This window comes from Streptomyces montanus, from assembly GCF_005786655.1.
Classification (GTDB): domain Bacteria; phylum Actinomycetota; class Actinomycetes; order Streptomycetales; family Streptomycetaceae; genus Streptomyces; species Streptomyces sporangiiformans.
In genome coordinates, this window is sequence record NZ_VBZC01000007.1 from 1 (window position 1) to 57,671 (window position 57,671).

Here is a 57,671-nt window from a genome sequence, read left to right on the forward strand (position 1 = left end):
CGCCAGGGACGCCCCGGCCGTCGCGCACGCGGCGACCGCCCAGACGGGGACCGTCGCGCCCCGGTCCAGGACGGCGGCGATCGCGGCTGCCGCGTGCACCGCCACGGCCGCGGCCGGGAGTGCCGGCCAGGGCCTGCGCGGGCGGCCTTCGGGACGGGACCAACTGGCGGCCGTACGGGCCGAGTCCGCGGCCGTACGGGCCAGGTCTACGGCAGTACGGGCCAGGTCTACGGCAGTACGGGCCGGGTCCGCAGCCGTACGAGCCGCGTCCGCGGCGAGCGCCGCACAGGTGGCGAGCATGCTCAGCGCGGGCGGGAGGACGACCGGACCGGTGTACTCGCCCGTGGCCATCGCCACCGGCCAGAGCAGGGCCAGACCGAGCAGGACGCCATGAGCGGCGCGGGGCGCCCGGCGCAGCCACAGCAGCGCGACCGCCTGTGCCGCGGCCAGCAGCGCGAAGAGCACCCCCGCGGACACCTGCGAACCGCTCGACGTGGTCTCCGCCCGGATGACCAGCGCCGGGAGCAGCGGCTGCAGGACGAGGCCGACAGCGGCCGTCACCTGCGCCAGGCGGTAGCTCCGCGGAACGGACCGCTCCACCGGGGCGGCGGTCCGGCCGGGCAGGACCGCCCGCACCTCCCAACCGCCGTCCGCCGTCGGGCCGCTGTGCAGGGTGCCGCCCGCCTCCCGTGCACGGGACCGCAGGAAGCCCTGGCCGCGTCCCCCGCCGAGGCCCGCGCCGTGCGCCGCCGAACCGGCCGGCGGTGCCGCGCTCGTGACCACGACATCCGTGCGGGTGTCGCCGTACCGGCACCGCACCCTCGTATGCGCACCAGGGGCGTGCCGTGCCACGTTGGTCAGTGCCTCACGCACGATGCCGTACGCCGCGTCGGCGACGGCGCCGTCCGGCAGTGGGTCGATCTCGCAGTCCACCGGCTGGTCAAGGCGGCGGAACCCGGCAACGAGGTCGAGCAACCGCTCCTCCGGCGACGGTAGTTCCTCCCGCGAGGGCGCCGGCGCCCGCACCGCGCCGAGCGCCCGGGTGACCTCGCGGCCGGTTTCGACGGCGAACTCCAGTGCCTCGCCGGCCAGTTCGGGACGACGCTCGCGCAGCCCGAGCGCGGCCCCCGCCGTGACCACCACGGCCGTCAGATGGTGGGCGCTGACGTCGTGCAACTCCCGTTCCATACGGCGTCGTTCGACCGCCGGGAGCCGGTGGCGCTCAGCCTCGGCCCGCTTCAGCAGTTCTTCGGCCGCTCGCCGCGCGCGACGGGTCCGCCGCACCAGCAGGCCGGCGCCGCACGCGGCGGCGTACAGCACGGCGGTCACGGCGAGGTCGAGTCCGTTCCGGTCGCTGAGCCCGTGCAGGCTGAGGCCCTGCAGGAACTGCCAGGCGGCGAGCGCCACCACGCACAACACGGCGGTGAAGGTGTCACGTTCGGTCGCCACAGTGAACAGGGCCAGCGCGACGCCCGCGGTCCCGAGTACCGCGACTGCCCCGGTGGGCAGCGGCCCGGCCCCCAGCGCACAGGCGGCGCCGACCAGGACGAGGGTGACCACCGGGCGGGCGCGGCGGACGGCGAGTGCGGCGGTCACCAGTCCGGCGACCAGGGCTGCCACGAGAAGGGCGGACGCGGGCGGCACGGCCCCACGCACCAGCATCGCCCCGGGCCACACCACGGCCTGGGCGCAGATCAGCAGGACCGGGACGAGCCGGTCGTCGGTTCGGTTCATGTCGGATCAAGGCTATGGCCGCAGGTGAGCGGCCCGGCTCCGGCTGGAGGCGGAATCCCTTCTCTTACCTGGGTTGCAGATGCGGCGGCGCACGGATGATGGACGGACGGTGGACGGCCCGGACCCCTTCTCTACCTCTGGTTCGACGCGGCAATCGTCCCGCAGCCCGAGGACCGTGCGATGCCCCGCGCCATAAGCTCGATCACATCGAGAAAGCGATCGACCACCGGTTCTTCAACGCATTTCCCGGCACGGCTTTTCCGTACATCGCTTTCCGTTCCTTTCCGCAGGTGAACAACGCCTGCTCCGTGACGAATTCAGGGGGATCTCCCATGTCCAAGCGCATTCTCGTGTCGTCGCTCATCGGTTTTGCCGTCATCGGCGGGGTGGCCGCCGGCGGTCTCGCCGTGGCCTCGGCCGCCACGGAGCTGACCGTGGAGAACAGCTCGGCCCGCTACGTCGCTCCGTCCGACGGCAGGGCCGGCTCGATCACTTTCACCGCGGACGTGAGTGACGACTCCGGCATCCGGGGCCTCAAGGTCCTGGCGTGGCCCGCGAGTTCGAAGCTCGACCCGACCGAGGCGGAGCTTCGGTCCGTGGACAGCGCCACGTGCCGGAGCACCTCGGACGAGACGTCCCGCTGCACCTACACCGCGAAGGTCACGAAGGCGGAGACGGCCGACCTGGCCGAGGGCACCTGGTATGTCTCGGCGCTCGCGACAGCGAAGGACGGAGACACGAAGTTCGTGCCCCGCGCCGCCACCTTCGCCGTCCCCCGCTGACCCGACACCGCGGTCGGGCTCAGGAGCGACTGCCGGAACCGGTCGCGAGCAACCCGTTGACCACGAGCGTCGCCAACGATTCCGCGGTGGCCGTGAGTTGTTCCGGTGAGGCGGCCTCGGGCCTGCCCAGACGCCGCGCCAGAGGCCCCTCCACCATTCCCGAGACGGGAGGGATGACGGCGAAGAACAGCACGTCCATCGGGATGGGCGCCATACGTCCGGAAGCGACGAGCCGCTCGATGCTGGGCACCAGGGTCTGGAGAGTCGGAGCGATGTAGCGCTCGTACAGATAGTCCAACCGCTCGGTGTCCCGGGAGAATTCGTCGACGAAAACCCGTCCGATCAGGGGCGTGTCCACCGCGGTCCGGTAGAAGCCGGTGATGATGTGCCGCAGCCGCTCCACATCGTCGTCATCACCGTTATTGCCGTTATTGCCGTTCTTGCCGTCATCGTCGACCGCGGGATCCACCTGCGGCAGACGCGCGAGCTGCGCGCCCAGCGCGGAGTCCATCACCGCACGCCAGAAAGCCGCCTTGGATCCGTAACGGTCGTTGATGAAGTTGTGGCTGACGCCCAGACGGCGGGCCAGCTCACGCGCGGAGGCATGGTCGTAGCCCAGCTCCGCGAAGGCCTCCAGCCCTCGCAGCAGGATGCTCGCCTCCTCGGGCACCGCGGGAGTGTGCGCGCCGGGGCGCCCCGGCCGTCGAGCGGATTCGGCTCTTGCTCCCACTCTTGTCTCCCTCGCTGATCGCCCCGGGCCTCTGGGGTCTCACCCCACAGTTTACTTGACACCCGTCAGATTACAGCTAATCTGACGGGTGTCAGAGCAACATCAGGCGCGAAGAGAGCAGCATCACAAGCTGCGCTTCGCAGGGCTGACCTCTCGGAAGTGAGAGCCATGACCGCACACCACCCGCCCCGCAAAGCCCCCCAGCGCGTGGCCCACCTGGAAGCGGCGCGCGATCGGCACGGCGCGAAGGCCGACCACATGGTGACCATGCTCACCGCCGGGGATCCGCTCGCCGATGCCGTCGTCGCCGAGCTGGACCTCTACGGCACACAGGCACGGCGTGCCCTCGACGCGGGCGTCAGGCACGGCCTGGCAAGTCTGGACGAACAGCCCCCAGCGGCCATCGCCGCGCTGCTGAAGCAACTGGAGACCACGCCTTCCCGGGTCGACCCCCTGATGCTCCATCGAGGCGATGTCGTGAGCCTGTCCGTGCCCCCCATGTGGTTCGGGCTCTGCTCGATCACCAGCGCGCTCGCCCACATCTACGCGTCCCCGGCCGTCGCACGGCTGCTGGCCCGAACCGGCACGTCGACGGCCACGGCCACGCGCCGGCTCGTGGAGACCGGGGTGTGGGTGCGCCAGACCATACGACCGGGAGGGCTGCTGCGCGGAGGTCCGGGGTACGTGGCCACCGTCGAGGTCCGGCTGCAGCATGCCCGTATGCGGGCCACGGCCCTCAAGGACTGGGACATGGGTGTCCAGGGCCTGCCGATCGGCCGGCTCGACATGACCCGCACCTGGCTCGGCTTCACCCTCACCGCCTTCCGGGCCCTGGCGGCCGTCGGCATCGACATCAGCCGCGAAGAGGAGCGCTCCCTCTACCAGTACTGGTCGTACGTCGCCCACTTGCTGGGACTCGACGAGAGCCTTCACAACGACGTGGCCGACCACACCGGCGCCCGCCGCCTGCAGGAACTGCTGGAGCCCATGACGGCCGCACCCGACGACAACTCAGCCGCGCTGACCGCCGCCATGATGGACGCACAGGCCCACGCGATGGCCGGCGCACCGGGCGCCGTCCTGTCCGAGGAACAGCTGCGCTACCTCATCCACAGCGTGCTCCGGCAGGCCTTCGGAGACGAGATGAGTGACCGCCTGGGCGTCCCCGTCCCCGCCGCGACCGATCCCATGCCACTGATCAGCCAACTCAACCGCCAGGCCCGGTACTGGCAGACCTACTCCCCCGCCTCGGCCCAAGAAGCCCGCCACCGGGCGGTGGAGGGCTCCGGCCCGGAACTGCAGGCAGCCGTCCATCCCTGCGGCGCCTCTTGCCGACAGCACACAGGAGCCGATCGCCGGGGTGCCTGGGCGGCCTGATTCGCCGCCGCTTCGCGAGGAGGTCGTCCCGCCCACGGCGGGCAGCGGAAGGACAGCGGACAGCAAAAGGACGAAGGCAAAGGCAAAGGCAAAGGCAAGGAGGGCTACCCACTCCTTGCCACTCTCAACGTATAGCGCACCGGGGGCCTTGCGGCAAGACCCCCGTCGTGCCGCAGAATCTTCGGCCGAAGCCAGAATCTGCGAAATGGGGGTTGCGATGATCGACGTGATCGTTGCCGGCGGTGGACCGACCGGGTTGATGCTGGCCGGCGAGTTGCGGCTGGCCGGAGTGCACGTGGTCGTGCTGGAGAAGTTGACCGAGCCGACCGGGGAGTCCCGCGGGCAAGGCCTGCACGCGCGCAGCGTCGAGATGATGGATCAGCGCGGCCTGCTGGACCGGTTCCTCGCGGTCAGTGAGAAGTTCCAGGTCGGCGGTCTCTTCGGTGGCATCGTCAAGCCGTGGCCGGACCGGTTGGACACGGCGCACCCGTACGGCGTCGCCACCCCGCAGCCGGCCACCGAGCGGCTGCTCAACGAGCGTGCCCTCGAACTCGGCACCGAGATCCGGCGCGGCTGCGAAGTGGTCGGGCTGAGCCAGGACGAGGACGGGGTGACCGTCGAGCTGGCGGACGGCACGCACCTGCGCTCGCGCTACCTCGTCGGGTGCGACGGCGGCCGCAGTGCCGTGCGCAAGCTGCTCGGCGTCGGTTTCCCCGGCCAGCCCGCCACGGTCGAGACGCTGCTGGGTGAAATGGAGGTGACCGAGGATCCCGCGACCGTCGCCTCCGTCGTCGAGGAGGTCCGCAAGACCCAACTGCGGTTCGGCGTCGCCCCACCCAACGAGGACGGGGTGTGCCGCGTTGTAGTGCCCGCCGACGGCGTGGCCGAGGATCGTGCGACCGCGCCGACCCTCGAGGAGTTCAAGAAGCAGCTGCGGGCGACCGCGGGCACCGACTTCGGCGTGCACTCGCCACGCTGGCTGTCCCGGTTCGGCGACGCCACCCGGCAGGCCGAGCGCTACCGGGTCGGCCGAGTGCTCCTGGCAGGCGACGCGGCGCACATCCACCCGCCGGCCGGCGGGCAGGGGCTCAACCTCGGTGTGCAGGACGCGTTCAATCTTGGGTGGAAGCTGGCCGCCGCAGTCAACGGGTGGGCGCCGGAGGGGCTGTTGGACAGCTACCACGCCGAACGGCACCCGGTGGGCGCCCGCGTGCTGGACAACAGCCGCGCGGGGATCACGCTGCTGGGCACCGATCGGGGTGCGACCGCGCTGCGGGAGCTGTTCTCGAAACTGATGGACTTCGAGGAGGTGAACCGGTACGTGACCGGGATCATCACCGCGGTCGACATCCGCTACGACTTCGGTGAGGGCCACGAACTGCTCGGCAGGCGAATGCGGGACGTGGAGCTGAAGCGGGGTCGCCTCTACGAGCTGATGCACGGCGGCCGCGGGCTGCTGCTCGACCAGACCGGCCGGCTCTCGGTGGAGGGCTGGGCGGATCGGGTCGACCACATCGTCGACGTCAGCGAGGAACTGGACGTGCCCGCGGTGCTGCTGCGGCCGGACGGCCACGTGGCGTGGGCCGGTGAAGATCAGCAGGATCTGCTCAGCCAGTTGCCCAAGTGGTTCGGCGCTGCCGTCGGCTGAGCGCGCAGTCGCGCCCCGAAGGGGGCCCTTGATCGAGACGCTGGCGTGACTGGAGCAAGCAGCTGGGCGATGTGGATCTCACGCACGCGTCGGCCGCCTCCAGCCCTCCGGCCATGATCGCGCGACTTGGGCCGGCCGCCGGGGCGGCCGGCCCACCGATCGGTGTCCCCCGCACCGCGGAGGCGACGCGCCTGCCACGGGAGGCGGCGGCCACGGTGCTGTGCCGCCCTGCACCGTCGTCGGCCACCCGATAGCCTGCACCGAGCGATCTCCGAGGGCCGAGAATCATTCAGGCTGAGAGTTGGGGCGAGGATGCGCGCGGCGAGAACGGTGGCTGTTTACTCTCTCGGCGGCACCATCGCCATGACCACCGATGCGGCGACCGGCGGAGTCGTCCCGGCCCTCTCCGGCCATGACCTCCTGGCCGCCGTCCCCAACCTGGAAGGCCACGGTATCGAGCTGCGCGTGCACGACTTCCGCCGTGTGCCCGGTGCCTCGCTCACCTTCGACGACCTCGCGGAGCTCGGCGCGGCGGTCGACCGGACCCTCGCCGGCGGCGACGTCGACGGAATCGTGATCACGCAGGGTACCGACACGATCGAGGAGACGGCGTTCGTCCTCGACCTGCACCATGGCCACGAGCAGCCGATCATCGTCACCGGCGCTATGCGCAACCCCACCATGGCCGGCCCTGACGGACCCGCCAACCTGTACGCGGCCGTCCTCGCCGCAGCCGACCCGCAACTGCGCGGCGCCGGTGTGCTGGCCGTCCTGAACGACGAGATCCACGCGGCACGCCATGTCCGTAAGTCCCACACCACCAGCCCCGCCGCCTTCACGTCACCCGGCGCCGGGCCCATCGGCCGGATCGCCGAGGGCGGCGTACGGCTGACTACCGCGCTGCCCCACCGATTCGGTCCCTTGGCGCAGCAGCGAAGGCGTGACGTGCGCGTGGGCCTGTACACGGTCGGCCTCGGCGACGACGGCGAGCTGCTCGCGGCATGGGACGGCCGATGTGACGGGCTCGTCATCGCCGCATTCGGTGTCGGACACGTTCCCCAACGCCTCGTCGAGAGCCTCGAAAGGCTCGCCGCACGGGTCCCCGTCATCCTCTCCTCACGCATCGACAACGGCCCTGTCCTCACCGGAACGTACGGCTATCCGGGATCCGAGAAGGATCTGATCAGCCGTGGGCTCATCCCGTCCGGCGATCTCGGCCCGTACCACGCACGCCTCCTGCTCCATGAACTGCTGGCACAGGAAGCGGACCGCGAGGCGATCGCCGCGAAGTTCGCCGTCTTCGCGCACTGAGCTTCGCGCCTCGGCCCGCCACAACCTGCCGACGCGGGCGAAGTAGGGCGCGGCGGTCGTAGCCGCAGCGTACGGTCCGCGCTCGCGCGCCTCCGCCTCCGCCTCCGTGAACCGATCCGCCTCGGGGGGGCGAAGATCAGCCACAATGTTGTGCACTTTATTGACGATGGTCATGTTGGCGCCTAAGTTCGCGGTGTCCCTCCCCCGCTCAAGGGAGCCCGCGATGTCCCCGTCCCCCGTCGCAGCACCGTCCACGACTCCCGAACAAATGCGGCAACTGCGCCGTGTCGCACTGTCCGGACTGCTCGGCACCGCCGTGGAGTTCTACGACTTCCTCGTCTACGGAACCGTCGCCGCCCTCATCTTCGGCGAGCTGTTCTTCCCCGGCGCCGACCCCGCCGTCGGCACCATCGCCGCATTCGGCACCTTCGCCGCCGGCTACCTCGCCCGACCCCTCGGCGGCATCCTCTTCGGCCACTTCGGCGACCGGCTCGGCCGCAAGTCCATGCTGCTGCTCACCATGGGCCTGATGGGCGGCGCCAGCTTCCTGATCGGCCTGCTGCCCACCTACGACACGATCGGCGTCTGGGCACCCGTCCTGCTGATCACCCTGCGCGTCGTCCAGGGCATCGCCATCGGCGGCGAATGGGGCGGCGCCACCCTGATGGTCGTCGAACACGCCGGGGAACGACGACGCGGACTGTGGTCCAGCTTCACGCAGATGGGAGCCCCCCTGGGCTCCCTGCTCTCCTCCGCCGTCGTCACCTTCGTCGTCACCCTGCCCAAAGACCAGTTCGCCGCCTGGGGCTGGCGCGTGCCCTTCCTGCTCAGCGTCGTCCTCTTGGGCGTCGGACTCTTCGTACGCCTGAAGGTGGCAGAGAGCCCGCTGTTCGCCGAGATGAAGAAGGAGCGCACCGAGGCCCGGCTGCCCGTCGTGGAGGTACTGCGCCGCCCGCGCCCGGTGCTGCTGGCCTGCTGTGTCGGCATCGGCGCCTTCACCGCCCAGTCACTGCTGACCAGCTACATGATCGCGTACGCCACCGGCATCGGCTACGCCCGCCCCCAGGTGCTCAGTGCCCTCACCGTCTCCGCCTGCGTCGCCCTCGTCGTGCTGCCCTGCGCCTCCGCGCTGTCCGACCGCATCGGCCGCCGCCCGGTCGTCCTCGCCGGAGCCCTCACCTCCGCCGCCCTCGCCTTCCCCGTCCTGGCGCTGGTCGATGCGAAGTCGCCCGGACTGCTCATCCTCGCCGTCGTCCTGGGCCACGGCGTCGCCCAGTCCACGATGTACGGCCCGCTGGGCGCCCTGCTCACCGAGATGTTCGGCACCCGCGTCCGCTACACCGGCGCCTCCCTCGGCTACCAGGGCGCCACCCTCGTCGGCGCCGGCTTCTCCCCGATGATCGCCGGAAGCCTGGTGGCCGGAAGCGGAAGCGGCACCCCCGTCGCCCTGCTGGTGTGCGGGGGCTCCCTCATCACCGCACTGACCGTCTGGTTCGTACGCGAGACCCACCGCGACTCCCTCACCGAAGCCACCGAACGCCCCACCACCCCCCACACGGAAGAGATCTCCGCATGACGCCCCGCACGACGCCCCGCACCCACCCCCACTCCCGCACCGCACGTCGCACCGCCTGCGCGGCCGCTCTCCTGCTCGCCGTCACCACTCTGCCCACCTCGGCCGCGGCGGCCACCGCCACCGCCACCACGGGCCATATCGAGGGCCAACTGCCGTCGGGCGCGACGTACATGATGGACATGCCCGCGGCCTGGAACGGCACCGTCCTGCTCTTCAGCCACGGCTACAACCAGGCCGGTTCGCCCAACCCCGCGCAGGACGCCCCGGACGACGCCACCAAGGCTCTCCTGCTCGAGAAGGGCTACGCGCTCATCGGCTCCTCCTACGCCACCACGGGCTGGGCGGTGACGGACGCCGTACCCGACCAGCTCGCCACCCTCGATGTGTTCACCGACCGATTCGGGACCGCCCGTCGCACCATCGCCTGGGGCAGGTCGTACGGCGGGCTGGTCACCACCGCCATCGCCGAACGGCACCCGGAGCGGATCGACGGCTCGCTCTCCACCTGCGGGCTCGTCCACGGCGGCATCGCCAACTGGAACAACACCCTCGACCCCGTCTTCGCCCTCAAGACGCTCCTGGCGCCCGACTCCGGCATCCCCCTGACCGGACTGCCGGACCAGGCGGCCGCCACCAGCGCGGCGAACGCTCTGACAGCCGAGGTCGACTCGGCACAGTCGTCGGCCGCCGGGCGGGCCCGGATCGCCCTGGCCGCCGCCCTGCACAACATCCCGGTCTGGAACCAGCCGACGCAGACCCGGCCCGCCGCGGACGACTGGGACGCACAGCAGGCCAACCAGTACGACGCCGTCAAGGGCCTGCTGAAGATCGCCGCCTTCAACCGGCGGCAGGAGGCCGAGGTCCGCGCGGGCGGCAACATGGCCTGGAACACCGGCGTCGACTACGCGGCGCTGCTCGGCCAGTCCTCCGTACGCAAGGAGGTCACCGAGCTGTACAAGAAGGCAGGCCTCTCCCTGCGCGCCGACCTCGCCACCCTGAACCGCGCTCCACGCATCGGCGCCGACCCGGACGCCGTCGACTGGATGAGCCGTACCAGCTCCTTCACCGGCAAACTGACCAAACCGCAGCTCTCCGTCCACACCATCGGCGACGCCCTCGTCCCCGTCCAGACCGAGAGCGCCCTGCGCCGGGCCGTCACCGCCGCCGGTTCGACGCCTCTCCTCCGTCAGGCATACGTCGACAACGCCGGCCACTGCACGTTCAGCCCCGCCGAGCAACTCGCCGCCCTGCACACCCTGGAGGACCGCCTCACCACCGGCAGGTGGCACGGCACCGACCCGGAGTCCCTCAACTCCCGTGCCGCGGCGGCCGATTCCTCGACCCCCGCCCGCTACGTCACGTACCGCCCCACCCCGTACCTGCGGCCGTACGACCTGGCGCATCCCGCCGACGGCCAGTGACGCCGTAGGGCCGCCCGCCGCGTTGCCGGCGGGCGGCACAGCCGTACGCTTGCCACCGTGGAAGACGACGACATGCTGGACACCCCGGACACCCTGGACACCTCGGACGGCCCGCAGCAACGCCCGCAGTCGCTCATGCTCGCCTTCTTCGGCAACCACGTCCTGGAAGAGGGGGACTTGTGCGTCTACTCGGGCAGCATCATCGACGCCCTCGGCCGCGTCGGGGTCGGTGAACAGGCCGTACGCTCCACGCTGACCCGCATGGTCAACCGGGGCCTGCTGCGGCGCCAGCGCGAGGGCCGCAGGATGTACTTCGGTCTGACCCCGCAGGCGACGCGTGTCCTGCAGGACGGCCGCACCCGCATCTGGAAGCAGGGCGCCGTCAACGACGACTGGGACGGCGCCTGGACGCTGCTCGGCTTCTCCCTCCCCGACTCCTGGAAACGCCAGCGCCACGACCTGCGCTCCCGGCTCACCTGGTCCGGCTTCGGCGCCCTCTACAGCGGCCTGTGGATCGCACCCGGGAACGTCGACGCCGCCGGCATCGTCTCGGAACTCGGACTCACCGCCCACGTCAAGATCTTCCATGCCCAGGCGGACGAGGCCACCGACATCGAGCTGATGATCCGCGACACCTGGGACCTGGAGAGCATCGCCGCCCGTTACGTCACCTTCGACAAGCGCTGGACCGCCCACCAGGGCGCGGCGACCGGAGACGACCCGATCGGAACCCTGCTGCGGCTGGTCAGCGAATGGCTCTGGACCATCCGTACGGACCCCAGACTTCCCGCCCGTCATCTTCCCCCCGCCTGGCCGGCCCGCCCCGCCCAGGAGACCTTCCGACGCGTCGCGGCAGAAACCGCGGCGCCCGCACAGCGCATGGCCCGCGAACTGCTGGAGACCACCCCGTCGCGGTAGACGATCTCCCGGACACCACCTTCGACACCCCCGGTGGCATCACTGCCCGCGCCAGATGTTGTCGAAGGCCGCATCCTCGATGCTTCGCCGTTGCCGTACCGCTTCCAGCTCCATCACCGCGTCGTTGACGGCGGCCAGTACGGTCACCACCGCGTCGTCGGCGAGACCCGGGAGGTCTTCCGTCGGCTCACCTCCGACCCCCACGGCGGCCGCGAGGCCGGCGAGGACGGGGTCGCCCGAGGACCAGCGCTCGGCCGCGTGGCGGCGGGCGGGTGAGTCGGCCAGTGCCGTTCGGCCGGTCCGGAGAGGGAGCCAGCGGCCGCGTTGCCTGGTGACCTGTCCTTCCGCCTCCAGGTCGGCGAGATAGGTCGCGTGCAAGCCCCTGCCCCGGCGCCACAGCCAGTCCTCGACGGACTCGTACGGCGCCTCCCGGATGAGGGACGACGCTGCCGAGTCCAACAGCCGGTCGCCCATGGGCGGTGGCAGGCCGGGCACGATGCGGTCGCCGTCCACGGCGAGGGCCTCGGCCCTGATGAGGTCGCAGAGTTCGGCTCCCGCGAGGACCAGTGAGAGGTCGCCCTGCTCGACGGGACGGTCCGATGCGACCTCCATGGTGGTGATCAACAGGTCCCGCGGTGTGGTCATGTCGACTCCGTGTCAGAGGCAGCGGCTACGGCGGTTCGATCGCCTGTGTCGGTTCGACTCCATCAGACACCGCTCTCGAGGGACTCGCAGCGTTGACGATTTTCTCTTGCCGCAAGAGTTGACAACCTTGCGCAAGCTTGCCGAACATAAGGCCATACGATCAGGCCTCGTCGTCGAAGAAGTCGTGGAAGTCGGCAGTCGGCAGTCGGAGAAGTCGCAGAAACGGAGTGGCAGCCGTGACCCCCACCTTGACCGATGTCGCGAAGCGCGCGAACGTCGCGCTCTCCACGGCTTCCCGGGCGTTCAGCGAGCCTCAGCGACTGGGGCCGGAAACCTTGCACAAGGTTGTCGAAGCCGCGCAGCAGCTGGGGTACGAACCGACGCCGCCCCGCCCGGCCTGGACGGCGCCGTCGGACATCGCCACCGTGGCCGTGATCGTCCCCGACATCGCCAACCCTGTCTTCGGCACCTTCGTCAAGGCCGCCCAGGCCCGGGGCTGGCACCGCCGGCAGACGATCGTGCTCGCCGACACCGACTTCGACCCGGACCACGAGCGGGAGGTGATCACACAGCTCAGCGGCAGGTCGGCCGGTCTCGTCGTGTGTTCGCCCCGGCTCGACGCCGAGGACGTGCTCGCCCTGTGCGGTGACACCCCCGTCGTTCTCGTCCACCGCGAGACCACGGCCGCCGACTGTGTCCTCGCCGACGCGACCGACGGTCTGCGGCAGACCATCGAGTACCTGTCCGCGCTGGGGCACCGCCACATCGCGTACGTCCAGGGCTCGCAGCACTCCTGGTCCAACGGTCACCGCGTCGACCTGGTCCGGGCACTGGCCGAAGAGGCGGGCCTGGAACTGGAGGTGCTGGGCCGGCAGTCCGAGACGGTGGCCGGCGGTACGGCGGCCGCGGCCGGTGTGATCGCCTCCGGTGCGTCCGCGGTCATCGCGCACAACGACCTCGTCGCCCTTGGCGTGATCGCCGGAGCGCGTCAGCTCGGGGTCCGGGTCCCGGACGACCTGAGCGTCGTGGGCATCGACGACATGCCGCTCGCCGAGACCGCTCAACCCTCCCTGACCAGCATCGTGGTGCCGATGCACAGGGCCGGCTCGCTCAGCCTGGACTTGCTGGCACAGTCCATCGCCGGCGAGCGCCGGGAGCCGCGCACCCTGCGTCTGCCCACCCAGCTCGTGGTCCGCGGATCCACCGGCCCGGTCACCGGCCGCACCGGCGGCGCCGGCCACACCGGATCCGTCAGGACGGAGCACGCGTGACGGGCCTCCCGCAGACAGACCAGCCACGCCTGTCGTCGCTCCCCCGCCTCAACTCCCGTACCGTTCCCCAGCGTTCGCCGCTGCACCGGCGCACCGTCACCGAGACCGGCATCGTGCACCTCGGGCTCGGCAACTTCCACCGCGCCCACCAGGCCGTCTACACCGCGGCCGCACTGGACCACGCCGACGGCCCCTGGGGCATCCTCGGCGTGGCGAGCCGCTCCACCGCCGTGGCCGACGCCCTGCGGGCGCAGGACCACCGCTACTCCGTGGTGGAGATCTCGCCCGACGGCGCACGGGTCGCCGTACCCGCCGTGCACACCGGCGCACTCGTCGCGGCGCACCACCCTGACGCCGTCGTCGACGCCATCGCGGCCCCGGGCACCCGGATCGTCTCCCTCACCGTCACCGAGCACGGCTACACCTTCTCGCCGCGCACCGGACACCTCGATCTCGACCACGACGGCGTACGGGCCGATCTGCGCGGCAACGCACCACCGCGGACCACGATCGGCCAGGTCGTACGGGGTCTGCAGCGGCGCCTTCGGGATCACGCGACGCCGGTGACGGTGCTCAGCTGCGACAACCTCGCGGGCAACGGCACCCAGACCGCGCGCCTGGTACGGGAGTTCACCGAAGCCCTGCCGCGCGCCGAGCGCGACGAGCTGGTCGACTGGCTCGACGAGGGCGTGGCGTTCCCGAACACCATGGTCGACCGGATCGTCCCGGCCACCACCGACGCCTACCGCACCACCGTCGCCGACCACCTCCGCGTACGCGACGAAGTCCCCGTCGCCGCCGAGCCGTTCACCATGTGGGTCCTGCAGGACCGGTTCGCCGCGGGACGGCCCGGCTGGGAGCACGGCGGGGCACTGTTCACCGACGACGTCGAGCCGTACGAACTGCTCAAACTGCGTCTGCTGAACGGCACCCACTCGCTCATCGCCTACCTCGGCGCCCTGGACGGCCGGGCGACCATCCCGGACGCGATCGGCCGGCCCTTCGTCGCCGAGGCGGCACACCGCGTGCTGCACGGCGACTACCTGCCCAGCCTGACCGTCCCCGACGACATCGACCTCGACGCCTATGTGGCACAGCTCTTCGACCGATGGGCCAACTCCGCGCTGGGCCATCGCACCCAGCAGGTCGGCTCGGACGGGTCCGTGAAGCTCCGCCAGCGCGTCCCCGACCCGGCACTGGGGCAGTTGCGCGGCGGGCGGATGCCCCACCATCTCGCCCTCACCGTCGCCGCGTACCTGTGCTGCATGGCTCCCCCCTCCGGTTTCGAACCCGGCCCGCACGCCGCCGCCATGGCGGACCCGGCCCGCGGCCGTCTTCGGGAGACGGCCGAACGCAGCACCTCCGTACGGGACTTCGTGGCCGCCGTCATCGACGGCGGCCTGCTCGGCGACGGTCTCGCCGAACACCCCGCCTTCACCGAGCGCGTCGCCGAACTCATCAGTGTCCTCGCCCGGCACGGTACGTCAGCGGCGGCCGGCGCCGCGGCCGAAGCCGCGGACTCGGAGCCGCTGCCGGTGGCCTGAGCCCGATCCTCCCTCCGCCCACGCCGGGCCAGGCCGAACGCGTGCCGGTCAGACGGCGGTGAACGTCCACAGCAGGTTGGTGCTGGAGCCCCAGGCCCACTGCTTGACGACGGCGCCGGAGGTGACGTTGCCGCCGCCGTCCAGCACGAGTCCCGTGGTGCGGTTGGCGAGGGAGTACCTGCCGTCGCCGCGGTGGGTGATCAGCCATTGCTGGTTGGTGTGGCCGTTCCACTCCAGTTGCCTGACGGTGGCGCCGTCACTGGTGGCGCCCCACCCGTCGGCGACCATGCCGTTGGTGCGGTTCTCCAGCTTGTAGTAGCCGTTGCCGAGGTCGACCGCGTGCCACTGCAGATCGGCGTGACCGTCCCAGGTCCGCTGCTTCAGGTCGGAGCCGCCGGAGACGTCGCCGCCACCGTCCAGGGCCAGGCCGTTGGTGACGTTGGTGATCCTGAAGTAGGCCGACGGGTTGAGGATGACCTTCAGCGAGGTGATCTTGTCGTTGCCGCCGGTGACCCGCAGGTCGGTCTTGTCGGCGGTGAAGGTCCACGAGGTACCGGTGAAGTCGTCGCCGGAGTAGCCGATGATCCGGTACCCCGGAGCCAACTTCAGCGAGGACAGGGTGCGCGGCGGCATTCCGGCGAGGGTCAGCTCTTCGGCGGTGTGGCTGCCGAGGGCGAGCACGGCGCTGTCGCCGGAGTAGTCGACGTCCTTGAAGACCAGAGCGCCGGCGAGGGGTCGCAGCGTGGGAATCCGGCCGGAGAAGCGGAGCTTCAGGACGTACGCGGGAGCACTGAACGGCGCCGTCGACGGAAGAGTCACCTTCAGCCCGGTCGCGTCCTGGGCCGGCGTGGGGAGGTCGATGTACTCGCCGGCCGTCGAGCCGAGCAGTTTCACCGAGGACAACGAGTCCAGGTCGATCCGGTCGGAGCTGAGCGTCTTGAGCGTCAGCGAACCGCCGGGCCAGCCCAGGACCGTCGCGTACAGGACGGTGCCCGCCTTGTTGCGGGTGAACCGTATGTCCTGCGCGGTGCCGGCCGTGGGCTTGGTGAAGGAGCCGCCGCCCATCTTCGTCGGCCCCTCGCCGTACGCGGTCCATGCCCGGGTGCCGTAGACCGACTCACCGAAGCGCTTCAGGTAGTCGCCGATGCCAAGCAGGAGGTCGCGCTGGCCCTGCGGGATGGTGCCGTCGTCCTTCGGGGCGATGTTGAGCAGCATGTTGCCGTTCTTGCTGACGCGGTCGATCAGCGAGTGCAGCATCTGCGGGAGCGTGTAGTAGCCGATGCCTTCGGTGTAGCACCAGCTGGAGTTCGAGATGCTGTCGTCGGTCAGCCAGTAGGGCGCGGTGAGGTCGGCCGGCCCGCCCCGCTCGTAGTCGAAGACCTCGCCGTGGTTGTTGAACCCGTCCTTGTAGGTGGCGACGACTTCCTTGCCCCACTTGTCGGCCTGGTTGTAGTAGTACGCCAGGAAGTTCAGCCGCTGCGTCTCGTCGACCTCGGTCAGATTGAAGTCCTGCCACAGGATGTCCGGCCTGGCCCGGTCGACGACCTCCTTGAGCTTGTCGTACCAGAGCTGGTTCTCCCGCTCCGAACTCAGCTGCCCGTACAGCTTCTTGAGGCTCGGGTCCGACTGCGTCGGCGCGTACTCGAAGAAGCCGGTGAAGTTGTACGCGTGGTGCATCGCCACCAGCAGCTTCAGTTTCTTCGCGCGGATGGCGTCGGTGAACAGCCGCAGCAGGTTCAGGCGCGGGCCCTTGTCCACGGAGTTCCACTCATTGACCTGGCTGTCCCACATCGAGTAGCCGTCGTGGTGCTCGGCGACCGGCCCGGCGTACTTCGCACCGGCGTCGACGAACAGCTGTGCCCACTCGTCAGGATCGAAGTTGCCGCCGGCCGACTTGAGCTTCGGCGCGAACTCCTTGTGGTTCCCCGCCAGGTCGTCGGCTCCGTTGATGAAGTTGTGGTACGGCCACGCGGACGGGCTGCCGTACGTGGCGACATGGTGCTTGTTCGCCTTGCTGTCGGCCAGGTACATGTTCCGCGGGTACCACTCGCTGTCGTACGCCGGCACGCTGAACACGCCCCAGTGGAAGTAGATGCCGAACTTGGCGTCCCGGAACCACTCGGGGGCCGCGGGGTGCCGGTTCACCGAGTCCCACGTGGGCGTATAGGTGCCCGGGGCCGCCAGGGCACTGCCGGCGGCCGACACGTCGGTGGCGGCCGCGGCCGCCACGACGGCCGTGGCACCGGCCAGTAATCTGCGCCTGCTGATCGATTGCGACACTGCGGATACCTCCGGCGACGCGGTACTCACGGGGCTTGAGCGCCTGGTGTTACGCACGAAGGTCAGGCATCTGACGTATCACTGTCAACGGGTGTGCAGGGATGAATGAACCTGACAACAGGGGAGAGCTGACCGTTTCATTGGTTAACTGCCCTATATATCCAAGGGGAGACATCACATGTCTTCCGGAGAGGAGCCTCCTGTGTCGCTGACCGACAAGGCCATCGAACGGATCCGTGAGCTGATCCGCTCGGGCGCGTTGCCCCCAGGCTCCAAGCTGCCCCCGGAAGCGGACCTGGCCGCCGAGTTGGGGCTGTCGCGCAACCTGGCACGGGAGGCGGTCAAGGCGCTGGCAGTCGCCCGGGTGCTGGAGGTCAGACGGGGCGACGGCACCTATGTGACCAGCCTGCAGCCGAGTCTGCTGCTGGGGGGCATCGGCGGCGCGGTGGACCTGCTCCAGAGCGACTCGGGCGCCCTGCTGGACCTGATGGAAGTCAGGCGGCTGCTCGAACCCGTCGCCACCGGCCTGGCCGCCACCCGGATCTCCGACGAGGGCCTGGCCGAGGTGAAGCGGCACCTGGACGCCATGCGGGAGGCACGCGACGACGTCGAGCAACTCAACGCGCACGACGCGGCGTTCCACCGCGCCGTCGTCGCCGCCACGGGCAACGAATCACTGGTCACCCTCCTCGAAGGCGTCTCGGGCCGCACCCTCCGCGCCCGCATCTGGCGCGGTCTGGTCGACGCCCAGGCGGCGGGGCGAACCCTCGCGGAGCACGAGGCGATCTTCACGGCTCTGGCCAGTCGCGACGCCGCGCTCAGCCAGGCTGCCGCGCTGCTGCACGTCAGCAGCACCGAGCAGTGGCTGCGGACCCATCTGCGTTCCACCGCGTCGAAGGGCGGATGTGACACGATCGTCGAGTGAATGACACGATTAACGACGCATCCTCGACATCACCGAACGGCATCGGCAAGGCGCTCAAGCCGCGCTCCCTGGTCTTCGACCTGTTCGGCGACTATCTGCGCTACCGGGGTGGGGCGGTCCGGCTGCGCGGCCTGGTCGCCCTGATGGACTGCTTCGACGTCCCCGAGTCGACAGTGCGGGTGGTGGCCGCGCGCATGCGCAAGGAGGGCTGGCTGGACACCAGTCGCGAGGGCCGGGAGACCGTCTACGCCCTCACGGACGCCTCCTGGCAGTTGCTCGACGAGGGCAGGGAGCGGATCTTCGCCCGCGCCGGCGGCCCCTGGAGCGGCCAGTGGCACATGGTCATCTACTCGGTGCCGGAGACCGACCGCGCGCTCCGCGAGCAGCTGCGCAAGCGGCTCGCCTGGCTGGGGTTCGGCATGCTGTCGGCATCGGTCTGGATCAGTCCGCACGACCGTCTCGCCCAGGTCGAGGAGAGTTTCGCCGACCACTCCGCGGTACGGCTGGACATGCTGCGCGCCCGTTCCGCGGGCACCGCCGCCGACCGGGACATGGCGTCCAGGTCCTGGGACCTGGAGGGCCTGAACAAGGACTACGGGGAACTGCTGGACCGCTACCGGCCCAGGCTGGCCGCCTACCGGGCGGGCGAGGTGCACGGCCGTGAGGCACTCGTCGAGCGGATCCGTCTGATGCACGACTACCGCCTGTTCCCCTTCCGGGATCCGGATCTGCCGCCCGAACTGCTGCCCAAGGGGTGGACCGGCCGGGCCGCGCACGAGGTGTTCCTGGAGGCGCACGGACTGCTGCGCGCCGAGGCCGAGGCGTACGTCGACCGGCTCGTCACCGGCACGGAAGGTGGCAACGGAGCCGGCGCGGCCCGCTAATGCGTTTCATATTCTAGACGCTCGCTTCATATTTGTTGTACGTTGCGCGGGAAGAAGGCCGCGCTGGTGAAGCGAGGCCTGCTCGCACGCAACGAGAGGATCCGTCCGTATGAGGCTCGCCACGATCCGTACCGCCGACGGGACCCGCGCCGTACGGGTGGATGACGACGCCGCCGTCGAACTCGGCCACCCCGACCTGGGCGCACTGCTGCGCCGCCCCGACTGGCGTGCCGAGGCCACCGCGACGGACGGCCCGCGGCATGACCTGGCCGGGCTGGACTACGCGCCGCCCGTGCCGTCCCCGGAGAAGATCGTGTGCGTCGGGCTGAACTACCGGAACCACATCCTGGAGATGGGCCGCGAACTGCCCGAACACCCCACGCTGTTCGCGAAGTTCGCCCGCGCACAGGTCGGCGCGTACGACCCGGTGGTGCTGCCAGCCGGATCGGACGCGGTGGACTGGGAGGCCGAACTCGGGGTGATCATCGGCGCCGAGACGCGGCACGCGACATCCGAGCAGGCCCGGTCGGCGATCGCGGGCTACACCGTGGTCAACGACGTGACCGCGCGCGACTTCCAGTACCGCTCGCCGCAGTGGCTGCAGGGCAAGACCTTCGAGGCGAGCACCCCGGTGGGGCCGTGGCTGGCCACGGCAGAGCCCGACGACGCACCCCTGGCGGGCGAGCTGAGCTGCACGGTGGACGGCGAGCTGATGCAGAAGGCCGACACCGCCGACCTGGTCTTCGACCCGGCGGCCCTGGTCGCGTACATCTCACGGATCATCACCCTCTCCCCCGGCGACCTCATCGCCACCGGCACCCCCGGCGGCGTGGGCCACGCGCGGAAGCCGCCGCGTTATCTGGCCGAGGGCAGCGAGCTGGTGACCCGGATCGACGGCGTCGGCGAATGCCGCAACTCCCTGGTGAGGGGCTGATCATGCGTATCGCTGTGGTAGGCGGCGGCCCCGGTGGCCTGTTCTTCGCCGCCCTGATCCGGCAGGCCGATCCGACGGTCGAAGTGACGGTCTTCGAGCGCAACCGCGCCGACGACGCCTTCGGCTTCGGTGTCGTGTTCTCCGACCGCACGCTCGCCGGCATCCACGAGGCCGACCCCGTACTGCGGCAGGCGCTGGACGGGCACGGGCGGCACTGGCAGGACATCGAGGTCCGGCTGAAGGGCGAGCGTATCCGCTGCGGCGGGAACGGGATGGCCGCCATCGCCCGGCGCACGCTGCTCGCGCTGCTCCAGGAGCGGGCCCTGGCCATGGGCGCGGACCTGCGTTTCTCCACCGAGGTCGATCTGGGCGATCTGGACGGCTACGACCTGGTGGTCGCCGCGGACGGCAGCGGCTCGCGGATCCGGGAGGGGCTCGCGCGGCGGCTGGAGCCGTCGGTGGAGACGGCGACCGCCAAGTTCATCTGGTTCGGCACGGACTACATGTTCGACGGTCTGACCTTCGTCCACGAGCGCGGCCCGCACGGTGTGTTCGCCGTCCACGGCTACCCCATCAGCGCGGACGTGAGCACCTTCATCGTCGAGACCGACGAGGAGTCCTGGCGCGCCGCGGGTCTCGACGCGTTCGACGTCACCCAGCCGCCGGGGCCGAGCGACATGACCAGCAAGGCGTACCTGGAGAAGCTGTTCGCCGAGCAGATCGACGGCCACCGGCTGCTGGTCAACAACTCCCGGTGGGGCAACTTCCGCACCCGCCGCACCCGCCACTGGTACGTGACCGGACCCCGGCACGTCGCGCTGCTCGGCGACGCCGCGCACACCGCGCACTTCTCCGTCGGCTCCGGCACCAAGATGGCCATGGAGGACGCCATCGCGCTGTCCGAGGCGTTGGCCAAGCACGGCGTCGACCTCCCGGCGGCGCTGGCCGGATACGAGGCCGCGGCCCGGCCGTCGGTCGAGGCCATCCAGGGCGCGGCACGCCCGAGCCTGGGCTGGTGGGAGCACTTCGGGCGGTACCACGACGCCTTCGAGCCATGGCAGTTCGCCTATCACTTCCTCTCCCGCAGCATCAGCGACGCGCGACTGGGCCGACGGGCACCCGACTTCGTACGGGACAGTCATGAGCGGTGGCGGGCGCGGTTCGGCACCGCTCCCCTGGACACTCCGCTGGACCTCGGCGGCGGCCTGCGCCTGCCCGGCCGGATCGTCGTACTGGAGCCAGAAGTTGGCGGCACGGTGGTGGCGCGCCCGGCCGACGGCGGGGGCGAGGCGGTGCCGCTGCCGCTGCTCGCCTCCGCGCCGTCCGAGACACCCGGTTCCGGGGCGCCCGGTTCCGCAGCGCCCCGCACCCAGGCGCCCTGGGGAGCCTGGGTCGCCGCCCCCGACGACGAGTCCGGTCTCGACGCCGCGCGCGCGTCACTGGCCGCTCTGGCGGAGGCGCGTCCGGTGCTCGTCGCCGTGCACGGCGGCACGGGGTACACCCGGACCCTCCTCACCGAACAGGCCCGGCTGCACCACCAGTTGCCCGCGCTGCTCGTCGACGACTCCATGGACCGCGACCGCGCGGTCACCGCCGTCCTGTCCGGGCGGACCGACCTCGTCGGCGCCGCGGCGGCCACCGTCGCTTCGTGGGAGGTGTCCCGATGACCGGAGTGGAACCGGACGGGCTGGGCGGGCTGGACGGGCTGGACGGGTTGAACGCACTGTTCGCGCCGCGTGGCATCGCCGTCGTCGGGGCGTCCCGCGACCCGGCGAAGCTGGGGGCGGCGCTGGCCCGGTCGGTGGCCGGGTTCCCCGGATATGTGGCGCTGGTCAACGCCCGCGATCCGGATCCGGCCGCCGGTGTCCACGCCTCGATCGCCGAGGCGGCCGAACACGGCCCGGTCGACCTGGCGCTGGTCTGTGTGCCGGCCCGGGGCTGCGCGGACGCCGTCGCCGAGGCCGCCAAGGCCGGTGCGCGGGCCGCCGTGATCTACGGCGGCGGGTTCGCCGAGGCCGGCCCCGAGGGCGAGCGGTACCAGCGCGATCTCGCCGCGGTGGCGGAACGTACCGGCATCAGACTGCTCGGCCCGAACACCTCCGGTTTCCTCGCCCCCGGGCGCGGCCTCACCGCGAGCTTCGTGCCCGGTGCGGCCGATGTGCCGGCCGGCCGGATCGCCGTCGTGGCGGCCAGCGGCGGCGTCAACCACGCGCTGGCGTTCCTGCTCGCCGAGGCCGGTCACGGGGTCAGCCTCGCGGTGGGGCTGGGCAACGGCGTGGACCTGGCCGCCGAGGACGTGCTGGACCATCTGGAGTCCGACGAGCGGACGACGGCGGTCGCCCTGCACATCGAGTCGGTCGCCGACGGCCGGCGGCTCGTCGGCGCGGTCGCCCGCCTGGCCGCCACCCGCCCGGTCGTGGCGCTGGTCGTGGGCCGCCACGATGTCGGCGCGTTCGCGGCCTCGCACACGGGCGCGCTGGCCACCTCATGGCGTACCACGCGGGCCGCGCTCGCCCAGGCCGGGGCCGTGCTGGTGGACGACGAACGGGAACTGGTCGACGCGGTGGGCGCGTTGTCGCTGCTGCGGCTGCCCGCGGCCGCGGACCCGGGCGTGGGCATCGTGACCGCACAGGCCGGGCCGGGCCTGCTGCTCCTGGACGACCTGCGCGGCCGCCACGCGGCCGTCCCCGAGCTGAGCGACGCGACCGTCGGGGCGCTCGCGGAGCACCTGCCGCCGCTGACCTACCAGCGCAACCCGGTGGACACCGGCCGTCCCGGCCCCGGTTTCGCCGCCGTGCTCGCCGCCGTGGCCGCCGATCCGGCCGTGGACCTGCTCGCCGGGTACGCGCTGCACGAGCCGGCCGCTTTCGACCTGCCGAAGGCAGTCGACGCCTACCCGGGGACCGTTCCCCTGGTACTGGGCGTGGGGGGCGCCGGAGACGACGTACGGCGCACCCGCCGCGCCCTGCTCGACCGGGGGATCCCGGTGGCGGGCGACCCGCACGGGCTCGCCGCCATGACCGGGGCGCTGCTCGCCGACGCCCGTGCCCGGCACCGTACGCGGGCGGCATCGGTCCCGGCCCGCCGTCCCGCAGGCATCGAGCCGGGTCCGGGTCCGTGGGACGAGGACCAGGCCAAGGCCCTGCTGGACGCTCTGGGCGTGACGACCATGCCGCGCCGGGCGTGCGCCGACCGGGCCGAGGCCCACCGGGCGCTCGCGGAGCTGTCCGGGCCGGTCGCGGTCAAGCTGCTCGACGCGGCCGTCCTGCACAAGACGGAGATCGGCGGTGTACGGCTCGGCGTCCGCACCACGGAGGAGCTCGACGTGGCCCTGGACGCCTTGCGGTCGGCGGGCGCCCCACGCTTCCTGGTGGAGCGGATGGCCCCGGCGGGCGTCGACCTGGTCGTGGGTGCCCGCAGGGACCCGGTCTTCGGACCCGTCGTCCTCGTCGGGCTCGGCGGGACCACCGCCGAGGCGCTGGCCGACGTGGCGCTGCGGCTCGCACCATTGACCGTGTCGGAAGCCGCCTCCATGCTCACTGAGCTGGCCGGGCGCGCCCTGCTGGAGGGCTGGCGCGGCGGCCCCGTTCTGGACCCGGCCGCGCTGGCCGGCGTGGTGGTCGCGCTGGGCGACCTGCTGGCCGCCCACCGTGGGCTGGAAGAGATCGAGATCAACCCGCTGCGGCTGACGCACCAGGGCCTGTTCGCCCTGGACGCCGTCTGTATCGCCGCCGAACCGGAGGTGTCCGATGGCCGCACCGATCACTGACGGCACGGTGCCCTGGCCCGAGGCCGACGCGGCACGCTATGTCGCCGCCGGGTACTGGGCCGGCCGCCCGCTCGGCGATTTGCTGCGCGAGACGGCCGACCGCGTTCCGGACCATGTGGCGCTCGTGGACGGTGCGCAACGGCTGACCTACGCCGAACTGGCCGACCGCGCCGACGCGGCGGCCGGGCGGCTGCTGGACCTGGGGCTGGCCACCGGGGACCGGATCGTCGTCCAGCTCGCCAACGGCTGGGAGTTCACCGTCCTGACCTGGGCCTGTCTACGGGCGGGCATCGTGCCCGTCATGGCGTTGCCCGCCCACCGGCGCACCGAACTGGCGTACCTCGCGGACCACGCGGAGGCCGCCGCCATCGCCGTACCCGACCGGCTGCGCGACTTCGACCACCAGGCGCTCGCCCACGAACTCGGCAAGGAGACCGGTGGCCCCTGGCATGTCCTGGTGGCCGGGGCGGACATCAGGTCGGGCAGCGTCGATCTGCGGGCCCTGTGCGGCCCCGGCGACGACCCGGCGGCCGACCGGGCACGCTGCGACGCGCTTGCGCCCGGCAGCCGTGATGTCGCCGTCTTCCTGCTGTCCGGCGGTACGACCGGGCTGCCGAAGCTGATCGCCCGTACGCACGACGACTACGCCTACAACGCCCGTGCCAGCGCGGAGGTCAGCGGCGTCGACGACGGCACCGTCTATCTGGTGAGCCTGCCCGCCGGACACAACTTCCCGCTGGCCTGCCCCGGGATCCTGGGCACCCTGCTGGCCGGCGGCCGGGTCGTCATGCTGCCCTCGCCGGATCCCGGGCGTGCCTTCCCCACGATCGCCGCCGAACAGGTGACCCACACCGCGGTCGTACCGGCGGTCGCCGGACGCTGGCTGGAACACGCCGAACGGCACGGCGCGGCCGAACTGGCCTCCCTGCGGGTGCTCCAGGTCGGCGGTGCCCGGCTGGCCGACGAACTGGCCCGCCGGATCCGGCCGGTGCTCGGCGCGACGCTGCAGCAGGTGTTCGGCATGGCCGAGGGACTGCTGAACTACACCCGGCTCGACGACACCGACGACGTCATCTGCACCACCCAGGGCCGCCCGATCTGCCCGGACGACGAGGTACGGCTGGTCGACGAGTCCGACCGGGACGTCCCCGACGGCGAGCCCGGCTCCCTGCTCACCCGCGGCCCGTACACGCCGCGCGGCTACTACCGCGCACGGGAGCACAACGCCCGTGCGTTCACCGCCGACGGCTGGTACCGGAGCGGCGACATCTGCCGCCGCACGCCGGACGGCAACCTCGTCGTCGAGGGCCGCGACAAGGACATGATCAACCGGGGCGGCGAGAAGATCTCCGCGGAGGAGGTCGAGAACCTCGTCTACCAGCTGACGGACGCGAGCCAGGTGGCGGCCGTGGCCATGCCCGACGCCGAACTGGGCGAGCGCGTGTGCGTGTACGTGGTGCTGAGACCGGGAGGCGGACGGATCACCCTGGAGCAGATCCGCGACGCCATGGACGCCGCCGGGGTGGCCCGCTTCAAACTGCCCGAACACCTCGTGCTCGTCGACGAACTGGCCACCACCAAGGTCGGCAAGATCGACAAGAAGGCGCTGCGCGCGGACATCACCGCCCGGCTCGCGCACACGGCGGGCGAGGTGACGGCTTAGCCGTCGGCATGGCCTGACTGGCGGGACCAGGTGCGCCGCACGCCGTGGACGCCCCCGCACCTCGCCGACGGCGGACCGGGTCGCCGCCTAGGATGATCGGGCAACAGCTCGACCAGGGAGGCGATGATGTCGGCAACGTCCGCCGACGCGCGCGACAACGGCGGTGCCGAGCGCCAGGGCATCCAGTCCGTCGAGATCGCGATGCGGATCCTGCGTGCGCTGGAGGAGAGCGGCGGACCGGTCGGCCTGTCCGCCATCGCCCAGGCAAGCGGCACCCAGCCGAGCAAGGCCCACCGCTACCTGGTCAGCCTGGGACGCGTCGGCCTGACGCAGCAGAACCCGTCCTCGGGGCTATACGACTTCGGGCCGGCGCTGCGGCATCTGGGCGCCGAGGCGCTGCGCCGCACCAACGAGGTCGCCGTGGCGAGCGACCACGCGGCACGCCTGCGGGACGAGACGGGTCACTCCGTGAACGTCGGCGTCTGGGCGGAGACCGGCCCGATCATCGTGAACTGGGCCTACGGCGCGCACCCTTTGCCGATCACTGTGCGGGTGGGGGCGACGCTGCCGCTGCTGTCCTCGTCGATCGGCAACGTGTTCCTCGCCCACCTGCCGGACACCGTGACGGAGCCGATCCTGCGGCAGGCGCTGTCGGTGCAGCAGGGCCGGGCCTGGAGCCGGGGGAAGGCGGACAAGCTCAAGGCGGAGGTGCTGCGCCGCGGCTACGCGTTGTCGCTGGGCGGTGTCATCCCGGGCGTGGTGTCGGTCGCCGCTCCGGTCTTCACGGCGACCGATCCGATGCCGCTCGCGATGTCGTTCGTCGTGCCGGACCGCCTGGCCACGGACGAGACGGTGGAGAACCTCTCCGATCGCCTGATCGTGGCCACCCGGGCCGTGTCGGGTGAGCTGGGCTATTCGGTCTGACCCGGTATCGGATCGCGTATCGGATCGCGTACCTGCTCCGGCATCAGCACGATTCCCTCGTCAGCACGATTCCGGCATCAGCACGATGTCGAACCGGGCGCGGGCCCAGGTGCCGTCGACGACCCGGCCGTCCGGGGTGGGATCGCCGCTGTCCCGCCGCGCGAACTCGGTGACGAGCGAGGACTTCACTCCGAACACCGAGTCCCGGTCGAGGTACTCGTCACCGTCGACGAAGATGTGGGTGACCAGCCGCCGGAAACCGGGCGCCGTCACCATGAAGTGCAGGTGGGAGGCGCGCATCGGGGACCGGTCGGCTGCCGCGAGAAGTACGCCCACCGGGCCGTCGTGGGGGATCGGATACGGCGTGGGGGTCAGGCCCCAGAACGCGTAGCGGCCTCCGGAGTCGGTGAACAGATGGGCCCGGCCCGCGAGACGGCCGTCGTCGTACTGGACGTCGTACTTGCCGTCGGCGTCCGCCTCCCACACGTCGAGGCGGGCGTCGGGTACGGGCCTGCCGTCGACGTCCGTGACGGTTCCCTCGACCCAGCAGGGCTCTCCCACGGCCCCGCCCGACATGTCACCTCCGCTGTCGATGCGTGGGGCGTCGTCGACGAAGAACGGGCCGAAGACGGTGGATTCGGTGGCGTTCGCGCGCGTCGGATGGTTGACCGCGATGGTCTGCATCGAGATGCCGAGCACGTCGGAGAGCAGGATGAACTCCTGCCGGGTGTCGGTGGTGATGTCGCCGCAGGCCCGCAGGAAGGCGATGGCCTCGTGCCACTCCCGCTCGGTGAGCCCGGTCTCCCGTACGAAGGCGTGCGCGTGCCTGACGAGGGACCGCATCAGCTCGCGGAACCGTTCGTCCTTCGCTCCGGCGAAACTGGCGATCACCTCGTCGGTGATCCGTGTGCCGTCGTCCGCGGCGTACTGGGCGTCAGTGTCCGTCATCGGTGTCACCGGCTTCTTTCTCGCCGAGGTCGGGGTCGGCCACGGGGATGAGCCGGGCCGGCTCACCGCGCCAGGCGCTCCACAGGAGGTCGGCCACGTCGCTCGTGGCGGCCGGCCGCGGGTTGGACGACGGGATCTGCTCCGCCGCGAGCTCGGCCGCGCGCTCCACGTCCGGCTCGGCCAGGCCCAGGCCGGCGAGTGACCGGGGCGCTTCCACCGAGGTGTAGAAGGAGAGCAGCGCGTCGAACGGGTCGGCACTGCCCGGGAAGACGGAGGACAGCCGCCGCCGGGCGTCGGCCGAGGCCGGCAGGTTGTAGCCGGCGACGTGCGGCAGCACCACGGCGTGCATCGCCGCGTGGTCGAGGGCGAACGCGCCGCCGAGCGCATGGCAGATCTTGTGGTGCATGCCCGATCCCGCGCCGGCGAAGGCGACGGCGGCCACGTACGAGCCGAGCAGCATCGCCTGCCGGGCCCGCAGGTCCGCGCCGTCCTGGCGCACCGCGGGCAGGGCGTCGACCAGCTGACGCGCGCCCTCGGCGGCCAGGGCGGCGCTGAGGGGGTTCGCGCGCGGTGCCCACCAGGAGTCGACGCAGTGGGCCAGCGCGTTGAGGGCCGAGCTGGTGGTCAGCCCGGGCGGGAGCGAGGTGGTGAGGGCCGCGTCGTACACGACGGACTTCGGGAGCACCGAGGCGTCGACTCCGGTCGTCTTGCGCCCCTCGTCCGTGATCCCCCAGACCGGGGTGGCCTCCGAGCCCGCGTAGGTGGTCGGTACGGCGATCAGTGGTGCGCCTTCCGTCAGGGCGACTGCTTTGCCGGTCCCGGTGGTGGAGCCGCCGCCGACGGTCACGACGACGTCGGCCCGGCTGTCCCGGTGGACGCGGCGCGCCTCCTCGGCCACCTCCATCGGCACATGCTGCCTGACCCCGGTGAAGGTGGCGACGACCGGCAGCCCCTCGGTCACACGGTCGGCCAGTTCCCGTTCGCCCTCCGCGACCACGACGAGGACCCTGGACCGGCCCAGCCGTTCCACCTCCTCGGCGAGCAGGGCGCGGGCCGCGCCGGTGGCGAACACGGCCCGCTGCCCCCAGCTCTCGTGGACGAGAACGTCTCCGTGCGTCACAGGGCTTTCCTCCTGCGCGGCACGGCGGCGACGGCGGCCGCGCCGATCACTCCGGGGACGGCGAAGGAGTAGAAGGCCCACTGGACGGGCAGCCCGGACGTCAGCACCAGAGCACCCATCGTCGGGCCCACGATGGCGCCGAACCGTCCGATGGACAGCGCCCATGCCAGACCGTTGCCGCGCACCGCGTCGGGGTAGGTGGTGGCCACCAGGGCGTTGCCGAGGATCTGCGAGCCGATGAAGCCGAATCCGCTGATGAACAGCAGCGGGTACAGCAGCCACTGCCCGGGGTCGAGACTCATCAGCGCCAGGCCGACGGTGCCGGACAGGAAGGCCACGATGACCACCCGGCGGGGTCCGACGGCGTCGGCGACCCGGCCGCCGAGGATGACGCCGAAGCCGACGCCGAGCCACATCGCCGCGGTCTGCATGAGCGCCGAACCCAGCGAGTACCCGGCCGCCTGCATGATGGTGGGCAGCCACGCGCTGATGCCGAACACCAGCAGCAGCCCGCAGAACGACATGGCCCAGAACAGCACCGTGGTCACGGCGAGCCGGCGGGTGAGCAGGCTGCCCAGGCCCAGCCACTTGCCGGGGTTCTCCACGGTGACGGTGGCGGCGGGCAGGCCGAACGCGGTGGTGACGGCCTGCGACTCCTCGGCACGGCCGGTCCGCAGCAGGTGGAACGGGCTCTCCGGGATCCGCATGAGGAAGGGCGCGACGGCGAAGACGGGCACGACGCCCAGGACGAACAGCCAGCGGAAGGAGACCTGGGGCAGGAGGAGGGTGCCGAGCACGGGAGCGAGCAGGGCCCCGCCGGCGTAACCACTCATCATCAGGCAGATGTTGCGGCTGCGGTGCTCGGGTCTGCTGAGGTCGGCGACGTAGCTGTTGAGGGTGGGCAGGACGACGCCGAGCCCGAGGCCGACCACCAGGCGTCCCAGCCCGAACACGCCCGCGCCGGGCGCGACGGCGCTGATCAGCATTCCGCCGGAGAAGCAGACGGTGCCGGCCATGACGAGCCGGCGCGGGCCGGTCCGATGGGTGACGGCTCCGGCGAGCGCGGCGCCGACGAGCATGCCGATGCCGACGAACGAGCCGATCGTGCCGGCCTGCACCTTGTCGATGCCCAGCGAGGGATTGCGCAGCAGGGACGGGACGACGACGCCGTAGACAGAGAGGTCGAAGCCTTCCAGCGACGCGACCACCCACGCCAGGAGCATGACGTGGCCTGCGGTCAGAGTACGGCCGGCGGCGCGGACCGGGGCGGTGGTGACTGCCATGGTTCTTCCGTTCTTGTGGGGACGACTGGGGATGTGCTGACTGACTGGGGATGTGGTGACTGACTGGCGATGTACTGGCTGACTGGGGATGAGGTGCTGACAGGGGACGTACTGCTGGCAGCGGATGTGCTGACCGGCTAAGGGGATGTGCTGACCGGCGAGACGGAGACAGCCAGGGCGTCCCTCAGCCGGTGGATCAGGTTGGCCAGCCCGGAGGCCGAGTCGGCGGTGCCGTAGACGTAGTGGTCGGGCCGTACGATCACGGCCGCGCATCCGGTCTCGTCGAACCACGCGCCGTACACACCGTCGAGGTCGGCGACGGCATCCGCGGTCGCCCGCTCAGCAATGTGCCAGACGCGGGCGCCGAGCTCCGCCGCCCCTTCGGCCGCGGCCCCGGTCTCCGGCGCCCCGTCCCGGGCGTCGACCAGCACGGTGAAACCGTGGCCGAGCACCTCGTCGAACCGGCCGGACCGCTCGCCGTCACCGACCCGGCCCTGTGGGACGAGGGTGCCCGCACCGGGCGCGCCGACGGCCACCAGTCCGGGTCCGAGGCCGGGGAAGCGCATCTTCTCCGGCTTCTGGTGCGCCTCGCGGGCGGCGATGAGCCGGGCGTCGCGGGCGGCCGCCGCGACCGGGTCCCGGGTGGTCTGCACCCGGCCGAGTTCGATGCCCTTCTCGACGACGGCCCGTACGTGCGGCTCGCGCTCGGTCTGGTAGGTGTCGAGGAGGGACGGGTCGGACTCCCCGCGCAGGACGCGGTCCAGCTTGAACGCCAGGTTCTGCGCGTCGCGGATGCCGGAGCACATGCCCTGCCCGAGGAACGGCGGCATCTGGTGGGCGGAGTCACCGGCCAGCAGGATCCGGCCGGTACGCCAGGAGTGCGCGATGCGGGAGCGGAAGGTGTACGTCGCGACCCGGATGAGGTCGGCGTGGTCCTCGTCGAGGAAGGCTCCGACGCGCTGCCAGACCCGTGCGGGCTGCGACTCGGTGGCGAACGCCTCCGCGGAGTCCAGCATGAAGCTGAACCGGTGGTGCCGGGGCCCGAGCGAGATGATGGATATCGGCTGGCGCGGGTCGCACACCTGGCGCGCCATCGGCAGGTCGACCTCGGCGGTGAGCCGGAAGTCGCACACCATCCACGGTTCGGAGAAGCCGTAGTCGTCCTGGTCGATGCCGAGCCACTGCCGGGTGAAGCTGTGGCCGCCGTCGCAGGCCACGACATGGCGGGCGAGCACGTCACGGTCATCGTCCAGGAGCACGCGTACGCCGGTGTCATCCTGCTCGTAGCCCACGACACGGCTTCCCTGGCGGATCTCGACGTTCGGCAGCGCGCGGCAGGTGTCGTCGAGCGCGTCCTCCAGGTCGGGCTGGTACATCATGTACCACTCCGCCCAGCCGCTCCGGCCGACCGGCGAGAACTCGTGCTCGATGAGCAGCTCGCCGTCCCCGTTGCGCCACTCGTAGTTCCGCTGCACATGCACCAGCGGCAGCATCCGGTCGGCGATGCCCAGGCGCGCGAACGTGCGCATCGTCTCGTCGTCGAAGATCGCGGCCCGGGGCAGATTGTACAGCGTCGGATACCTCTCGAGGACGACGACCCGGTGCCCGGCGCCGCCGAGCAGCGCGGCGGTCGCCATGCCCACGGGGCCGTATCCGACGACTGCGATGTCGTACATGGGTGCTCCCTCTCCCCGCCGGCTCAGACGGTGACGAGCTCGGCGTCTGTCGACGCGGCGAGGCCGAGGAGCCGCTCGGCATTGAGGTGGGCGATCTTGGCCCGGTCGGCCTCGCTGATCGGCGCGGTGCGCAGGAAGTCCGTGGCCACCGACATCGACTCGAAGGGGTAGTCGGTGCCGAACAGGATGCGGTCGGCTCCGAGCGAGAGCAGCGCGGCCATCAGCGGAGGCGCCGAGCAGACGCCACTGGTGGTGATCCAGACGTTTTCGCGGAGGTAGGCGGAGGGCACGCCGCGGGCAAGTTCGATGCCGTGGTGCGCGTGGAAGGCCCAGCGCGAGTCCATCCGCCAGAGGACGAACGGAAGGCCTTCGCCCATGTGCCCCAGCAGCAGTTTGGCCTTGGGGAAGTCGTCGAAGACGCCGCCGAAGATCATCCGCAGTACGTGGGTGGCGGTGTCCACGCCCCAGCTCCACATCGGGCCGACGAGCTCGGGGTGTCCGGAGAGGACGTGTGCGGTGTCCACGCCGTTGGCCGGGTGCAGGTAGAGCGGGACGTCCAGCGCCTCCGCCCGCTCCCACACGACACGGATCGAGGGGTCGTCGAGGTACGTGCCGTGCGTGTGCGCGTTGACCAGGGCTCCGCGCATCCCCAACTGCGTCACCGCGCGCTCCAGCTCGTCCGCCGCCGCGGCGGGGTTTTGCAGGGGCAGTGCGCAGAAGCCGCCGAAGCGCTCCGGGTGCTCGGCGATGACCCCGGCGAGGAAGTCGTTGACCGTGACCGCCTTGGCGACCGCCACCGCGGCGTCCTTCTCCGCCTGGATTCCGGGAGCGTTGAGGGAGAGCACCTGCATGTCGAGTCCGGCGGCGTCCATCTCGGGAATCCGCTCGTCGACCAGGTCCAGCAGACGGCGTGATGCCTCCGCCCATGCGCCGGGCTGCGCGATCGAGGCCGTCGAGGCGCCGTAGCCGACCAGATCGGCGGTGACGAAGTGCTCTTCGAGAGCGATCAGCTTCATGTCGAGGTTCCTGTCGGGGGTCGTGGGCCGGGGGGTTCGCCGGCGGCCCGTCGCCGCCGGCGGGCCGCCGGGGCGCGGTGGGAACCCAGCGCGTACCAGGGCACCTGGGGACCGCGACGTCCGTTCCGGCATGGTGGCACGCGTTTCACTATCCGTAAAGCACTTCATCCATCCGGAAATTCAGCGGCGTGTATTGCTGTGCACATGACAATGAGCCCATGCCAGGGAGCCGATCGCGGCGCGCAGACCACCGGCGATCGCGGGCGCGCAGACCACCGGATGCGGCGACCCGGCCCGGGGCGCCGCATCCGTCCGTTCACGCCTTCAGCAGCGCCGCCGCCAGTTCGGCGGGGCGGGTGAAGTTCGCTTCATGGCTGCCCGGTGCCTCGATGACCGGCACGTCGCCGAGGCGTTGCGGGAACCTGGGGACCCAGCCCCACTCGCCGGGCGGCAGCGCCAGGTCGTCGGCGGTGATGACGTAGCTGGCCGGGACTCCGAGCGCCGCCGGATCCACCGGGGTGACCGTCTCGGTGAAGTAACGCATGGGCTGGGGCACCAGCAGGCTGTACACGAGGCGCTGCAGGTTTTCATCGGCGTCCTGCATGAACGCCCCGGTGAACACCTCATAGGGGAAGGTCACGCTGTTGTTCCCGGACGCGGCGGCGACCTGCTTGAACATCTCGGCGTAGTGCGGCGGCACTTCCTCCAGCAGCGGTACGCCCTCGGCCGGCACGAAGGCGCTCCAGTAGACGAGCTTGCGCAGTCGCGGCGCCAGCCGGTGCGCGGCGCCAGTGAGCGGATAGCCGCCCCAGCTGTGCCCGACCAGGGTCACGTCGCGCAGGTCCTCCCGCTCGACCAGGTCGACGAGAAAGTCGACGACGTCCGCCAGGCTGTGCCGCTCGGGGTCGTCGCCGTCGGCGAGGCCGGGCAGCGTGGGCGTGAGGACACGATGTCCGGCCGCCCGCAGGTGTTCGGCGACCGGCCGCCAGCTCCAACCGCCGTGGCAGGCACCGGTGATGAGGACGAAGGTTTCTCGCATGCGGGGCTCCTTACGGCGGGCACTGCCCGTCAGCGGCTCACAGAGGGCACCCCATCATGAGACACAGCGAAAACGGCCGTCAATGAATTGACACAATATTTGGTTCGGGCCTCCCTGCCTCCACCCCGCCCACCGCCCCATACGGGCAGGTGAAGCCCCAGATTCCTTACATCTTGCAAGTTCGGCAATGACTGCGATCACGCCTCAGATGTCATAGATCTGCTCAGCCCCGGGCCCTCGGACCCTGGAGCGCTCAGGCGTCGTTTCCGCGCACGCTCCTGCGGAAGCCGATCGGAGACTGGCCGGTGCGCTGGTGGAAGTACTTGCTGAACTGGGTGGGGTTGACGAAGCCGAGCTGGTCGGCGATCCGGGCGGCGGTGCGATCACTGTGCGCGAGGAGGCGCTTCGCCTCCAGCACCACCCGACGGTCGATGAATTCCTTCGCGCCCAGGCCGACCGCGGCGAGGGTGGCCCGGGACAGGGTGCGTGTGGAGTAGCCGAGCATGTGGGCGTAGTCCTCCACTCGTCGGGTGCGGGTGAAACCCGTTTCGAGCGCGTCGCGGAACCTCAGGTACGTCTCGTCCGGTTCTGGTACGGGGCTGCCGACCGGTGTGGCCAGATGGGCCAGGCGCAGCACGAGGACGGAGAGGAGGTGGCGCAGGGCTGCTGTGTGCACCTCCAGGGGCAGTTGGCCGAGGGCGTGGAACTCGCGGGTCAGGTGTTCTTCGGCGATACGGAGCGCTTCGGCGTCGTCGGCCCCCGGGGTGCTGAGCACGGGCGCGTGCAGGTCCTCCACGCGTGCGGCCGTCGCGGTGCCCTGGTCCAGGAAGTCCTGCCGGAACAGGATCAGGGTGCCTTCGGCGCGTGTCACGTCGCCCCACTGCTGCACCTGCCCTGGCCGTACCCAGAGCCATGAGCCGGGCCGGAGAGAGTAGCCGGTGAAGTCCACGGTATGCCGGAGGCTGCCGGAGGTGAGCGTGAGCAGATGGTGGAACTCGGGTCGCTGCGGCCCGGCCAGCTTCCCCGGCGAGACCCGGCGCTGCAGGTCGGCCGGCGACAGCACCTCGACGCCGGCGGGGGTGCCGGGCGGGGCCGCGAACGGGATCTCGGGGATGCCGCGAGCGGCAGGCTGTCGGCTTCTGGAATGGCTTCCGGAACGGTCTCTGGCCATGAGCAGCGACAACCCTAACCCGTTCGCCTCGTGGTGTCGGAATCTGACCATGACCAGTCGCAATCCTGCCCCGTTCCATGCGGCGAGTCCTCCTAGGTTGGGAGTGGAGCCGTAGCCAGGCATGTCCAACCACACCGCCCGACCCCCGCACCCGGACGCGAAGGGAACCGGTTCCTGAACGCGCTCACGGCGCGACGACGGGCCTCGCGGAGTCCACCTCTTCCCCCTGCCCCCAACCGACCCCCGCACCGACTTCCCCTTTTCCCCACCTACACGACAGGAAGTGATGCCGACCATGACTGAATTGCCCGAATCATCGGTGGTGGTCACCGGAGCCACGGGACGCCTCGGCGGGCGCGTCGCCCGCCGCTTGGCCGAGCGCGGCGTGGCGACGAGGCTGCTGGTGCGCAGCCCCGAGCGGGCGCCCAAGCTGCCCGGCGCCACGGCGATCCGCGGCGGCTACAGCGACCACGACGCGATCCTGCGCGGCCTGAGCGGTGCGGAGACCGTGTTCATGGTGTCCGCTTCCGAGAGCGCCGACCGGCTCTCCCAGCACAGGGCTTTTGTGGACGCTGCCGCGGGGGCGAGTGTCCAGCACCTGGTGTACGTGTCCTTCTTCGGTGCCGCGCCCGATGCCGCCTTCACCCTGGCCCGCGACCACTTCCACACCGAGGAGCACATCCGCGCCAGCGGCCTGGCGCACACCTTCCTGCGCGACAACTTCTACGCGGAGCTCGTCCCCGATCTGGTGGGCGAGGACGGCGTCATCCGCGGTCCGGCCGGGCAGGGTCGTACCGCCTTCGTCGCCCAGGACGACATCGCCGACGCCGCCTCCGCGATCCTGACCCGGCCGGCCGACCACGTCGGTAACACCTACGACCTGACCGGGCCCGAGTCCGTGACGCTGGACGAGGCCGCGGCCATCCTGTCCGAAGTGCTCGGCCGCACCGTCACCTACCAACCCGAGACGGTCGAGGAGGCGTACGCCTCCCGTGCCTCCTACGGCGCCCCGCGGTGGCAGCTCGACGCCTGGGTGTCCACCTACACGGCCATCGCGGCCGGCCAACTCGACGGCATCAGCGACGCCGTGCCCCGCCTCACCGGCCACCCCGCCACGCCCCTCGCCGACGTCATCCGCACCACCCGAGGCCCCGACCAGCGGTGATCGCCGCCGACTACAAGCGGAGCGGGCGGCTTCGCCGACTTCGTCGTCCGCCCGGCGAGCCAGTGGCGCTGAGGGACTCCTTCTGTGATCAGTTACGGCAGCGAGGGTGCGCGATGTCGGAGCCCTTGGCGCGGCAGGGAGCGCACCGCCAGCACCGCGCACAGCGTCGCCAGTGGCAGCTCGGCGCCCACGGCCATGGCGAGGGCGGTGGCGAGTTCGGTTCCCGGCAGGGAGGTCAGTACGTCGAACCAGGCGTCGACGACCAGCAGCGCGGCGGTCGCGGCAGCCGTGAGGCAACGCCGCGGATCCCTCCGGAGCAGCAGGATGCCGGTGGCGGTCAGTCCCAGCGCCTCGATCGCGTCGAGTCCCACCCACGGGGCGGACCAGTGCGGCACCTGGGCGGCGGTGGGCAGGGAAGTGGCCAGTACGAGGAGCCACAGCACCAGGGCGACGCCGCAGCACACCAGTGCCGGGCCCAGACGCCGGGCGCCCGAAGTCGGCCGCGGCGGAGGCTCTTTGAGCGGAGCGGCAGGGCGTGCCGTTCCTCGGAGATGGTCTTGTACGACGGTCATGGCTGTCCTGACGCTCGGGGCCGGCGCGTGCCGCGCCTACGCGGGAACAGGTCGGCCGGCCCGTTCCCGGCCACGGTCGGCATGTGGGTGGGGAAGCGCCGGGGCGGGGTGACTGCCCCACGGCATCCGGCTGTTGGCCTCCGGCTCGGTCGTCCCGGTGCGGCCGTCGGCGAACACGAACAGCCGCAGCACCAGGAAGCGCCCGATGCCGGCGAGCCCTGCGGCGCCGAGGTACACGGCCTGTTCCAGGAGCCCGCCGGCCGTCGGCTGCACGGCGTGGAGTATGAGCACCGCGGCGGTGGTCACCGCGTAGGAGGCCGTGGCCGATCCCGCGGACTGGAGGTGGCGGCGCCAGCCGGCCGGCCGCCCGGTGCCGAAGGTGATGAGTGCGTGCAGTTCCGTGCACAGGAGGGTGGAGACGACGGTGATCAGCGCGTTCGCCATCGTCCACGGCATCACCTCGGCCACCGTCGGTACGGCGGCGCTCGCGAGGAGACCCACTCCGCCGCCGCACAGGACGAAACGAACGAAGGAGGCGAGCGGACCGGGAGCCGCGGGGACACGGCCCCCGTCGACCTTGCCGATGGCGATGACCTCCACATGCCGTGATGCGCTCATCGTTTCCCCTGCTCACGTCACGGGGTGACCCCCTCCTGGTTTCCTCCCTTGTCACGCTAGGAGCGCACGGACCGCGAACAGTGGTACTGGGGGCGTCAATGGCGGGACTCCAGTGGTACCGCGGTACCACTCGGCCGTCGAAGTGTCCCCTGTGGTCCCAAGGTTCAGGCCTTCCGCGCTCGTAGTTTCGAACGCAGACGCCGCGGTTCTTCCGCGGCCGGATTTCGATGCGAGGAAGGCCAATACCCATGATCGAAGCACGTGAGCTGACGAAGCGGTACGGGGACAAGACGGTCGTCGACCAGTTGAGCTTCACCGTGAAGCCGGGTGAGGTGACCGGCTTCCTGGGCCCCAACGGCGCGGGCAAGTCCACCACCATGCGCATGATCATCGGCCTGGACTCCCCCACCCAGGGCTCGGTCACCGTCAACGGACGCTCCTACGCCCGGCACGCCGCGCCCCTGCACGAGATCGGCACCCTGCTGGAGGCCAAGTCCGTCCACCCGGGGCGTACCGCGGTCAACCACCTGATGGCGCTCGCGCACACCCACGGCATCCCGCGCCGCCGGGTGGGGGAGGTCATCGAGCTGGCCGGGCTGACCAGCGTGGCCGACAAGCGCGTGGGCGCCTTCTCCCTCGGCATGGGCCAGCGGCTCGGCATCGCCGCGGCTCTCCTGGGCGACCCGGGGATCGTCATGCTCGACGAACCCGTCAACGGCCTCGACCCCGAGGGCGTGCTGTGGGTACGCAACCTCCTGCGCAGCCTGGCCGAAGAGGGCCGGGCGGTGATGCTCTCCTCGCACCTGATGAGCGAGACCGCCCTGATCGCCGACCACCTCGTCATCATCGGACGAGGCCGGCTGCTCGCGGACACCACCGTCGACGACTTCGTCCAGGACGCCAGCGGCGGTGGTGTGAAGGTCGCCAGCACCGAGGCCAGGAGGCTGCGTTCGCTGCTGGCCGGCCCGGACGTCACGATCAGCTCCTCCACCGACGAGGAGCTGCTGGTCACCGGACGCGAGGCCCGTGAGATCGGGGCGATCGCCGCGGAGCACCGGGTGCCGTTGTACGAACTCACCCCGCAGTCCGTCTCGTTGGAGGCGGCCTTCATGGACCTCACCCGAGACGCCGTCGAATACCAGAGCGCTCCCGCCCCCGCCGAGACCGACCGAAAGGCCGCCTGAGATGACTACCACCGCACTCCGCCGCATCCAGCGCCCGGGCAAGGGCCGAAAGCTTTCCGCGGCACCTGATCCCGAGACCCCTGCTTCCAAGACTCCCGCTTCCAAGACGGCTTACAAGGTGACCGGCATCCGGGTGCTGCGTTCGGAGTGGGCCAAGTTCTGGTCGCTGCGCTCCAGTTGGATCACCCTGGGTGTCGCCGTGGTCCTGCTGATCCTCTTCGGGGCGATCGCCTCCTACACCTACAGTCCCGACGCCGTCGCGACCGGCGGACCGCCCGGCCCGGGCTCCGGCGGCGACAGCGACGCGATCAGTCTGGCCCTGACCGGCGTGACCTTCGCATCGCTGGCCATCGGCGTGCTCGGAGTGCTGCTCTCCGCGGGCGAGTACAGCACCGGCATGATCCGCTCCTCCCTCGCCGCGGTACCGCGACGGCTGCCCGTCCTGTGGTCCAAGGCCGCCGTGATCGGGCCCATCGCCCTGATCCTCACCACCATCGGCGCGCTGGCCGCCTTCCAGCTGGGCGCCCCCGGCCTGGACGGCGAGAACATCGCGCTCACCCTGGGCGACGACGGCGTGCTGCGCAGCCTGGCCGGGGCCGGCGTCTACCTCGGCCTGGTCGCCGTGTTCGGTGTGGCCCTGGGCGTGCTGCTGCGCTCCTCCGCCGGGGCCATCGCGGTCCTGGTCGGCGTCCTGCTGATCCTGCCCGGCCTGGCCTCGCTGCTGCCCGACTCCTGGTACGACACGCTCAGCCCCTACTTCCCCAGCAACGCGGGCTCGGCCATCTACGCCCTGCACGAGTCCTCGGACGCCCTCTCACCCGGGGCGGGGCTCGCGGTCTTCGCCGGCTGGGTGGCCCTGGCCCTCGCCGGGGCGGCCTTCCGGCTCGTCAAGACCGACGCCTGACCAGCGAACCGAGGACAATGAGCTCCATGAGTCCGGAACGCGCGGCAGCCGCCGCGGACACCGACCAGGGGACGGCGCTCGCGCCGTCCCCTGGTCTCGACGCCGCCTGGGCGCACCCGCTCCTGGGCCGTCTGCTGCGCGACCAGAGCCGTCGGCAGCGGCTGGACCGCCGGCACCCGTGGCTGCTCGACACCGCGGTGGTGCTGATCGTCGTCCTCATCAGCCTGCCCGACCTGCTGTCCAGCCGCAGTAACGGTCCGTTCGGGGAAGCGGTCCACCGCGGTCAGGTGCCGTCCGGCGTCCTGTTCCTCTTCGCCGCGGCGCTCATCGTGCCGCTGTGGTGGCGACGCAGGGCCCCGGCCACCGTGTACTTCGTGATCGCGCTGGTGTCCCTCGTCCAGTGGTCGTTCGGCGTGTGGCAGCAGGCGGGCGTCAGCACGCTCGTGGCCCTGTACTCCCTGGCCCTGCACGGTTCGTTGCGGGTGCTGGGCTGGGCCGCCGCGGTGACCGTCGTCGAAGTGACGGTGGCCGTCTGCGTCCTGGTGGACGTCGGGAATCCGCTGCGCGGCCTCTTCTTCCTGCTGGGGACGGCGACGGCCGCCATCGCCGTCGGCCTGACGCTCCGTATCCGCCGGATGTATCTGGCGGCGCTGGAGGACCGGGCCCGACGCCTGGAGATCGAGCAGGACCAACGCGTCCAGCTCACCGCCGCAGCCGAGCGCTCCCGGGTCGCACGCGAGATGCACGACATCGTCGGCCACAATCTCTCGGTCATGGTCAGTGTCGCCGACGGCGCCGCCACCCTCGCCACCAACCGAAACGAACAGTCCGCCGAGGCCCTGCGCATCCTCGGCGACACCGGCCGCCAGGCCATGAGCGAACTCCGCCGCGTGCTGGGCGTCCTGCGCGAGGAACAGCACGACGACGTACGGATGCTCAGCCCGCAGCCGGGGGTCGGTGATCTGGACTCCCTGCTGGCGCGGGTCCGCGCGGCGGGGCTGAGGGTGACCTACCGGACCGTGGGCGATCTCGACTCACTGAGCAGCGGCCTGCAGCTCACCGTGTACCGCATCGTCCAGGAATCACTGACCAACACGCTCAAGCACGCGGGTACGGGCTCCACGGCCGAGGTCACCGTGGCCGCCGAATCCGGCACCGTGCGGATACGGGTCGCCGACACCGGAGCACCGCCAGAGGCACTCGTGCGAGCAGAGCCGGAGGCGGGACCCGGGGCCGGCGGCCCCGGGCACGGCCTGGTCGGCATCCGTCAGCGGGCCGCCATGTACGGCGGCACCGTCACCATCGGCCCCCGCGACACCGGGCACGGCTGGATCGTGGACGTCATACTCGACGTGCCCTCCGCACCCATCCTGTCGGCATCAGGAGAACACCTGCCATGACCACCGTGCTGATCGCCGACGACCAGCCCCTGCAGCGCATGGGCTTCCGCATGCTCATCGAGGGCACTCCCGGCCTGACCCCGGTCGGCGAGGCCCAGCACGGGGCCGAGGCCGTCCGCCTGACCGCGGAACTGCGCCCCGACGTCGTCCTCATGGACATCCGCATGCCCGGCATGGACGGACTCGAGGCGACGCGCCGGATCGTCGCCACCGGCGGCCGTACCCGCGTCCTCATCGTCACCACCTTCGACCTCGACGAGTACGCGTATGAAGGTCTGCGCGCCGGTGCCAGCGGCTTCCTGCTCAAGGACGCCCGCCCAGAGGAACTCGTGGCGGGCATCCAGGCGGTCGCCACCGGAGACGCCGTCGTGGCCCCGAGGCTGACCCGGCGGCTGCTGGACGCCTACGCCCACCAGGTGCTCGCACCGGCCGGCGGCGCGCCCGCGCCGGAGGATCCCCGGTTGCAGACGCTCAGCGACCGCGAACGAGAGGTCCTGGTCGCCATCGGCCAGGGCTGGACGAACACGGAGATCGCCGAACGATTCGTCCTCACCGAGTCCACGGTCAAGAAGCACGTCGGCCGCGTCCTCGCCAAGATCGGGGCGCGCGACCGCATCCAGGCCGTGATCATGGCGTACGACGCAGGGCTGGTCCGGGCGAAGCAGTAGCCGGCTCGGTTCAGGTCGCCGACTCGGCGCGGGCGGGCCCGGCCCTCATGAGGTCAGCAGAGTGCGCAGGAGTTCCGCGGAGCGTTCGACGTACGGGACCGGGGAGTCATCCCCGTCGCCCGGGGATTCCGCGCTCGCCCAGCGCTCCACGCCCGTGCGCGTCGCGGTCAGGGCAAGCGCGGCGATCAGGGTCGGCACCTCACCCTCCGGCCGCTGCCCGAGCCGCCGCGCGACCGCCTCGGCGATCGATCGCTGGAAAGCGTCGAAGCGGGCCAACAGCGCGGCCCGGAGGGCGAGGTGGCTGCGCGTGAGCGCGAAAACGGCGTGCGTCTCCTCGCGTTGCAGCGGGTTGTCGGTCAGATCCCGTACGAGCAGCCGGGTGAGGTCCGTTTCTGAGAGCCGACCAGAGGGCGACGCAGGTCAGGGGCCGCGCACGGCCGAGGTGCCGGCCCGTTTCTCAGGAAGTTCCCAGAACCGCGCGGCTCCCGACACCACCGTGCGGGGCGAGCGAATCGAGCTCAGGAGCGACTGTCCGAACCGGTCGCGAGCAACCCGTTGACCACGAGTGTTGCCAACGATTCCGCGGTGGCCGTGAGTTGTTCCGGTGAGGCGGCCTCGGGCCTGCCCAGACGCCGCGCCAGAGGCCCGTCCACCATTCCCGAGACGGGAGGGATGACGGCGAAGAACAGCACGTCCATCGGGATGGGCGCCATACGTCCGGAGGCGACGAGCCGCTCGATGCTGGGCACCAGGGTCTGCAGGGTCGGAGCGATGTAGCGCTCGTACAGGTAGTCCAACCGCTCGGTGTCCCGGGAGAATTCGTCGACGACGACCCGTCCGATGAGGGGTGTGTCCACAGCGGTCCGGTAGAAGCCGGTGATGATCTGCCGCAGCCGCTCGGCATCGTCGACCGCGGGATCCACCTGCGGCAGACGCGCCAGCTGCGCTCCCAGCGCGGAGTCCATCACCGCACGCCAGAAGGCCGCCTTGGATCCGTAACGGTCGTTGATGAAGTTGTGGCTGACGCCCAGACGGCGGGCCAGCTCACGCGCGGAGGCATGGTCGTAGCCCAGCTCCGCGAAGGCCTCCAGCCCTCGCAGCAGGATGCTCGCCTCCTCGGGCACCGCGGGAGTGTGCGCGCCGGGGCGCCCCGGCCGTCGAGCGGATTCGGCTCTTGCTCCCACCACTGCCTCCATACGTACTTGGCGGTCTGTCCCGGGACCATCGTAAGGACCCGCGAGCACCCCGTGGACACCTTACTTGACACGCGTCAGATTACGACTAATCTGACAGGTGTCAGAGCGACGCAGGGGCCGATCGCCCGAGTGCCCGGGCGGCCTGATGCTCCTTCCTTCCACGTGACGAGCTCCAGCGACGCAGCCGTCCCGTCCCGCACCACCGAACGCTCCACCCCCTTGCCCACTTCCTCTTCTGTCCTTCTGGAGTTTTCGCCATGTCCCACACCTCAGCCGACACAGCGGGCACGGCCACCGTGTCCCCCCTCCCATCCACCGACGCACCCCATCGACATCGCTGGTGGATCCTCGCCGTCATCGGCGTGGCCCAGCTCATGGTGGTCCTGGACGCGACGATCGTGAACATCGCCCTGCCCTCGGCCCAGAAGGACCTGGGCTTCTCCGACGGAGACCGGCAGTGGGTCGTCACCGCCTACGCCCTCGCCTTCGGCAGCCTGCTCCTGCTCGGCGGCCGTATAGCCGACCTGTTCGGCCGCAAGATGACCTTCCTGATCGGGTTGGTCGGCTTCGCCGGCGCCTCCGCCGTCGGCGGCGCCGCCACCAGCTTCGAGATGCTCATCGCCGCCCGCGCCGGGCAGGGCCTGTTCGGCGCCCTGCTGGCACCGGCCGCCCTGTCACTGCTCACCGTCACGTTCACCGACGCCAAGGAACGCGCCAAGGCCTTCGGCGTGTACGGAGCCATCGCCGGCGCCGGCGGCGCCATCGGCCTCCTCCTCGGCGGCGTACTGACCGAGTACCTCGACTGGCGCTGGACCCTCTACGTCAACCTCGCGTTCGCCGCCGTCGCCTTCATCGGCGGTGTGATCCTGCTGCAGCGCACCACCCGCGACAAGTCCGCCAAGATCGACATCCCTGGCGCCGTCCTCGTCGGCGGCGGCCTGTTCTGCCTGGTCTACGGCTTCTCCAACGCCGAGAGCCACGACTGGAGCTCGGTGGCCACCTGGGGCTTCCTGCTCGCCGGCGCCGTACTGCTCGCCGCGTTCACCTGGTGGCAGACCCGCTCCAGCCACCCCCTGCTGCCCCTGCGGATCCTGCTCGACCGCAACCGCGGCGCCTCCTTCATCTCCATCCTGATCACGGGCGCCGGCATGTTCGGTGTCTTCCTCTTCCTCACCTACTACCTGCAGCAGAGCCTCGGCTACACCCCCATCGAGACCGGCCTGGCCTTCCTGCCCATGGTCGCCGGGCTGATGCTCGCCTCCACCCTCGCCTCCACCGTGCTGATCCCCCGCCTCGGCCCCAAGCCGGTGGTCCCGCTGGGCATGGGCCTCGCCGCCGCCGGCATGGTCTGGCTGACCGCCCTCGACCTGAACAGCTCGTACGCCACCGATGTCCTGCCCCCGCTGATCGTGGCGGGACTCGGCCTCGGTCTGGTGATGGCCCCGGGCATGAGCCTGGCCACCGCCGGCGTGCGCGCCGAGGACTCCGGCGTCGCCTCGGCGGCCGTCAACACCATGCAGCAGGTCGGCGGTTCCCTCGGCACCGCGCTCCTCAACACCCTCTCCACCAGCGCCGCCACCGACTACCTCGTCGGCAAGAACCCCAAGGACCCCGCCGTCCTCGCCCACGCCGGCCTGGAGGCCTACTCCACCGCCTACTGGTGGTCGGCCGCCTTCTTCGCCGCCGGCCTGGTCATCAGCGCGATCCTCTACCGGCGCGGCGCACCGGCCACCGATCCCGACGCAGCTCCCGTCGTCCATATGTGAGGCCCCAGTTGGGGCCACACCGACCCCAATCATCCGCGCCGGCCCGCCGGACATCCGGCGGGCCGGCGCGGCTTTCCGCCCGGTCGGGCTGAGGCAGGAGGGCCTACCTGTATGTGAACTGATATACACATTTTCCCCAGCGGCAAGTTCACATACAACAGATCGTCCGTCAACGACGCCGCGCGCGACGCGCCGGCGGGGGACGGCTCGTATCAGTGGTCCCGCGGGGCGCTGAAGAGATAGGAGATGACCGCGGTCTGGAGGTGGCTGCGCAGCGCGCTCCACGGCAGCGGACGGTCGGACTCCAGGAACTCTCCCTGGGTGACGCGATGCGCCGTCGTGGCGTAGACCAGACGGAAGGCGAAGTCCAGCGCGGCCGCGCGGTCCTGATGCGCGACGGGTACGTGCTCCAGCGCTTCGGCGAAACGGCGGTTGCCCTCGACGCTGACGCGCGAGCCCTCTTCCCGGACCGCCGCGTGCCGGGTGCCGAGCAGCAGGAAGACGCGCAACAGGGCCTCGTGCGACTGGAATGCGTCGATGAGCGCACCGACCGCCTCGGCGACGACGACGACCGGATCGCGCAGGATGCGCAGCCGTTCCACCGATGTGCGCTCCGCGATCTCGGCCAGGAGGCTTTCGGTGAAGGCGTGCTGAATGGTCAGCAGGAGCCCTTCCTTGTCACCGAACCGCCGGTAGATGCTGCCGACCGCCATGCCCGCCCGCTCGGCGACGGCGGCCACGGTGAGCGCATCCGCCCCGCCCTCTTCGAGCAGGGCGTACCCGGCCCGAAGGATGTCCTCCTGTGAACGGCGACTCCGTTCCTGGAGGGCTGCAGGTCGGCGAGCCGTGGAGTCTGTCACCCGCGCATTTTATCGAGCGGCCCCTTGACGTCCACATTGCAGGCATGTGAATCTCGATTCACATCAATATGTGAATGTCGATTCGCATAATCATCAGCTCAAGTTCAGACTGCCGAGGTGCATTGTGGCTCCGATCTACGACATCGCCGTCGTCGGTTACGGACCGACCGGACTCACGGCCGCGTCCCTGCTGGGCCGGCTCGGCCACCGCGTCGTGGTCTGCGAACGCTGGCCCGGCCTCTACGGGCTGCCCCGGCTCACCCACATCGACGACGAGACCGCCCGTACCGTCCAGGCGGCGGCCGACGTCGACCACGCGCTGCGCGACTCGTCGCTCTGCGAGTACACCTGGGTCAACGGCAAGGGCGAGACCCTCGTGACGATCCCCGCTGACTCCGAGGGTCCGATGGGCTTTCCGGACCACATCTCCATCCATCAGCCCGACGTGGAGAGCGCCATCGACGAGCGTCTGCGCTCCTACGGCACCGTCGACATCCGCCAGGGCTCGGCGGTGACCGGCCTGGAGCAGGACGCACACGCCGTCACACTGCGACTGCGCGGCTGGAACACCGACACGAGGACCGCCGACGGCCCGTACGACACGGTCCGGGCCCGCTATGTGATCGCGGCGGACGGCAGCCGCAGCTCGATCCGACAGCTGCTCGGCGTGGAGCGGCAGGACTTCGGCTTCAGCGAGCAGTGGCTCAACATCGACACCGAATGGCTGCGACCGCAGCCCCCCGAGTTCGCGACCGCCCGACAGTACTGCGACCCGGCCCGCGGCCATATGACCATCAACATCGGAACGCGCCGCCAGCGCTTCGAGTTCGCCATGCTGCCCGGCGAGACCCGCGAGGAGATGACCGAACCCGAAACCGCCTGGCGACTCCTGCGCCAGTACCACGACCTGGGACCCGAGGATCTGAGGATCGCTCGCCAACTGGTGTACGGCTTCGAAGCCCGGATCGCCGACCGCTGGCGGGTGGGCCGGGTCTTCCTGGCCGGCGACGCCGCCCACACGATGCCCCCGTACCTCGGCCAGGGCGCGTGCAGCGGTCTGCGCGACGCGAGCAACCTCGCCTGGAAGCTGCACCTCGTGCTCGGCGGGCGGGCCCCGGACACGCTGCTGGACACCTACGAAAGCGAGCGCCGCCCCCACGTCACCGCCATCACCCACATGGCGATCGGCCTCGGCAAGGTCGCCAACACCCACGATGTGAAAGCCGCCGCGGCCCGGGACGCGGCCTTCGCCGCCGGGCAGGTCCCGCCGCCCCCTCCCTTCCCGCCCCTGCTCGACGGCATCCTGCGCCAAGACACCGACGCCCCCGTCGGCACCCTCACCCCGCAGGACAGCATCCGGCTCGCCGACGGGACGACCGTGCGCTTCGACGACCTCACCGGCTTCGGCTTCGCCCTGGTCACGGCCGAGGACCCGGCGGCGGCTCTGGGCCCGGATCGGCTCGCCCTGCTCGAACGACTGGGCTGCACCGTGGTCGCGCTCGACCGCGTGGAAGACCTCGACGGCCGGCACCGGGCCTATCTGGAGCAACTCAGTGCCGTCGCCTATCTCGCACGCCCCGACTTCGTTCTGTTCGGTACGGCCGCCGACGGTACGGACCTCGGCGCGTTGGTCGACGACCTGGATGCCGCGCTGTCCGGAACCGTGGGGGCCGCCGTATGACGCTCGAGAACCCGGAGACCGTTCCCCTGTCACCGCTGGTGGCCGCTCAGCACCGGGCTATGCCGTTCACCCGGCTCGTCGACTGCGGCATGGACCACGCGGATGCCCGTCGGCTGCTCTCCGACACCGCCGGTGGGATGCCCTGGGAGGAGTCCGCCACGCTCCTCGCCGACACACAGCTGGAGCGCGCCCGTATCGCGGAGGAGGCCGGCCACCTCACCACGGCCCGGGACGCGTACCGGTACGCGTCCGCCTCCTTGATGTTCGCGCAGATGGCCCACCAGACCGACACCCCGGTCAAACGGGAGCTGTACGCCCGTCACACCACCGCGACCGCCTCGGCCGCCGCCCTCGCCGCCCCGCACACGTCGCGCATCGAACGGGTCGAAATCCCTTACCGCGAGGGCGTCCTGGGCGGCTGGCTCTGCCTGCCGCCCACCGGCCCCGCCCGCGGCACCGTCATCGTCTGGGGCGGCCTCAGCGGATGGGGTGCGGCGTATCTGCGCGTCGCCGACGCGTACACCGCGCGCGGACTGGGCTGTCTGCTCGCGGAAGGCCCCGGCCAGGGCGAATCGCGCCTCAGCCATGGGCTGTACTTCGACGAGAAGGTCACCGAGGGCTTCGCCCGCTTCGTCGACCTCGTCGAGGCCGACTCCCGCCTCGAAGGCGCCACAGGCGTCCAGGGCATCAGCTTCGGCGGTCTCTTCGCCGCGCACCTGGCCGCAGCCGACCCCCGCGTCGCCGCGGTGGTGGTGAACGGTGCTCCCGCGGCACCGGGGATCCCCGAATTCCGTACCGCCCGCGCGCAGATCTCCGCGGCGGTCGGGACCGAGGACCTGGACCGGGTGGCGGAGGTCATGGCAAGCCTCCGCTTCGATCCGGACCGGCACCGTATCGCCCGTCCGCTGCTTCTGCTGCACGGCGGCCGCGACCCACTCGCCCGGTACGAGGACCAGGAGCCCTTCCTGCAGGCCGCCGATCCCGCCACCGCGGTCCTGCGCATCTGGCCCGACGGCGAACACACGCAGTACAACCATGCCGCCGAACGCGACGCGTTCACCGCAGACTGGTTCACGGACCACCTCATCGACCACGACGACCCGAATCGCTGGGAATAGCAATGGACTTCACCGTCGAGACCGCCACCGCGGCGGTCATGGAGAGTTTCCAGGGAACCAAGGACCCCCGGCTGCGGGAGGTCATGGAAGGCCTGACCCGCCATCTGCACGCCTTCGTCAAGGACATCGAACCCACGATGGAGGAGTGGGAAGCCGCGATCGACTTCCTCACCGCCGTCGGCCACAAGTGCGACGACACCCGGCAGGAGTTCGTGCTGCTCTCCGACGTCCTGGGCGTCTCCATGCTCGTGGAGACCATGAACGGGGACGAGCACGGGACCGAGAGCACCGTCCTGGGCCCCTTCCACATGACCGAGTCCCCGCGCCGCGAACTCGGCGATTCCATCGACCTGTTGGGCACCGGTCGCCTCTGCGTCGTCTCCGGCCGGGTCCTCTCCCCCGACGGCACGCCACTTCTCGGAGCCGAGCTGGACGTGTGGCAGTGCACCGAGGACGGCTTCTACGACGTGCAACAGCCCGACGTACAACCGCCCGGCAACGGGCGCGGGCTGTTCCGCACGGATGACGAGGGCCGCTTCTGGTTCCGTACTGTCGTCCCCTCCCACTACCCGATCCCGACCGACGGGCCGGTGGGTGCCCTGCTCCGCGCCACCGGCAGGCACCCCTACCGGCCCGCCCACGTGCACTTCATCGCCGGTGCCGCCGGCCACCGGCCCGTCACCACGCACGCGTTCGTCGCGGACAGCCCGTACATCCACTCCGATGCCGTCTTCGCGGTCAAGCAGGGGCTGATCACCGACTTCACCGAGTCGAACGACCAGCAGGAGGCCGACCGCTACGGCGTGACCGCCCCCTTCCGGCACGCGAGGTTCGACATCGTTCTGGCGACCGCACCTGAGGCCACAGCATGACCACACAGCAACCCCGGTTCACGTACGAGGCGCTGCCCATGCGCGTGGTCTTCGGCGCCGGAAGCCTCGCCCAACTGCCGCAAGAGGCCCGGGGCCTGGGCCTGCGCCGACTGCTGGTGCTGTCCACTCACGGACAACGTTCCCTCGCCGAGAACGCCGCCACGCTGCTCGGCGACGCCTGCGCGGGAATCTTCGCCGAAGCGCGGATGCACGTACCCGCCGACATCGCCGCGAAGGCCCTCCAGGCTGCGCGCGACACCGGCGCGGACGGCTGCGTGGCCATCGGCGGCGGCTCCACGATCGGCCTCGGCAAAGCGATCGCGCTGAAGTCCGGCCTGCCCGTGGTCAGTGTCCCGACCACCTACGCCGGCTCCGAGATGACACCCATCTGGGGACTCACCGAAGGCGGCCGCAAACAGACCGGCCGCGACCGGTCCGTCCTGCCCCGCAGCGTCCTCTACGACCCCGAGCTCACCCTGTCCCTTCCTGTGGACGTGTCGGTGACCAGCGGGTTCAACGCCATCGCACACGCCGTGGAAGCCCTGTACGCGCCGGACGCCTCACCGGTCATCTCCCTGATGGCCGAGGAGGGCGTACGTTCCCTGGCCGCCGCGCTGCCCGCCGTCGCCGCCGCCCCCCGAGACCTCGACGCCCGCACCGAGGCGCTCCACGGCGCCTGGCTCTGCGGGAGCTGTCTGGGGGCCACCACCATGTCACTGCACCACAAGCTCTGCCACATCCTCGGCGGCACCTTCGACCTGCCCCACGCCCCCACCCACACCGTGCTGCTCCCTTACGTCGCCGCCTTCAACCTCCCGGCCGCCCCTGACGCCGAACGCGCCCTCCGCCGCGCCCTGGCCACCGACGACGTACCCGAACAACTCGCGCGAGTCGCCGCCGAACTCGGCGCCCCGCGCTCGCTCGCCGAACTCGGCCTCACCGAGCACGACCTCGCCGAGGTGATCGCCCAGGCCCAGAGCCGGCCCTATGCCAACCCCCGCCCCGCCCCCGCCGACGCCCTCCGCACCCTGCTCACGGACGCCCTCCACGGCACCCTGGCCCACTGACGAGAAGATCAGGCGTCAACCACCGCTGGAGCCTCGACCACTGTCAGTGCGGTGACTCCGGCCCGACGTCCTGCCGACGTCGGGCCTCCAGCGGCCCGTATCGCACGCGCGCGTGACGCACGCGCGCGTGGCGCACCGAAATCCCCGGCGTGCTCATCCCACTGACGAAGTGGCGAAGTGGCCACGCCGGCCCGCGCGTTGCGGGCCCTCGCCGCCGACAGCAGCGCCCCTGATCGCCCCGGCGACCGACCGTACGATCCCCCTCCCCCGGGAGCCCATAGGTCTGGGAGGACCCGTGAAACAGGGCGGGAGCGTCGCGACCCCGGGGCGTCACCTGATTGTTATGGCCGATAACAAAATCTAGTCTCCCGACTCTGGCGCACGGGCCATGGACCGTCGTAAGTTCCCGCTCACAACATTCAGCCGGGCGGATCACCCGAGACCCGGCAATTCACCCGAGAGCGCGCTTCTCGTCTTCCTTCTCACCACCCTCGTGCGTCCGGTCGTCCGGCCGTAACACCAGAAAGGACCCTGCCCATGCGCAAGGGACTCCTCCTCACCGCCGCCTCGGTGGCACTGGTCAGCTCGCTCACCGCCTGCGGTGGCTCCTCGTCCAGCGCGGACGGCTCCGGCTCCGACGCCAAGAAGCCGAAGATCGGCGTGATCCTCCCGGACAGCAAGTCCTCGGCCCGCTGGGAGACCGCGGACCGCAAGTACCTCTCCGAGGCGTTCAAGGCGGCAGGCGTCAAGTACGACATCCAGAACGCGCAGGGCGACAAGCAGCAGTTCCAGACCATCGCCGACCAGATGATCACCAGCGGAGTCAACGTCCTGGTGATCGTCAACCTGGACAGCGGTACCGGCAAGGCCGTTCTGGACAAGGCCAAGGCGCAGGGCGTCGCCACGATCGACTACGACCGGCTCACCCTCGGCGGCTCCGCCCAGTACTACGTGAGCTTCGACAACACCGAGGTCGGCAAGCTGCAGGGCGAGGGCCTCGGCAAGTGCCTGAGCGACATGAAGGCCAAGAAGCCGATCATCGCCACGCTCAACGGTTCTCCGACCGACAACAACGCCACTCTCTTCGCCAAGGGCTACAACGGCGTCCTCGACCCGAAGTACAAGGCGGGCGAGTACGTCAAGGGGCCGGACCAGTCCGTCCCGGACTGGGACAACGCCCAGGCCGGCACCATCTTCGAGCAGATGCTCACCAGCGAGCCCAAGATCGGCGGTGTGCTCGCCGCCAACGACGGTCTCGGCAACGCGGCCATCGCCGTCCTGCGCAAGCAGAACCGCAACGGCGAGGTCCCGGTCACCGGTCAGGACGCCACGGTGCAGGGCCTGCAGAACATCCTGGCGGGCGACCAGTGCATGACCGTCTACAAGGCGGTCAAGAAGGAGGCGGACGCCACCGCCGAGCTCGCCGTGTCCCTCGCCAAGGGCAAGAAGGGGGAGACCAACGCGACCGTCGAGGACCCCGAGGGCAAGCGCAAGGTGGCGGCCGTGCTGGAGACCCCGGTGGCGATCTACAAGGACAACGTCAAGGACGTCGTGGCCGACGGCTTCGTCACCAAGGAAGAGCTGTGCACCGGGAAGTACGCCGCCCTGTGCACCAAGGCCGGCATCAAGTAGCCCCGCTGACCGGCCGGTTCGAACGATTTCCCCCGATTCGGCCGGCCCGGTCGCGGGCCCCGGGGTTCCCACCTCCCCGGGGCCCGCGGCCTCACGACCGTTAAGGAGCCGTCTTCCATGACAGCGACCCCGATCCTTCAACTGCGCGGAATCGACAAGAGTTTCGGCCCCGTGCAGGTGCTGCACGACGTGGCCTTCGACGTTCACCCGGGCGAGGTGACCGCCCTCGTCGGCGACAACGGGGCCGGCAAGTCCACCCTGGTCAAGTGCATCGGCGGGATCCACCCGATCGACGGCGGCACGTACCGGTTCGAAGGTGAGCAGGTCCAGGTGCACAGCCCGCGCGACGCGGCCGCCATGGGCGTCGAGATCGTGTACCAGGACCTGGCGCTCTGCGACAACCTCGACATCGTGCAGAACATGTTCCTCGGCCGCGAGAAGCGCCGGGGACTCGTCCTGGACGACGCGACGATGGAGGAGATGGCCGCCAAGACCCTCGAAGGTCTGTCGGTCCGCACCGTGAAGTCCATCCGTCAGCAGGTCTCCAGTCTCTCCGGTGGCCAGCGGCAGACCGTGGCCATCGCCAAGGCCGTCCTGTGGAACAGCAAGGTGGTCATCCTGGACGAGCCGACCGCCGCGCTCGGCGTCGCGCAGACCGCCCAGGTCCTCGAACTGGTCCGGCGGCTGGCCGACAACGGCCTCGCCGTGGTCCTGATCTCCCACAACATGAACGACGTCTTCGCGGTGTCCGACCGGATCGCCGCCCTCTACCTGGGCCGGATGGCCGCCCAGGTCAGGACGTCGGACGTGACGCACTCCCAGGTCGTCGAACTCATCACCTCAGGACGCAGCGGGGACCTCGGCCTCGCCCACACCAACGGAGCCATCGCATGACCGCCGCCGTCGCCCCCGAGAAGCCAGAGATGCCGGACAGTTCCGGTGCGCCGAAGAAGGACGGAGCTGCGGGCGCCGCGAGTCTGCGCTCGGCGGCCCGCACCTACGTCGAGCGCGTACGCGGCGGCGAGTTGGGGGCCCTTCCCGCCGTCCTCGGCCTGATCGTCCTCTGCGCGTTCTTCGCCGCCCTGCGCCCCGTCTTCCTGTCCGAGCTGAACTTCGCCAACCTGCTCACCCAGGGCGCGGGCAGCATCGCCATCGCCATGGGTCTGGTCTTCGTCCTCCTCCTCGGCGAGATCGACCTGTCCGCCGGGTACGCGAGCGGAGTCTGCGCCGCCGTCCTCGCCATCCTGCTCACCGACCACGGGTGGCCCTGGTACGGCGCCGCCGTTGCGGCGATCCTCACCGGCACGGTCATCGGCCTGGTGCTGGGCCTGCTGGTGGCGAAGGTCGGCATCCCCTCCTTCGTGGTCACCCTGGCCGCGTTCCTGGGATTCCAGGGCATCGTGCTGATGCTGCTCAAGGAGGGCACCAACATCTCCATCCGGGACCAGACGATCCTGGCCGTCGCCAACAGCAACCTCTCCCCCGCGTTCGGCTGGGCGCTACTGGCCGTCAGTGTCGCGGCCTACGGGGCGATTCAGTTCCGGCAGGACCGCAACCGCCGCCGGCGCGGGCTCGTCACCGTTCCGCTCTCCCTGCTCGCGGTCAGGGTCGGTGGCCTGGCGGCACTGGGCGCGGTCGCGGTCCACCTGCTCAACCAGGAGCGCAGCCGCAACATCATCGTCGACTCGCTCAAGGGCGTTCCGATCGTGGTGCCGGTCATCGCCGTCCTGCTCGTCGCCGGTACGTTCCTGCTCCAGCGCACCTCGTTCGGCCTGCACATCTACGCGGTGGGCGGCAATGCCGAGGCGGCCCGGCGGGCCGGCATCAACGTGGCCGCCATCCGCGTCTCCGCGTTCGTCATCTGCTCGTCCCTGGCCGCGGTCGGCGGCATCATCGCCGCGTCCCGGGGCAATTCGGTGGACCCCAACACCGGGGGCAGCAACGTGCTGCTGCTGGCGGTCGGCGCCGCGGTCATCGGCGGAACCAGCCTGTTCGGCGGGCGCGGCAGGATCGTGGACGCCGTGCTCGGCGGCATGGTGGTCGCGGTCATCCAGAACGGCATGGGTCTCATGGGCTACAGCTCAGGGGTCAAGTACGCTGTCACGGGTTCGGTTCTGCTGGTGGCCGCAGGCGTGGATGCGCTGTCCCGTCGCCGGGCCGTACAACGATGAGGTCTGAAGCACCATGAAAGCCGGTCCCTCGCAGGAGGAGATCCGCCGGCACAATCTCGGCACCCTGCTCCGCCATGTGCACATCGGCGGCTCCATGTCGCGGGCGGTGCTGGCCGACCGTATGGGCCTCAACCGCAGCACGATCCTGGGTCTGGTCAGCGAGCTGGCCTCGGTCGGCCTGGTGCGTGAGGAACTGCCGCGTGACACCGGCAGGGCCGGCCGTCCGTCCCTGGTCGTACGGCCCGAGTCCGACCAGGTGTACGTCCTCTCCTTCGACGTCGGTGTGGACCGGCTGACCGCCGCGCGCATCGGCCTGGGCGGGGTCTTCCTCGACAGGAGGGAGACCCGCGTGCATCCCGACCGTCGTGACGCCGGCGAAGTGACCGAAGTCCTCGCCGGCTTCGCCCGGCAGATGATGGACACGGCACGGAACGGAACGTACTGCGTCGGTGTGGGCGCCGCCGTCCGCGGGACGGTACGCCGACTCGACGGCCTGGTGCGCTCCGCCTCCTACATCGACTGGGAGGACGAGGAGTTCGGCGCGGGCCTCACTCGTCGGCTGGACCTCGGCCTTCCCGTGGCGGTCGGGAACGAGGCCAGCCTCGGCGCCCTCGCCGAGCACCTGCGCGGTGCCGGCACCGGCTGCCAGGACCTGGTGTATCTGCACGGCGACATCGGCATAGGCGGCGGTGTCATCACCGGCGGCCAACTGCTCGGCGGTGACTGCGGATACGGCGGGGAGATCGGGCACATGGTCGTCAACCCGCGGGGCGGCAGACGCTGCGGGTGCGGTGCGCGCGGCTGTCTCGAGGCCGAGGCCGGGGAGCGCGCCCTGCTCGAGGCCGCACAGCGCGACCCGTCGGCCACCGGCCGGGAGGCCGTACGCGCCGTCATCGAAGCGGCCGACCGGGGCGACATCAGCGCCCGCGCCGCCCTGCACGACGTCGGCGACTGGCTGGGCATCGGAGTCGCCAACCTGGTCAACATCCTCAATCCGCGAACGGTCATCTTCGGTGGAACGCTCCGCGAGGTGTTCCTCGGATCGGCCGCCCAGATCCGCAGCCGTATCAACAGCCACGCCCTAGCGGCCTCCCGCGAGAACCTGCGGCTGCGCGTCGCAGAGCTCGGCGACAACGGGGTACTCATCGGCGCCGCCGAACTCGCCTTCTCCACCATCCTCGCGGGCCCACTGGAGGCCCTGGCTCGCACCAGCGCCTGACTGTATTGATCCGCAGCGTTGTTGACGCGGCTGGGCCGCTCAGCGCACCAGTTGCGCGGGCCTGGTGGCCTTGCCGAGCAGCCACACCAGGGGGCCGCGCCGGAGTTAGCGGGACCAGAGCGTCGCGAACACGGTCACCGCCACGTGCGGCAGGACCAGCGCACCGGCTCCCGCGATGATCGCCAGCGGGCGGGCGCCCAGCCGGTACAGCGGCAGCACGAGCAGGAAGTACAGGCCGTAGAAGGCGAGGATCACTTCCACCGGGGTGCCGGTCAGGGGGAGCGCGGAGGTTCGGCCGTGCGCCAGCTCCATGAGGAAGCCGGTCACTCCGCCCTCGGACGGGTCGGGGCCGACATGGGCCGCGTACATCCCGAAGACCGCCAGCCCTCGGGCGAGGTCCACGCCGATCAGGCGCCCCGCCGAGGACCGGCCGCTCTCCGGCGCCTTGGCCCGTTCGTTCCCGGCGGCCTCAGGACGGGCCGCCGTCTGCGCCGCGAGCACGCGCCCGGCGCCACCGCGACCGTACGGCTCTGGCGTGCCGACGACGGGGCCGCCTTCGGCGTGACCGTCACGAACACACCTCCCACGCGCCCCTCCTTGCCCCTTCCCGGCTCCCACCAGGGCCTCATCGGCCTCAAGGAACGTGCCGAACTCCCCGACGGCACCTTCGAGTCGGGGCCCACCTCCGACGGCGGCTACGAGGTGGTCCTGCGGATCCCGACCCGCGCGGACTGATGGCCGAGGCATGGTCCCGGGCCCTCATGGCCGCCCTTGACCCTTGGCCCTTGACCCGGCCCAAAGGTGAAGGCCGACAGTGTCTGTGGCGAACCCGGATGAGAGGAAGCCACGTGCATGACGACGCTCTCCTGGCGGAGCAGCTGGCCTACTACAGGGCCGGTGCGGCCGAGTACGACCGGCCCTATGCGGAGCGCGAAGAGTTGCGGGAGTTGCTGGCTGTCGTCGATGACCTCCCGATCACCGGGGACGTGCTGGAGTTGGCCTGCGGCACGGGCCAGTGGACCCGGCTGCTCGCCACGCGGGCGCATTCGGTGACGGCTGTCGACGCGGCAGCCGAAGTACTGGCCCTCGCTCGTGCGCGTACCGCGTCCCCCACCGTCCGGTTCCTCCAGGCCGATCTGTTCGAGTGGCAGCCCCTACGCCGCTACGACACCGTGTTCTTCGCCTTCTGGCTCTCCCATGTCCCGCCGACGCGGTTGCCCGACTTCTGGAACACCGTCGCCGCCGCGCTCACGCCGGGTGGCAAAGTGATCTTCATCGACGACGGCCCGGCCGCAGCCGCGGAGGAGGAAGTCCTCGCCCACCAGCCCGCCCCGGCGGCGCTGCGCCGGCTCGATGACGGCAGCCAGTACCGGATCGTGAAGGTGTTCCACGATGCCCGGACCCTCACGGACGACCTCACAGCGCTGGGGTGGTCGGCCCGCATCCGGCCCATGGCCGGCAGTTTCGTCGGCATCGCGGAAGCACCGACAGCGGTCACCCGGCCCGGGTGATCTGTGCGACCCGGGTGTGCAGGTACTCGACGTGGTGCTCCGACTCCGGCTTCATGAGGACGCTGCGCAGGACGCGGGCGCCGTCGGCGTCCGCGGTGATCTCGGGGTGGCGTGCGCCGAACGCCTCGCGGCCCGCTTTGAGGGTGCTCAGGAACACCGGGTCGGAGCTGGTCATTGCGTCGGCGAGGATGCGCGCGGAGGCGGTGTCGATGCCGGTCAGGGTGGCGGGTTCGGTGACGGGGAAGTAGGTGACGATGTCGAGCTCGGGCCGCTGGTAGAGCTCCAGGAGATCGGACGCGGTGATCAGGTCCGCCCACTCGAGTGCGGCTCGTCGGCCGGCCGCCAGGACCTGGCCGAGCCCGTCGGAGGTGGGCGGGAGCAGTCGGAAGGTGAGCCACAGGGCAGCGGCGGCGGCGCCGGCGCGTGAGCATTCGAGGCTGATCTCGCCGAGGTGGAGCTCGCTGGAAGTGAAGTAGGTGTAGGGCGAGTCGTGGAGGTAGAAGCGGCCCACCTCGGGGTCGCGGAACAGCACGGCGCCGCAGCCGTAGGGCTGGAGCCCGTGTTTGTGCGGGTCGACCACGATCGAGTCGCACCGCGCGATCGCCCGCCAGGGCTCGGGCGGGAGCGCTTCGGGGCCGTCGGCTCCGGCCAGCAGGGTGAAGAAGCCGCCATAGGCGGCGTCGACGTGGATCCGGACGCCGTAGCGCTCCTTGAGGGCCAGTGCCTCATGGATGGGATCGACGGCGCCCAGTCCGGTGGTGCCGGCGGTGAGGACGACGGTGCCCACCTCCCCGGTTCGCAGTAGGTCTTCGAGGGCGTCGAGGTCGATACGGCCCCGGCTGTCGGTGCGTACGGGATGGCCCTTCATGCCCAGGACACCGCACATGCGGCCGTGGGTGTAGTGGGCGTCCTGGCTGTAGGCGATGCCCCGGCCGGGGTGGAGTTCGCGGGCGACGAAGAGGGCTTCGAGGTTGGCGATCGTGCCGCTGGTGGTGAGGTGGCCGAGGTGGGTGTCGTAGCCGAACATGGCGGCGAGCTGCGCGACGGCCTCGCGTTCCATCGCCGCGGTGGCGGGTCCGCCGTCCAGGGCGTGGTTGTTGGGGTTGATCAGCATGGCGGTGACGTAGCCGACCACCGCGGCGGGGTGCGGGGGCTTGAGCATCTGCCCCGCGTAGTGCGGGTGGAAGAAGGGGTAGTTGTCCTTCAGCCTCCCGGTGAACTCCTCGAAGGCCGCGTCGAGCCGCTCGTCGTCGACCAGGACGGACGGGTGCGGCTGGTAGGGGCCGAAGGTGTCGGCCCAGTCCTGTATCGCGTGAGTGGCTCGGCCGAGCCAGAGTTGCAGATCCACTGTTGTCCCTCTCTCGCTCGCGGGTCCTGGGGCCACCATAGAATTTAGTTGAGTAGTCAGCAATTGCTTGCTCAGTAATTGAGACAGCAGCAGGTGAGGGAACAGTAGATGAGGAGGCAGTAAACTCGTG

At 70.9% G+C, this 57,671-nt stretch carries 48 protein-coding genes and 2 pseudogenes; 32 read left to right on the plus strand and 18 right to left on the minus strand.

Translation table 11 applies throughout. From position 1 onward, the window contains the following. A partial coding sequence (locus FE633_RS07660; RefSeq protein WP_138044337.1) for a sensor histidine kinase occupies nt 1-1,734 on the minus strand: 1,734 nt, incomplete at its 3' end. Between the two features lie 332 nt (nt 1,735-2,066). On the opposite strand from FE633_RS07660, the gene FE633_RS07665 reads away from it, so the two are divergent. Beyond that, a complete protein-coding gene (locus tag FE633_RS07665) occupies nt 2,067-2,516 on the plus strand; it encodes a DUF5707 domain-containing protein (protein WP_138044338.1) in 450 nt (149 codons plus the stop codon). Between the two features lie 19 nt (nt 2,517-2,535). Here the strand turns inward: FE633_RS07665 and FE633_RS07670 are convergent, their stop codons facing one another. Beyond that, entirely contained in the window at nt 2,536-3,186 is a 651-nt protein-coding gene (locus FE633_RS07670; protein ID WP_138044339.1) for a TetR/AcrR family transcriptional regulator, read from the minus strand. 228 nt (nt 3,187-3,414) lie between these two features. On the opposite strand from FE633_RS07670, the gene FE633_RS07675 reads away from it, so the two are divergent. The 6 genes from FE633_RS07675 to FE633_RS07700 all read left to right on the plus strand — a co-directional run bounded on the left by FE633_RS07675 (nt 3,415) and on the right by FE633_RS07700 (nt 11,497). Then, entirely contained in the window at nt 3,415-4,623 is a 1,209-nt protein-coding gene (locus FE633_RS07675) for an oxygenase MpaB family protein (RefSeq protein WP_138044340.1), read from the plus strand. 217 nt (nt 4,624-4,840) lie between these two features. Next, a complete protein-coding gene (rox, locus tag FE633_RS07680) occupies nt 4,841-6,271 on the plus strand; it encodes a rifampin monooxygenase (RefSeq protein WP_138044494.1) in 1,431 nt (476 codons plus the stop codon). Between the two features lie 330 nt (nt 6,272-6,601). Next, the gene (locus FE633_RS07685; RefSeq protein WP_342791162.1) at nt 6,602-7,582 is read left to right on the plus strand and encodes an asparaginase; all 981 of its coding nucleotides are present in this window, start codon (nt 6,602-6,604) and stop codon (nt 7,580-7,582) included. A 223-nt stretch (nt 7,583-7,805) separates the two neighbouring features. Then, nucleotides 7,806-9,158: an MFS transporter gene (locus tag FE633_RS07690; RefSeq protein WP_138044342.1), complete on the plus strand. Its 1,353-nt coding sequence runs from the start codon at nt 7,806-7,808 to the stop codon at nt 9,156-9,158. Further along, complete coding sequence (locus FE633_RS07695; RefSeq protein ID WP_138044343.1) at nt 9,155-10,579, plus strand: alpha/beta hydrolase family protein; 1,425 nt, start codon at nt 9,155-9,157, stop codon at nt 10,577-10,579. Before FE633_RS07690 ends, FE633_RS07695 begins: the two co-directional genes overlap by 4 nt. A gap of 72 nt (nt 10,580-10,651) precedes the next feature. After that, nucleotides 10,652-11,497 carry a PaaX family transcriptional regulator gene (locus tag FE633_RS07700; RefSeq protein WP_138044495.1) on the plus strand — a complete coding sequence of 282 codons (846 nt, stop codon included), beginning with the start codon at nt 10,652-10,654 and terminating at the stop codon, nt 11,495-11,497. Between the two features lie 39 nt (nt 11,498-11,536). Here FE633_RS07700 and FE633_RS07705 read toward each other — a convergent pair whose 3' ends face one another. Then, the gene (locus FE633_RS07705) at nt 11,537-12,142 is read right to left on the minus strand and encodes a GOLPH3/VPS74 family protein (protein ID WP_138044344.1); all 606 of its coding nucleotides are present in this window, start codon (nt 12,140-12,142) and stop codon (nt 11,537-11,539) included. 236 nt (nt 12,143-12,378) lie between these two features. Between FE633_RS07705 and FE633_RS07710 the strand changes: the two genes are divergently transcribed. Together FE633_RS07710 and FE633_RS07715 are read left to right on the plus strand one after the other, a co-directional pair. Next, nucleotides 12,379-13,413, plus strand: coding sequence for a LacI family DNA-binding transcriptional regulator (locus FE633_RS07710; protein ID WP_138044345.1), 1,035 nt, complete (start codon nt 12,379-12,381; stop codon nt 13,411-13,413). Further along, nucleotides 13,410-14,957 (plus strand): mannitol dehydrogenase family protein, encoded by a 1,548-nt coding sequence (locus FE633_RS07715; protein ID WP_246113485.1) that lies wholly within the window; start codon nt 13,410-13,412, stop codon nt 14,955-14,957. The genes FE633_RS07710 and FE633_RS07715 overlap by 4 nt, the downstream gene beginning before the upstream one ends. A 48-nt stretch (nt 14,958-15,005) precedes the next feature. On the opposite strand, the gene FE633_RS07720 is transcribed toward FE633_RS07715, so the two are convergent. Next, the gene (locus FE633_RS07720; RefSeq protein WP_138044346.1) at nt 15,006-17,237 is read right to left on the minus strand and encodes an alpha-L-fucosidase; all 2,232 of its coding nucleotides are present in this window, start codon (nt 17,235-17,237) and stop codon (nt 15,006-15,008) included. Nucleotides 17,238-17,439: 202 nt separating this feature from the next. Between FE633_RS07720 and FE633_RS07725 the strand changes: the two genes are divergently transcribed. The 7 genes from FE633_RS07725 to FE633_RS07755 all read left to right on the plus strand — a co-directional run bounded on the left by FE633_RS07725 (nt 17,440) and on the right by FE633_RS07755 (nt 26,336). Beyond that, complete coding sequence (locus FE633_RS07725) at nt 17,440-18,162, plus strand: FadR/GntR family transcriptional regulator (RefSeq protein WP_138044497.1); 723 nt, start codon at nt 17,440-17,442, stop codon at nt 18,160-18,162. Further along, nucleotides 18,159-19,046 carry a PaaX family transcriptional regulator gene (locus FE633_RS07730; RefSeq protein ID WP_246113486.1) on the plus strand — a complete coding sequence of 296 codons (888 nt, stop codon included), beginning with the start codon at nt 18,159-18,161 and terminating at the stop codon, nt 19,044-19,046. The genes FE633_RS07725 and FE633_RS07730 overlap by 4 nt, the downstream gene beginning before the upstream one ends. 109 nt (nt 19,047-19,155) lie before the next feature. After that, nucleotides 19,156-19,980, plus strand: a complete 825-nt coding sequence (locus FE633_RS07735; RefSeq protein ID WP_138044347.1) for a fumarylacetoacetate hydrolase family protein — start codon at nt 19,156-19,158, stop codon at nt 19,978-19,980. A gap of 2 nt (nt 19,981-19,982) precedes the next feature. After that, nucleotides 19,983-21,647 carry an FAD-dependent monooxygenase gene (locus tag FE633_RS07740; protein WP_138044348.1) on the plus strand — a complete coding sequence of 555 codons (1,665 nt, stop codon included), beginning with the start codon at nt 19,983-19,985 and terminating at the stop codon, nt 21,645-21,647. Continuing rightward, complete coding sequence (locus tag FE633_RS07745) at nt 21,644-23,749, plus strand: acetate--CoA ligase family protein (protein ID WP_138044349.1); 2,106 nt, start codon at nt 21,644-21,646, stop codon at nt 23,747-23,749. Before FE633_RS07740 ends, FE633_RS07745 begins: the two co-directional genes overlap by 4 nt. Beyond that, complete coding sequence (locus FE633_RS07750; RefSeq protein WP_138044350.1) at nt 23,730-25,412, plus strand: (2,3-dihydroxybenzoyl)adenylate synthase; 1,683 nt, start codon at nt 23,730-23,732, stop codon at nt 25,410-25,412. The genes FE633_RS07745 and FE633_RS07750 overlap by 20 nt, the downstream gene beginning before the upstream one ends. Nucleotides 25,413-25,538: 126 nt before the next feature. Beyond that, nucleotides 25,539-26,336, plus strand: a complete 798-nt coding sequence (locus FE633_RS07755) for an IclR family transcriptional regulator (RefSeq protein ID WP_171059852.1) — start codon at nt 25,539-25,541, stop codon at nt 26,334-26,336. Between the two features lie 60 nt (nt 26,337-26,396). Here FE633_RS07755 and FE633_RS07760 read toward each other — a convergent pair whose 3' ends face one another. From FE633_RS07760 to FE633_RS07790, 7 genes are all read right to left on the minus strand, one after another. Further along, a complete protein-coding gene (locus FE633_RS07760; protein ID WP_138044352.1) occupies nt 26,397-27,284 on the minus strand; it encodes a dioxygenase family protein in 888 nt (295 codons plus the stop codon). After that, nucleotides 27,271-28,404 carry a maleylacetate reductase gene (locus FE633_RS07765; protein ID WP_138044353.1) on the minus strand — a complete coding sequence of 378 codons (1,134 nt, stop codon included), beginning with the start codon at nt 28,402-28,404 and terminating at the stop codon, nt 27,271-27,273. The genes FE633_RS07760 and FE633_RS07765 overlap by 14 nt, the downstream gene beginning before the upstream one ends. Continuing rightward, entirely contained in the window at nt 28,401-29,687 is a 1,287-nt protein-coding gene (locus FE633_RS07770; RefSeq protein WP_138044354.1) for an MFS transporter, read from the minus strand. The genes FE633_RS07765 and FE633_RS07770 overlap by 4 nt, the downstream gene beginning before the upstream one ends. 137 nt (nt 29,688-29,824) lie before the next feature. Next, nucleotides 29,825-31,363, minus strand: coding sequence for a bifunctional 3-(3-hydroxy-phenyl)propionate/3-hydroxycinnamic acid hydroxylase MhpA (gene mhpA / locus FE633_RS07775; protein WP_138044355.1), 1,539 nt, complete (start codon nt 31,361-31,363; stop codon nt 29,825-29,827). A 23-nt stretch (nt 31,364-31,386) separates the two neighbouring features. Continuing rightward, nucleotides 31,387-32,379: an amidohydrolase family protein gene (locus FE633_RS07780; protein WP_138044356.1), complete on the minus strand. Its 993-nt coding sequence runs from the start codon at nt 32,377-32,379 to the stop codon at nt 31,387-31,389. Nucleotides 32,380-32,695: 316 nt separating this feature from the next. After that, nucleotides 32,696-33,418, minus strand: coding sequence for an alpha/beta fold hydrolase (locus tag FE633_RS07785; RefSeq protein ID WP_138044357.1), 723 nt, complete (start codon nt 33,416-33,418; stop codon nt 32,696-32,698). A gap of 253 nt (nt 33,419-33,671) precedes the next feature. After that, a complete protein-coding gene (locus FE633_RS07790; RefSeq protein ID WP_138044358.1) occupies nt 33,672-34,589 on the minus strand; it encodes a helix-turn-helix domain-containing protein in 918 nt (305 codons plus the stop codon). 295 nt (nt 34,590-34,884) lie between these two features. Between FE633_RS07790 and FE633_RS07795 the strand changes: the two genes are divergently transcribed. Next, the gene (locus FE633_RS07795; RefSeq protein WP_138044359.1) at nt 34,885-35,754 is read left to right on the plus strand and encodes an SDR family oxidoreductase; all 870 of its coding nucleotides are present in this window, start codon (nt 34,885-34,887) and stop codon (nt 35,752-35,754) included. A 92-nt stretch (nt 35,755-35,846) separates the two neighbouring features. Here the strand turns inward: FE633_RS07795 and FE633_RS07800 are convergent, their stop codons facing one another. Further along, nucleotides 35,847-36,326, minus strand: coding sequence for a hypothetical protein (locus FE633_RS07800; RefSeq protein WP_246113487.1), 480 nt, complete (start codon nt 36,324-36,326; stop codon nt 35,847-35,849). Nucleotides 36,327-36,362: 36 nt separating this feature from the next. Then, a complete protein-coding gene (locus FE633_RS07805; protein WP_246113488.1) occupies nt 36,363-36,944 on the minus strand; it encodes a GtrA family protein in 582 nt (193 codons plus the stop codon). Nucleotides 36,945-37,192: 248 nt separating this feature from the next. On the opposite strand from FE633_RS07805, the gene FE633_RS07810 reads away from it, so the two are divergent. From FE633_RS07810 to FE633_RS07825, 4 genes are read left to right on the plus strand one after another with little or no spacing between them, the layout of a single operon-like run. Continuing rightward, nucleotides 37,193-38,128 (plus strand): ABC transporter ATP-binding protein, encoded by a 936-nt coding sequence (locus FE633_RS07810; protein WP_138044360.1) that lies wholly within the window; start codon nt 37,193-37,195, stop codon nt 38,126-38,128. 1 nt (nt 38,129) lies between these two features. Beyond that, entirely contained in the window at nt 38,130-39,032 is a 903-nt protein-coding gene (locus FE633_RS07815; RefSeq protein ID WP_138044361.1) for an ABC-2 transporter permease, read from the plus strand. A 26-nt stretch (nt 39,033-39,058) separates the two neighbouring features. Continuing rightward, a complete protein-coding gene (locus tag FE633_RS07820; RefSeq protein ID WP_138044362.1) occupies nt 39,059-40,432 on the plus strand; it encodes a sensor histidine kinase in 1,374 nt (457 codons plus the stop codon). Further along, nucleotides 40,429-41,100 (plus strand): response regulator, encoded by a 672-nt coding sequence (locus FE633_RS07825; RefSeq protein WP_138044363.1) that lies wholly within the window; start codon nt 40,429-40,431, stop codon nt 41,098-41,100. The genes FE633_RS07820 and FE633_RS07825 overlap by 4 nt, the downstream gene beginning before the upstream one ends. A 45-nt stretch (nt 41,101-41,145) precedes the next feature. On the opposite strand, the gene FE633_RS07830 is transcribed toward FE633_RS07825, so the two are convergent. After that, complete coding sequence (locus FE633_RS07830) at nt 41,146-41,475, minus strand: acyl-CoA-like ligand-binding transcription factor (protein ID WP_171059862.1); 330 nt, start codon at nt 41,473-41,475, stop codon at nt 41,146-41,148. Nucleotides 41,476-41,618: 143 nt separating this feature from the next. After that, nucleotides 41,619-42,224, minus strand: coding sequence for a TetR/AcrR family transcriptional regulator (locus FE633_RS07835; RefSeq protein ID WP_246113489.1), 606 nt, complete (start codon nt 42,222-42,224; stop codon nt 41,619-41,621). 329 nt (nt 42,225-42,553) lie between these two features. Between FE633_RS07835 and FE633_RS07840 the strand changes: the two genes are divergently transcribed. Beyond that, on the plus strand, nt 42,554-44,062 hold the full coding sequence (locus FE633_RS07840) for an MFS transporter (RefSeq protein ID WP_138044366.1): 1,509 nt from the start codon (nt 42,554-42,556) through the stop codon (nt 44,060-44,062). Nucleotides 44,063-44,274: 212 nt separating this feature from the next. On the opposite strand, the gene FE633_RS07845 is transcribed toward FE633_RS07840, so the two are convergent. Further along, entirely contained in the window at nt 44,275-44,922 is a 648-nt protein-coding gene (locus tag FE633_RS07845; RefSeq protein WP_138044367.1) for a TetR/AcrR family transcriptional regulator, read from the minus strand. Nucleotides 44,923-45,046: 124 nt separating this feature from the next. On the opposite strand from FE633_RS07845, the gene mhpA (FE633_RS07850) reads away from it, so the two are divergent. The 8 genes from mhpA (FE633_RS07850) to FE633_RS07885 all read left to right on the plus strand — a co-directional run bounded on the left by mhpA (FE633_RS07850) (nt 45,047) and on the right by FE633_RS07885 (nt 54,682). Next, entirely contained in the window at nt 45,047-46,603 is a 1,557-nt protein-coding gene (mhpA, locus tag FE633_RS07850; RefSeq protein ID WP_138044368.1) for a bifunctional 3-(3-hydroxy-phenyl)propionate/3-hydroxycinnamic acid hydroxylase MhpA, read from the plus strand. Beyond that, a complete protein-coding gene (locus FE633_RS07855) occupies nt 46,600-47,721 on the plus strand; it encodes an alpha/beta hydrolase family protein (RefSeq protein WP_138044369.1) in 1,122 nt (373 codons plus the stop codon). Before mhpA (FE633_RS07850) ends, FE633_RS07855 begins: the two co-directional genes overlap by 4 nt. Nucleotides 47,722-47,723: 2 nt before the next feature. Next, nucleotides 47,724-48,593 carry a dioxygenase family protein gene (locus FE633_RS07860; RefSeq protein ID WP_138044370.1) on the plus strand — a complete coding sequence of 290 codons (870 nt, stop codon included), beginning with the start codon at nt 47,724-47,726 and terminating at the stop codon, nt 48,591-48,593. Then, nucleotides 48,590-49,660 carry a maleylacetate reductase gene (locus tag FE633_RS07865; protein WP_138044371.1) on the plus strand — a complete coding sequence of 357 codons (1,071 nt, stop codon included), beginning with the start codon at nt 48,590-48,592 and terminating at the stop codon, nt 49,658-49,660. The genes FE633_RS07860 and FE633_RS07865 overlap by 4 nt, the downstream gene beginning before the upstream one ends. 537 nt (nt 49,661-50,197) lie before the next feature. After that, nucleotides 50,198-51,292, plus strand: a complete 1,095-nt coding sequence (locus FE633_RS07870) for a sugar ABC transporter substrate-binding protein (RefSeq protein WP_138044372.1) — start codon at nt 50,198-50,200, stop codon at nt 51,290-51,292. Between the two features lie 117 nt (nt 51,293-51,409). Further along, nucleotides 51,410-52,186, plus strand: coding sequence for an ATP-binding cassette domain-containing protein (locus tag FE633_RS07875; RefSeq protein ID WP_138044373.1), 777 nt, complete (start codon nt 51,410-51,412; stop codon nt 52,184-52,186). Beyond that, complete coding sequence (locus tag FE633_RS07880; RefSeq protein WP_138044374.1) at nt 52,183-53,463, plus strand: sugar ABC transporter permease; 1,281 nt, start codon at nt 52,183-52,185, stop codon at nt 53,461-53,463. The genes FE633_RS07875 and FE633_RS07880 overlap by 4 nt, the downstream gene beginning before the upstream one ends. A 13-nt stretch (nt 53,464-53,476) precedes the next feature. Then, entirely contained in the window at nt 53,477-54,682 is a 1,206-nt protein-coding gene (locus FE633_RS07885; RefSeq protein WP_138044375.1) for an ROK family protein, read from the plus strand. A gap of 129 nt (nt 54,683-54,811) precedes the next feature. On the opposite strand, the pseudogene FE633_RS07890 reads toward FE633_RS07885, so the two are convergent. Beyond that, nucleotides 54,812-55,084 (minus strand): annotated as a pseudogene (locus FE633_RS07890) (hypothetical protein); the annotation flags it as partial. 90 nt (nt 55,085-55,174) lie between these two features. Between FE633_RS07890 and FE633_RS07895 the strand changes: the two are divergent. Both FE633_RS07895 and FE633_RS07900 read left to right on the plus strand, forming a co-directional pair. After that, nucleotides 55,175-55,417, plus strand: a pseudogene (locus FE633_RS07895) (ATP-binding protein); the annotation flags it as partial. 113 nt (nt 55,418-55,530) lie between these two features. Beyond that, nucleotides 55,531-56,193, plus strand: coding sequence for a class I SAM-dependent methyltransferase (locus FE633_RS07900; protein ID WP_246113490.1), 663 nt, complete (start codon nt 55,531-55,533; stop codon nt 56,191-56,193). Here FE633_RS07900 and FE633_RS07905 read toward each other — a convergent pair. Further along, nucleotides 56,177-57,541: a pyridoxal phosphate-dependent decarboxylase family protein gene (locus FE633_RS07905; protein ID WP_138044377.1), complete on the minus strand. Its 1,365-nt coding sequence runs from the start codon at nt 57,539-57,541 to the stop codon at nt 56,177-56,179. The two genes, FE633_RS07900 and FE633_RS07905, sit on opposite strands and share 17 nt — an antisense overlap. Nucleotides 57,542-57,671: the final 130 nt, after the last annotated feature.

Bases quoted from the DNA above. Each gene is read 5' to 3' on its own strand.
- FE633_RS07665 (WP_138044338.1), top strand. From the start codon at position 2,067: ATGTCCAAGCGCATTCTCGTGTCGTCGCTCATCGGTTTTGCCGTCATC.
- FE633_RS07675 (WP_138044340.1), top strand. From the start codon at position 3,415: ATGACCGCACACCACCCGCCCCGCAAAGCCCCCCAGCGCGTGGCCCAC.
- rox (WP_138044494.1), top strand. From the start codon at position 4,841: ATGATCGACGTGATCGTTGCCGGCGGTGGACCGACCGGGTTGATGCTG.
- FE633_RS07690 (WP_138044342.1), top strand. From the start codon at position 7,806: ATGTCCCCGTCCCCCGTCGCAGCACCGTCCACGACTCCCGAACAAATG.
- FE633_RS07695 (WP_138044343.1), top strand. From the start codon at position 9,155: ATGACGCCCCGCACGACGCCCCGCACCCACCCCCACTCCCGCACCGCA.
- FE633_RS07700 (WP_138044495.1), top strand. From the start codon at position 10,652: ATGCTGGACACCCCGGACACCCTGGACACCTCGGACGGCCCGCAGCAA.
- FE633_RS07705 (WP_138044344.1), bottom strand. From the start codon at position 12,142: ATGACCACACCGCGGGACCTGTTGATCACCACCATGGAGGTCGCATCG.
- FE633_RS07735 (WP_138044347.1), top strand. From the start codon at position 19,156: ATGAGGCTCGCCACGATCCGTACCGCCGACGGGACCCGCGCCGTACGG.
- FE633_RS07740 (WP_138044348.1), top strand. From the start codon at position 19,983: ATGCGTATCGCTGTGGTAGGCGGCGGCCCCGGTGGCCTGTTCTTCGCC.
- FE633_RS07745 (WP_138044349.1), top strand. From the start codon at position 21,644: ATGACCGGAGTGGAACCGGACGGGCTGGGCGGGCTGGACGGGCTGGAC.
- FE633_RS07750 (WP_138044350.1), top strand. From the start codon at position 23,730: ATGGCCGCACCGATCACTGACGGCACGGTGCCCTGGCCCGAGGCCGAC.
- FE633_RS07755 (WP_171059852.1), top strand. From the start codon at position 25,539: ATGTCGGCAACGTCCGCCGACGCGCGCGACAACGGCGGTGCCGAGCGC.
- FE633_RS07760 (WP_138044352.1), bottom strand. From the start codon at position 27,284: ATGACGGACACTGACGCCCAGTACGCCGCGGACGACGGCACACGGATC.
- FE633_RS07770 (WP_138044354.1), bottom strand. From the start codon at position 29,687: ATGGCAGTCACCACCGCCCCGGTCCGCGCCGCCGGCCGTACTCTGACC.
- mhpA (WP_138044355.1), bottom strand. From the start codon at position 31,363: ATGTACGACATCGCAGTCGTCGGATACGGCCCCGTGGGCATGGCGACC.
- FE633_RS07780 (WP_138044356.1), bottom strand. From the start codon at position 32,379: ATGAAGCTGATCGCTCTCGAAGAGCACTTCGTCACCGCCGATCTGGTC.
- FE633_RS07785 (WP_138044357.1), bottom strand. From the start codon at position 33,418: ATGCGAGAAACCTTCGTCCTCATCACCGGTGCCTGCCACGGCGGTTGG.
- FE633_RS07790 (WP_138044358.1), bottom strand. From the start codon at position 34,589: ATGGCCAGAGACCGTTCCGGAAGCCATTCCAGAAGCCGACAGCCTGCC.
- FE633_RS07795 (WP_138044359.1), top strand. From the start codon at position 34,885: ATGACTGAATTGCCCGAATCATCGGTGGTGGTCACCGGAGCCACGGGA.
- FE633_RS07800 (WP_246113487.1), bottom strand. From the start codon at position 36,326: ATGACCGTCGTACAAGACCATCTCCGAGGAACGGCACGCCCTGCCGCT.
- FE633_RS07805 (WP_246113488.1), bottom strand. From the start codon at position 36,944: ATGAGCGCATCACGGCATGTGGAGGTCATCGCCATCGGCAAGGTCGAC.
- FE633_RS07810 (WP_138044360.1), top strand. From the start codon at position 37,193: ATGATCGAAGCACGTGAGCTGACGAAGCGGTACGGGGACAAGACGGTC.
- FE633_RS07815 (WP_138044361.1), top strand. From the start codon at position 38,130: ATGACTACCACCGCACTCCGCCGCATCCAGCGCCCGGGCAAGGGCCGA.
- FE633_RS07820 (WP_138044362.1), top strand. From the start codon at position 39,059: ATGAGTCCGGAACGCGCGGCAGCCGCCGCGGACACCGACCAGGGGACG.
- FE633_RS07825 (WP_138044363.1), top strand. From the start codon at position 40,429: ATGACCACCGTGCTGATCGCCGACGACCAGCCCCTGCAGCGCATGGGC.
- FE633_RS07840 (WP_138044366.1), top strand. From the start codon at position 42,554: ATGTCCCACACCTCAGCCGACACAGCGGGCACGGCCACCGTGTCCCCC.
- FE633_RS07855 (WP_138044369.1), top strand. From the start codon at position 46,600: ATGACGCTCGAGAACCCGGAGACCGTTCCCCTGTCACCGCTGGTGGCC.
- FE633_RS07860 (WP_138044370.1), top strand. From the start codon at position 47,724: ATGGACTTCACCGTCGAGACCGCCACCGCGGCGGTCATGGAGAGTTTC.
- FE633_RS07865 (WP_138044371.1), top strand. From the start codon at position 48,590: ATGACCACACAGCAACCCCGGTTCACGTACGAGGCGCTGCCCATGCGC.
- FE633_RS07870 (WP_138044372.1), top strand. From the start codon at position 50,198: ATGCGCAAGGGACTCCTCCTCACCGCCGCCTCGGTGGCACTGGTCAGC.
- FE633_RS07875 (WP_138044373.1), top strand. From the start codon at position 51,410: ATGACAGCGACCCCGATCCTTCAACTGCGCGGAATCGACAAGAGTTTC.
- FE633_RS07880 (WP_138044374.1), top strand. From the start codon at position 52,183: ATGACCGCCGCCGTCGCCCCCGAGAAGCCAGAGATGCCGGACAGTTCC.
- FE633_RS07885 (WP_138044375.1), top strand. From the start codon at position 53,477: ATGAAAGCCGGTCCCTCGCAGGAGGAGATCCGCCGGCACAATCTCGGC.